The organism is Brevundimonas sp. ALps5, from assembly GCF_058681645.1.
The window spans coordinates 2,421,217-2,477,130 of the sequence record NZ_CM178744.1 but is presented as its reverse complement, the minus strand read 5'-3'; the positions used below and the strand labels follow the sequence as shown (position 1 = coordinate 2,477,130).

At 67.2% G+C, this 55,914-nt stretch carries 52 protein-coding genes (1 of these 52 only partly in view); 21 read left to right on the top strand and 31 right to left on the bottom strand.

The genetic code is table 11. The annotated features are described in order from the left end of the window. Window positions 1-468, bottom strand: the 5' portion of a protein-coding gene (locus ACW172_RS11970) for a transglutaminase-like domain-containing protein (RefSeq protein ID WP_492031668.1). Its footprint begins 309 nt before the window's first position; only the first 468 of its 777 coding nucleotides appear in the window; its start codon is at window positions 466-468; the stop codon falls past the left edge of the window. Window positions 469-592: 124 nt separating this feature from the next. Then, window positions 593-1,186: a glutathione S-transferase family protein gene (locus ACW172_RS11965; protein WP_492031667.1), complete on the bottom strand. Its 594-nt coding sequence runs from the start codon at window positions 1,184-1,186 to the stop codon at window positions 593-595. 219 nt (window positions 1,187-1,405) lie between these two features. On the opposite strand from ACW172_RS11965, the gene ACW172_RS11960 reads away from it, so the two are divergent. Next, complete coding sequence (locus tag ACW172_RS11960) at window positions 1,406-2,005, top strand: 3D domain-containing protein (protein WP_492031666.1); 600 nt, start codon at window positions 1,406-1,408, stop codon at window positions 2,003-2,005. Between the two features lie 73 nt (window positions 2,006-2,078). Here ACW172_RS11960 and ACW172_RS11955 read toward each other — a convergent pair whose 3' ends face one another. The 3 genes from ACW172_RS11955 to ACW172_RS11945 form a co-directional block, all read right to left on the bottom strand. Then, a complete protein-coding gene (locus tag ACW172_RS11955; RefSeq protein WP_492031665.1) occupies window positions 2,079-2,849 on the bottom strand; it encodes an SDR family NAD(P)-dependent oxidoreductase in 771 nt (256 codons plus the stop codon). A gap of 83 nt (window positions 2,850-2,932) precedes the next feature. After that, window positions 2,933-3,265 carry an Mpo1-like protein gene (locus tag ACW172_RS11950; RefSeq protein ID WP_492031664.1) on the bottom strand — a complete coding sequence of 111 codons (333 nt, stop codon included), beginning with the start codon at window positions 3,263-3,265 and terminating at the stop codon, window positions 2,933-2,935. 35 nt (window positions 3,266-3,300) lie between these two features. After that, window positions 3,301-3,846 carry a hypothetical protein gene (locus ACW172_RS11945; protein WP_492031663.1) on the bottom strand — a complete coding sequence of 182 codons (546 nt, stop codon included), beginning with the start codon at window positions 3,844-3,846 and terminating at the stop codon, window positions 3,301-3,303. A 153-nt stretch (window positions 3,847-3,999) separates the two neighbouring features. Here ACW172_RS11945 and ACW172_RS11940 point away from each other — a divergent pair, with 153 nt between their 5' ends. From ACW172_RS11940 to ACW172_RS11925, 4 genes are all read left to right on the top strand, one after another. After that, on the top strand, window positions 4,000-4,209 hold the full coding sequence (locus ACW172_RS11940) for a flagellar hook protein FlgE (protein ID WP_492031662.1): 210 nt from the start codon (window positions 4,000-4,002) through the stop codon (window positions 4,207-4,209). 220 nt (window positions 4,210-4,429) lie between these two features. Beyond that, a complete protein-coding gene (locus ACW172_RS11935; RefSeq protein WP_492031661.1) occupies window positions 4,430-4,936 on the top strand; it encodes a VOC family protein in 507 nt (168 codons plus the stop codon). Window positions 4,937-5,075: 139 nt separating this feature from the next. After that, complete coding sequence (locus ACW172_RS11930; protein ID WP_492031660.1) at window positions 5,076-6,911, top strand: hypothetical protein; 1,836 nt, start codon at window positions 5,076-5,078, stop codon at window positions 6,909-6,911. A 297-nt stretch (window positions 6,912-7,208) separates the two neighbouring features. Next, a complete protein-coding gene (locus ACW172_RS11925) occupies window positions 7,209-9,725 on the top strand; it encodes a TonB-dependent receptor domain-containing protein (protein ID WP_492031659.1) in 2,517 nt (838 codons plus the stop codon). 249 nt (window positions 9,726-9,974) lie between these two features. On the opposite strand, the gene ACW172_RS11920 is transcribed toward ACW172_RS11925, so the two are convergent. The 6 genes from ACW172_RS11920 to dnaG all read right to left on the bottom strand — a co-directional run bounded on the left by ACW172_RS11920 (window position 9,975) and on the right by dnaG (window position 18,134). Next, a complete protein-coding gene (locus tag ACW172_RS11920) occupies window positions 9,975-10,358 on the bottom strand; it encodes a hypothetical protein (RefSeq protein WP_492031658.1) in 384 nt (127 codons plus the stop codon). Between the two features lie 270 nt (window positions 10,359-10,628). Then, complete coding sequence (locus tag ACW172_RS11915) at window positions 10,629-11,657, bottom strand: DUF262 domain-containing protein (protein ID WP_492031657.1); 1,029 nt, start codon at window positions 11,655-11,657, stop codon at window positions 10,629-10,631. Between the two features lie 35 nt (window positions 11,658-11,692). Continuing rightward, entirely contained in the window at window positions 11,693-13,003 is a 1,311-nt protein-coding gene (locus ACW172_RS11910; RefSeq protein ID WP_492031656.1) for a DNA methyltransferase, read from the bottom strand. A 134-nt stretch (window positions 13,004-13,137) separates the two neighbouring features. Next, window positions 13,138-13,965: a hypothetical protein gene (locus tag ACW172_RS11905; RefSeq protein WP_492031655.1), complete on the bottom strand. Its 828-nt coding sequence runs from the start codon at window positions 13,963-13,965 to the stop codon at window positions 13,138-13,140. Window positions 13,966-14,194: 229 nt separating this feature from the next. Further along, window positions 14,195-16,147, bottom strand: a complete 1,953-nt coding sequence (gene rpoD, locus ACW172_RS11900; protein ID WP_492031654.1) for an RNA polymerase sigma factor RpoD — start codon at window positions 16,145-16,147, stop codon at window positions 14,195-14,197. A gap of 94 nt (window positions 16,148-16,241) precedes the next feature. Further along, window positions 16,242-18,134: a DNA primase gene (gene dnaG / locus ACW172_RS11895; protein ID WP_492031653.1), complete on the bottom strand. Its 1,893-nt coding sequence runs from the start codon at window positions 18,132-18,134 to the stop codon at window positions 16,242-16,244. 109 nt (window positions 18,135-18,243) lie between these two features. Between dnaG and ACW172_RS11890 the strand changes: the two genes are divergently transcribed. Both ACW172_RS11890 and ACW172_RS11885 read left to right on the top strand, forming a co-directional pair. Next, the gene (locus ACW172_RS11890; RefSeq protein ID WP_492031652.1) at window positions 18,244-18,639 is read left to right on the top strand and encodes a cupin domain-containing protein; all 396 of its coding nucleotides are present in this window, start codon (window positions 18,244-18,246) and stop codon (window positions 18,637-18,639) included. A gap of 309 nt (window positions 18,640-18,948) precedes the next feature. Continuing rightward, window positions 18,949-19,218: a hypothetical protein gene (locus ACW172_RS11885; RefSeq protein ID WP_492031651.1), complete on the top strand. Its 270-nt coding sequence runs from the start codon at window positions 18,949-18,951 to the stop codon at window positions 19,216-19,218. On the opposite strand, the gene ACW172_RS11880 is transcribed toward ACW172_RS11885, so the two are convergent. From ACW172_RS11880 to ACW172_RS11870, 3 genes are all read right to left on the bottom strand, one after another. Further along, window positions 19,215-20,168: a hypothetical protein gene (locus tag ACW172_RS11880; RefSeq protein WP_492031650.1), complete on the bottom strand. Its 954-nt coding sequence runs from the start codon at window positions 20,166-20,168 to the stop codon at window positions 19,215-19,217. The genes ACW172_RS11885 and ACW172_RS11880 overlap by 4 nt on opposite strands. Further along, complete coding sequence (gene carA, locus ACW172_RS11875; protein ID WP_492031649.1) at window positions 20,168-21,325, bottom strand: glutamine-hydrolyzing carbamoyl-phosphate synthase small subunit; 1,158 nt, start codon at window positions 21,323-21,325, stop codon at window positions 20,168-20,170. Before carA ends, ACW172_RS11880 begins: the two co-directional genes overlap by 1 nt. Before the next feature lie 197 nt (window positions 21,326-21,522). Continuing rightward, the gene (locus ACW172_RS11870; RefSeq protein ID WP_492031648.1) at window positions 21,523-21,852 is read right to left on the bottom strand and encodes a DUF805 domain-containing protein; all 330 of its coding nucleotides are present in this window, start codon (window positions 21,850-21,852) and stop codon (window positions 21,523-21,525) included. Between the two features lie 186 nt (window positions 21,853-22,038). Between ACW172_RS11870 and ACW172_RS11865 the strand changes: the two genes are divergently transcribed. Together ACW172_RS11865 and ACW172_RS11860 are read left to right on the top strand one after the other, a co-directional pair. Next, window positions 22,039-23,055 carry an acyl-CoA thioester hydrolase/BAAT C-terminal domain-containing protein gene (locus ACW172_RS11865; RefSeq protein WP_492031647.1) on the top strand — a complete coding sequence of 339 codons (1,017 nt, stop codon included), beginning with the start codon at window positions 22,039-22,041 and terminating at the stop codon, window positions 23,053-23,055. A gap of 55 nt (window positions 23,056-23,110) precedes the next feature. Continuing rightward, window positions 23,111-23,830 (top strand): HAD family hydrolase, encoded by a 720-nt coding sequence (locus ACW172_RS11860; RefSeq protein WP_492031646.1) that lies wholly within the window; start codon window positions 23,111-23,113, stop codon window positions 23,828-23,830. A gap of 12 nt (window positions 23,831-23,842) precedes the next feature. Here the strand turns inward: ACW172_RS11860 and ACW172_RS11855 are convergent, their stop codons facing one another. Together ACW172_RS11855 and ACW172_RS11850 are read right to left on the bottom strand one after the other, a co-directional pair. Continuing rightward, entirely contained in the window at window positions 23,843-24,319 is a 477-nt protein-coding gene (locus tag ACW172_RS11855; protein ID WP_492031645.1) for an ester cyclase, read from the bottom strand. A gap of 28 nt (window positions 24,320-24,347) precedes the next feature. After that, window positions 24,348-24,992: a helix-turn-helix domain-containing protein gene (locus ACW172_RS11850; RefSeq protein WP_492031644.1), complete on the bottom strand. Its 645-nt coding sequence runs from the start codon at window positions 24,990-24,992 to the stop codon at window positions 24,348-24,350. A gap of 251 nt (window positions 24,993-25,243) precedes the next feature. Here ACW172_RS11850 and ACW172_RS11845 point away from each other — a divergent pair, with 251 nt between their 5' ends. Genes ACW172_RS11845 through arr form a run of 3 tightly spaced genes read left to right on the top strand, consistent with a single transcriptional unit; the run spans window position 25,244 to window position 29,296 of the window. Beyond that, entirely contained in the window at window positions 25,244-25,546 is a 303-nt protein-coding gene (locus ACW172_RS11845) for a hypothetical protein (RefSeq protein WP_492031643.1), read from the top strand. A 20-nt stretch (window positions 25,547-25,566) separates the two neighbouring features. Further along, the gene (gene carB / locus ACW172_RS11840; protein ID WP_492031642.1) at window positions 25,567-28,866 is read left to right on the top strand and encodes a carbamoyl-phosphate synthase large subunit; all 3,300 of its coding nucleotides are present in this window, start codon (window positions 25,567-25,569) and stop codon (window positions 28,864-28,866) included. Window positions 28,867-28,882: 16 nt separating this feature from the next. After that, window positions 28,883-29,296: an NAD(+)--rifampin ADP-ribosyltransferase gene (arr, locus tag ACW172_RS11835; protein ID WP_492031641.1), complete on the top strand. Its 414-nt coding sequence runs from the start codon at window positions 28,883-28,885 to the stop codon at window positions 29,294-29,296. A 15-nt stretch (window positions 29,297-29,311) separates the two neighbouring features. Here the strand turns inward: arr and mnmH are convergent, their stop codons facing one another. Genes mnmH through ACW172_RS11820 form a run of 3 tightly spaced genes read right to left on the bottom strand, consistent with a single transcriptional unit; the run spans window position 29,312 to window position 32,657 of the window. After that, window positions 29,312-30,322: a tRNA 2-selenouridine(34) synthase MnmH gene (gene mnmH, locus ACW172_RS11830; protein ID WP_492031640.1), complete on the bottom strand. Its 1,011-nt coding sequence runs from the start codon at window positions 30,320-30,322 to the stop codon at window positions 29,312-29,314. Continuing rightward, complete coding sequence (gene selD / locus ACW172_RS11825) at window positions 30,319-31,365, bottom strand: selenide, water dikinase SelD (protein WP_492031639.1); 1,047 nt, start codon at window positions 31,363-31,365, stop codon at window positions 30,319-30,321. The genes mnmH and selD overlap by 4 nt, the downstream gene beginning before the upstream one ends. Continuing rightward, a complete protein-coding gene (locus tag ACW172_RS11820; RefSeq protein WP_492031638.1) occupies window positions 31,365-32,657 on the bottom strand; it encodes a dicarboxylate/amino acid:cation symporter in 1,293 nt (430 codons plus the stop codon). Before ACW172_RS11820 ends, selD begins: the two co-directional genes overlap by 1 nt. Before the next feature lie 90 nt (window positions 32,658-32,747). Between ACW172_RS11820 and ACW172_RS11815 the strand changes: the two genes are divergently transcribed. The 6 genes from ACW172_RS11815 to ACW172_RS11790 all read left to right on the top strand — a co-directional run bounded on the left by ACW172_RS11815 (window position 32,748) and on the right by ACW172_RS11790 (window position 38,868). Beyond that, the gene (locus tag ACW172_RS11815; protein ID WP_492031637.1) at window positions 32,748-34,880 is read left to right on the top strand and encodes a discoidin domain-containing protein; all 2,133 of its coding nucleotides are present in this window, start codon (window positions 32,748-32,750) and stop codon (window positions 34,878-34,880) included. Beyond that, entirely contained in the window at window positions 34,880-36,202 is a 1,323-nt protein-coding gene (locus ACW172_RS11810) for an amidohydrolase (RefSeq protein ID WP_492031636.1), read from the top strand. Before ACW172_RS11815 ends, ACW172_RS11810 begins: the two co-directional genes overlap by 1 nt. A gap of 90 nt (window positions 36,203-36,292) precedes the next feature. Then, complete coding sequence (locus ACW172_RS11805; RefSeq protein ID WP_492031635.1) at window positions 36,293-36,958, top strand: glutathione S-transferase; 666 nt, start codon at window positions 36,293-36,295, stop codon at window positions 36,956-36,958. An 80-nt stretch (window positions 36,959-37,038) separates the two neighbouring features. Then, entirely contained in the window at window positions 37,039-37,239 is a 201-nt protein-coding gene (locus ACW172_RS11800; protein WP_492031634.1) for a hypothetical protein, read from the top strand. Between the two features lie 160 nt (window positions 37,240-37,399). Continuing rightward, window positions 37,400-37,873, top strand: coding sequence for a transcription elongation factor GreA (greA, locus tag ACW172_RS11795; RefSeq protein WP_492031633.1), 474 nt, complete (start codon window positions 37,400-37,402; stop codon window positions 37,871-37,873). Further along, a complete protein-coding gene (locus tag ACW172_RS11790; RefSeq protein ID WP_492031632.1) occupies window positions 37,864-38,868 on the top strand; it encodes a mitochondrial fission ELM1 family protein in 1,005 nt (334 codons plus the stop codon). The genes greA and ACW172_RS11790 overlap by 10 nt, the downstream gene beginning before the upstream one ends. A 12-nt stretch (window positions 38,869-38,880) precedes the next feature. Here the strand turns inward: ACW172_RS11790 and ACW172_RS11785 are convergent, their stop codons facing one another. Further along, a complete protein-coding gene (locus tag ACW172_RS11785) occupies window positions 38,881-39,225 on the bottom strand; it encodes a hypothetical protein (protein ID WP_492031631.1) in 345 nt (114 codons plus the stop codon). Window positions 39,226-39,295: 70 nt separating this feature from the next. On the opposite strand from ACW172_RS11785, the gene trxB reads away from it, so the two are divergent. Continuing rightward, a complete protein-coding gene (gene trxB, locus ACW172_RS11780; protein ID WP_492031630.1) occupies window positions 39,296-40,303 on the top strand; it encodes a thioredoxin-disulfide reductase in 1,008 nt (335 codons plus the stop codon). Window positions 40,304-40,306: 3 nt separating this feature from the next. Here trxB and ACW172_RS11775 read toward each other — a convergent pair whose 3' ends face one another. The 5 genes from ACW172_RS11775 to ACW172_RS11755 all read right to left on the bottom strand — a co-directional run bounded on the left by ACW172_RS11775 (window position 40,307) and on the right by ACW172_RS11755 (window position 45,684). Continuing rightward, a complete protein-coding gene (locus ACW172_RS11775) occupies window positions 40,307-41,275 on the bottom strand; it encodes an aldo/keto reductase (protein ID WP_492031629.1) in 969 nt (322 codons plus the stop codon). A gap of 75 nt (window positions 41,276-41,350) precedes the next feature. After that, window positions 41,351-41,758 (bottom strand): response regulator, encoded by a 408-nt coding sequence (locus ACW172_RS11770; RefSeq protein ID WP_492031628.1) that lies wholly within the window; start codon window positions 41,756-41,758, stop codon window positions 41,351-41,353. Between the two features lie 72 nt (window positions 41,759-41,830). Continuing rightward, window positions 41,831-43,768: a PAS domain-containing protein gene (locus ACW172_RS11765; protein WP_492031627.1), complete on the bottom strand. Its 1,938-nt coding sequence runs from the start codon at window positions 43,766-43,768 to the stop codon at window positions 41,831-41,833. Window positions 43,769-43,897: 129 nt separating this feature from the next. Then, on the bottom strand, window positions 43,898-45,097 hold the full coding sequence (locus tag ACW172_RS11760; protein ID WP_492031626.1) for a cell wall hydrolase: 1,200 nt from the start codon (window positions 45,095-45,097) through the stop codon (window positions 43,898-43,900). A 107-nt stretch (window positions 45,098-45,204) separates the two neighbouring features. Beyond that, window positions 45,205-45,684 (bottom strand): Dps family protein, encoded by a 480-nt coding sequence (locus ACW172_RS11755; RefSeq protein WP_492031625.1) that lies wholly within the window; start codon window positions 45,682-45,684, stop codon window positions 45,205-45,207. 201 nt (window positions 45,685-45,885) lie between these two features. Between ACW172_RS11755 and ACW172_RS11750 the strand changes: the two genes are divergently transcribed. Further along, window positions 45,886-49,554, top strand: a complete 3,669-nt coding sequence (locus ACW172_RS11750; RefSeq protein ID WP_492031624.1) for a PAS domain S-box protein — start codon at window positions 45,886-45,888, stop codon at window positions 49,552-49,554. Window positions 49,555-49,633: 79 nt separating this feature from the next. Here the strand turns inward: ACW172_RS11750 and ACW172_RS11745 are convergent, their stop codons facing one another. Next, window positions 49,634-49,996 carry a DUF6481 family protein gene (locus tag ACW172_RS11745; RefSeq protein ID WP_492031623.1) on the bottom strand — a complete coding sequence of 121 codons (363 nt, stop codon included), beginning with the start codon at window positions 49,994-49,996 and terminating at the stop codon, window positions 49,634-49,636. A gap of 293 nt (window positions 49,997-50,289) precedes the next feature. Further along, window positions 50,290-50,475: a hypothetical protein gene (locus tag ACW172_RS11740; RefSeq protein WP_492031622.1), complete on the bottom strand. Its 186-nt coding sequence runs from the start codon at window positions 50,473-50,475 to the stop codon at window positions 50,290-50,292. 453 nt (window positions 50,476-50,928) lie between these two features. On the opposite strand from ACW172_RS11740, the gene ACW172_RS11735 reads away from it, so the two are divergent. Continuing rightward, complete coding sequence (locus ACW172_RS11735) at window positions 50,929-52,077, top strand: cell wall hydrolase (RefSeq protein ID WP_492031621.1); 1,149 nt, start codon at window positions 50,929-50,931, stop codon at window positions 52,075-52,077. 7 nt (window positions 52,078-52,084) lie between these two features. On the opposite strand, the gene ACW172_RS11730 is transcribed toward ACW172_RS11735, so the two are convergent. The 4 genes from ACW172_RS11730 to nadA form a co-directional block, all read right to left on the bottom strand. Continuing rightward, a complete protein-coding gene (locus tag ACW172_RS11730; RefSeq protein WP_492031620.1) occupies window positions 52,085-52,303 on the bottom strand; it encodes a hypothetical protein in 219 nt (72 codons plus the stop codon). Window positions 52,304-52,389: 86 nt separating this feature from the next. Next, window positions 52,390-53,247: a carboxylating nicotinate-nucleotide diphosphorylase gene (nadC, locus tag ACW172_RS11725; RefSeq protein WP_492031619.1), complete on the bottom strand. Its 858-nt coding sequence runs from the start codon at window positions 53,245-53,247 to the stop codon at window positions 52,390-52,392. 4 nt (window positions 53,248-53,251) lie between these two features. After that, entirely contained in the window at window positions 53,252-54,805 is a 1,554-nt protein-coding gene (locus ACW172_RS11720; RefSeq protein WP_492031618.1) for an L-aspartate oxidase, read from the bottom strand. 1 nt (window position 54,806) lies between these two features. Then, on the bottom strand, window positions 54,807-55,886 hold the full coding sequence (nadA, locus tag ACW172_RS11715; protein ID WP_492031617.1) for a quinolinate synthase NadA: 1,080 nt from the start codon (window positions 55,884-55,886) through the stop codon (window positions 54,807-54,809). Window positions 55,887-55,914: the final 28 nt, after the last annotated feature.

The window sequence follows — 55,914 nt, the reverse complement described above, 5'->3', positions numbered from 1 at the left end:
GGCCGCCGTCGTCTCCGAATCCGAGACGCCGTGCTCATAGTCCACGTGGCGCTGGATCCAGTCGAGGATGGCCAGCACCCGCTCCCCGCCCGTGCTCTCGCCGAACTCGCGCTGCACGAACCGGCCGAACTGGTCCGACGGGCAATAGCGGCTGGGCAGCAGATAGGTCAGGGCGTCGGCCGGCAGGTCGTTCCAGTCGTGCTGGCGCACGCCCAGCGGCAGCCCCTTCAGCGAGCCGTTGTCGACCACTGCCTCATAGACCAGCGCCACCTCGCCCTCGAGGTGGGCCCGCAGCGTCCGGGCGCCGAAGACGGCGTCCTTGTCCTCATGGAAGACGACCGGCGGGTTCGTCGTCAGGCTCTCTTCCAGAATTTCCTGCCCCGGCCAGTGGGCGACCTCGATCTGATAGATGGCGTCCGTGGGCGGATCGAAACGATAGACCAGCTCGGCGCGGACACGCAGCTTCATGGGGGCACTCTGCAAGGGGTGATACTGGCCGCTGCTCAACGACGCGCGGGCGCGCGTGTTCCGCCTCGGGCGGGCGCATAGACACGAGGAATGGGACGAAAGCTAGAGGGGGCTTCCACGCGTCTCAGCCAGCGATCCCGAACGCCGCCTCCACCCGCCCGATCCAGCCCCTCAGCGCCGGATATCCGGACAGGTCGAAATCGCCTTCATGGGCCATGCGGGTGTAGGCGACCAGCGCCAGATCGGCCAACGACACCGCCGTCCCGACCAGCCAGTCCCGCCCCGGTTCCGACAGCCTCGCCTCCATCCGGGCGAGCGCCCCATAGCCTCGCTCCACCAGCCGCGGCTCGATCTCCTCCGCCGATTTGCCGAGGTAGGCGCGCTGGAACCGCACCACCGCCACATAGGGCTCATGGCTGTACTGCTCCCAGAACAGCCACTCCAGCATCACCGCCCGGTCATAGTCATCCACAGGAATGAGGCTCGTACTTTCGGCCAGTGCGAGGAGCATGGCGTTCGACTGCGCCAGCGGCCGACCGTCGGCGAATACCAGTGTCGGGACCTGGCCGGCGGTGTTCATGGCCAGGAATTCCGGTGTCCGGCTACCGCCCGTCAGGATATCGACCTCGATCCAGCGATAATCACGCCCGAGCCAGTCCAGCAACCACTTGACCTTCAAGCAGTTGCCCGAACGAATATCGCCATAGAGAGTAAGCATCGCCCCCAGTCCAAGGATTAAGAATTGCGATATACTGATATCGCAATCTCATCCTGTGCCCAAGCCGGATTCGGAATCACTCTGGATAAGCCACGCTTATCCATCGCGCCTGTGGGCGAACGGGTTCCGCCACAGTCTTCGCCACATTCTGGTCACAGGTTCAAACGAGACAGCACGCGCCGCCATGGTTCCCGGTCGGCGCCGCCATGAGCCCTGCCCGTGCGTTTCGCCGTCGCCGCCATCGTCTCTCTTGCCGCCCTCGCCTCTTCGGCCATGGGCGAGCCCGTCGCTTACGACGCGGTCGTCGCCCACGAGCGGACTGCTTCGGAAACCCCGGATACGACGATCGGTTCCAGCGGCGATGTGGATACGGATGCGGTGGCGGTCGCCAATCTGACGCCGGAACAGGCCGAGCTGATGGCCGAGGATCCCGACTGGAACGCCCACGCCAGCCTCTATCATGCAGGCGGCGGCGGAGCGACGGGCAACGACAGCCTCGGCTGCCGTCCGGTCGCCATGCGCACCGTGGCCACCGACCCGCGCGTCATTCCCCGCCGCACACGCCTGTTCATCCGCGAGACGGTCGGCATGCGTCTGGCCGACGGCACCATCCACGACGGCTACTGGTACGCCTCCGACACGGGCGGCTCGATCAAGGGCCAGCGCGTCGACCTCTACACCGGCAACGGCCGCGGCTCGATGCAGCAGGCCCGCCGCCTCAACCAGCGCACCCTGACCATCGTCCGCGCCGGCACCTTCGACGGCTGCCCGCCCGCGACCACGGCGCTGGCGGCTCCGCTGCAGATGGCCTCGAACTAACCGCTCTCGAGAGGCGACACGGAAAAGGGCGGCCGGTGCGAACCGGCCGCCCTTTCTGTTTTCAGCTCTATGCCTAGACCTTGAACGCCAGGAACCCGTCGTCGACCGCGACCGTCGAGCCGTTGATGGCCGAGGCGGCGTCGGTGAACAGGAAGGCCACCACGCTGGCCACCTTCTCCGGCTGGATCAGCTGATGCGTCACATGCTGGCTGGCGAGCGCCGCGCGCGCCGTCTCGTCCAGCTGACCCATCATCGGCGTCTCGATGAAGCCCGGCGCCACGGCCGCGACCCGGATGCCGTATTCGGCCAGCTCCAGCGCCCCCGACCGGGTCATGGCGATCACGGCTGACTTGGCGGCGTTGTAGTTGAAGCTGCCTTTCGCGGCGACCGAGCCGTAGATCGAGGCGGTGTTCACGAACACCCCCTTCACCCCCAGCTTCACCATCGCCTTGGCCCCGTAGTGGAGGCCGTAATAGACGCTGTGCTGATCGACCTCGATGACCTTCAGGTAGGAGGCCGGATCCATCTCCAGCAGCGACTGCACCTTGCTGACGCCGGCGTTGTTGAACATGCCGCTCAACGTGCCGAAGGTCTCGACCGCGAAGGCGACCAGGGCCTCGACCTGATCAGCCTTCGACACATCGACCTTGAAGGCCTCGGCCCGGATACCTGAAGTGCCGCCGAGCGCCCGCACCTCTTCGGCGACGGCCTTCGCGCCCTCTTCGTTGAAATCCGCGACCACCAGATCGGCGCCCTTGCCGGCCAGGGCGAGGCAGGCTTCGCGCCCGATGCCGCTGGCGCCGCCGGTGACGATGATGACCTGACCCTTGAGTTCCTGTTCCATTCGATACGCTCCTTGAGTGGGGGAGCGTTGGATATGGACCTGTCAGACAGCTGGCGTAACCGCCATTCGGAACACTTACGGTTTCAGAATTTCCGCTTGCCGCTGACCGTCTCGAAGAACAGGCGGAAGTCGCCCATCAGGCTCCACAGCGGATATTTGAACGTCGCCGGCCGGTTCTTCTCGAAGAAGAAATGCCCGACCCAGGCGAAGCCGTAGCCCACCACCGGACTGGCCGCGAACCACCACAGACTGACCGTCAGCCCCAGCACCCAGGTCAGGATCACCAACCCGGTCCCGACCACATGGATCCGCCGGCACGTCCGGTTGGAGTGCTCGTGGATGTAATACGGATAGAAGGCTTCGAACGAGGCGTAGCGTTCCCGAGAAGGGTCGTGGGGTGCGGGCTGACTGGTCATGTGTGGAACCTGCGCTCCTCTCGGGCCCGATGCAATCAGGCGGCTTCCCCGCCTGCGTCCCTGCCCGGCTCCGGCCCCAGCACCCGCCGGATGATCGGCCAGATGTTGGCCAGGGCCGAGAAGAAGCCGACGATCGAGGCCGCGATCTGGAACGCCTGCCAGACGCTCTGGAACACCGCCCCGCCCAGTATCCATTCGCTGATCGGGTACAGCACCCGGCTGACCCCGATCTGGAAGCCGGCGTAGACGGTGGAATATTCGATGGCCAGGTCGGCGAAGAAGGCGATCAGCACCGCCGCCGACACCGGCGCCCACAACAGGGGCAACACCAGCAACAGGGCCAGAAGGGCGACGACCAGCTTGGTCCCGAGGGTCTGGTTCGACAGCAGGCTCAGCACCACCCCGGCGCCCAGGGCCAGGGCGACCCCGCCCATGACGAAGGGCAGGACCAGATCCGCCGCCGCGATGACATCCATGAACAGGGCCCCGATCAGGATGCCCGCCCCCGCGACCAGAAACCCGATGACCCAGACGGCGCCGTACTGGCTCAGCCGTCGTTTCAGATGCGCTCCACTGAACATGGCCGCCCTCTCCTCCACCGATGTGGACGCCCCCCGGCGGATTAACCATGCCCCGGCGCGGCCCGCCCGTCCACTGAAAGAACGGCGCTCCGCATCCCGCCGTTCACCATCTCCGCGCACCCACCCGTAACCTCGCCCGCCTAGTCTTGCCCCATGCAAGCCTTCGCCATCGCCGCTTCCGGGATCACCAACGCGCTGAACCGCTTCGACGCCAGCGCGCGCCGCACGGCTCAGAACCCGCTCGACGACCTGGCCGGCGAGACCGTCGAGCGCCTGGAGGCGAAGACCGCCGTCTCGGCCAACGCCGCCGTCTTGCGTACCGCCGACGAGATGACCGGCGCCCTCCTCGACATCCTGGCCTGAAGGCGCCGCCGTTTTCCGTCCGATTTCGCGGCGCTCATATGGCCAAGGTTAAATCGGTCTCATGACGCAGCGTTAAGTTGAGCCTCCGGTTCGACGACCCTAGTTCTCCCGCCCTCACGGATGTCCCGTGACCAATCCAAACGGCCCGGCCCGACCTCCGGCGGCGAACCCCTTCGCGCGCCCACGGCGGAGCCTTGCCTGCTCAAGGGAGACTACCAAGATGATCCACCACCTGTCCGTCAGCGCCCGCGACCCCAATGCCGTCGGCGACTTCTTCGCCGAGCTGATCGGCGGCGTGTCCGTCGACTTCCCGCCCAACCCGGGCAGCCGCATGGTCTTCAAGGCCGACGGCAAGGGCACCGCCGTCGAGATCTATCCGGCCGGAACCGTCATGGTCCCGAACGGCGAGCCCGGCTCCATCTTCGTCCAGAACCCGGCAACCGGACCGGAGCGCTCGCCGACCCACTTCGCGGTCAGCGTCGACCACTCGGCCGAGACCATCCATGAAATGGCCCGGGCCCGCGGCTGGGAGAGCTACGTCTGCGACCGCGGCGGCCATTTCCACGTCGTCGAGGTCTGGATCGAGAACGCCTGGCTGGTCGAGGCCCTCACCCCGGCCTTCGCCGAGGAATATCTGGGCTTCGCCAATGCCGTGACCGACATGGCCGACCCGAACCGCGCCCTGGACTCCCATCAGCCCCAGGAGCGCACGCTCGCGAACGCGTGAGGAGAACGGGATGGAGGCGGCTGCGCGAGATACCGCCTCCATCCCTCGCTTTCGCCCACAGGCGAATCTCCGGCCTCGGCATTGCCGACTTCTAATTTTGAAGACCCGTGTTATTCAAAATCAGAAACTGGAGAGCGTCATGGGCCTGCACATGGATCGACGCGCCGTTCTGGCGGGTCTTGCCGCCACCGCCACCGGAGCCTCAGGCGTCGCCCAGGCCCGGGCTCAGGCCCAGACCGGCGTCACCGCCGCTCGCGACCCTGTCTATCCGAACCTGCTGATCGTCGAAGGCCTCGATCCGGCCGGCGATTTCCGGCCACCGCTCATCGACGCCCTCAACGCCGGCTCCGGGCCGGTTCAGGCCGGATCGCACGACGCCTGGTTCGTCTTTCCCTGGCCCGCCCAGCCCGACACCAACCCCACCTCCGCCAACTTCACCTATGCCGATCTCGATCAGAGCGGACGCCCCTTCCTTGGGGCGGGCGATATGCGCCGCTTTCCTCGCGGGGTCTCGATCGCCGAGATCAAGAACCGCACCGGCCTGATGATCCATGAGGGGACCCACGCCTGGCTGGTCCCCAGCGCCCTGCAGATCCGACTGGCCGACGGGCGTCTGGCCGCGCCGCTCACCGAGGGAGATCTGACGGCCGCCTACAGCGCGGAGCGACGGTTCGAGGTCCCGCCGCTGCTGGCGCGTCAGAAACGCCACTGGACCTGCTTCATGAACCAGTTCTCGACCCAGGACGGGTCGCGCTGGCGCAGCACTCCCGCCGACGGGGGCCATGTTCAGTGGACCTTCGCCCCGCCGTCCGAGATGCTGGCCCGGGTGCCGAACCTTCAGCCCCTGGCCCTGGCGCCGCTGCTGGGGGATCTGGACCTCTACCTCATGGGACTGAAACCGGCCCGCGACTGTTTCGCCGATACGCCGACGCCCGGCCGGGTCAGCTGGATCGACCCCAAACTGACGGTCAGCCCCTTCGTCCGCTACGGGGCGGGCCTCTACGTCGAGTTCCAGAGCGGCGGCTTCATCCATTTCGGCTTCCACGACGACCACGGCGTACTGGTGGCCAGAAACCGGGCCGGGGTCGAGCTCGGCCGGGCCACGATCGGCGCCGCCTACCGGCCGCTCAGCAACCCGAATGCGGCGATGATGCTGCGCGCCGTCAAGAAGAACACCCGCTGGTACTTCCAGGCCTGTATCGGCAACAGCGGCCTCGCCGTCCTCGCCAACGCCCTGACCGGCGCCCGGGCGCCGCTGATGTTCGACAATGCGGCGTCTCCCGAGACCGCCTTCGTGCGGGGTGATTTCACCAACTGGACCACTGTGGCCTCGGTCGACACCTCTGAGTCCGCCGTGGCGGTGGGCATGATGACCAGCACCCAGACGGCGATCCTCGCGGAAGGCGAGTACTTCACCTTCGACATCCTCAAGGACGGCCAGGTTCTCGGCTTCATCCCGGCCCAGCACACGGCCCTGGAGCCCGGCCAGGGCCTCCCGAACCTGACGCCGGATCGCCTCTACCGGCTGTCGCCCAAGCCCGGCGCCCTGCTGCGTCGCCTGCCCCTGTCCTGGGTCATGGGCGCGCCCTACGACAATCTGTTCGACCGGACGGCCTCGATCGACGACGCTCCCCGGCTTCTGACCCGGCCGCCGACCGGCGACTTTGCCGTCGGGACCAGTTGCAAGGTCCGCCGCTCCTTCTTCTCCCCCTGGGCCGGCGGCGCCGCCGAGGGGGCGACGATCTGGGGCAAGGAGTCGTCCATCGCCGTCTCGGACGTCGTCGCCCCCGACTGGCTGGTCCGCCTGCAACGCCCGGCGCCGCGCACTCTGCGCAACGCCTTCATCATCCTCAAACCGCGCGGCGCGACCATCGACTCCAGCGCTCTCGCCTCCGTCGACGTCCTGCGTCAGTACTATGACGCCGCCCTGCCCGCGGTGACCAACCGTCTGCTGCTTTCCGACAGCCGGCTCTAGTCTTCCCAAGCCGGCGCAAAGGCCGACGCTCTTCTCTCTTCAGCCTTCAGTCCTCCACTATTCCGGAGCGGCCAATTGTGGCGGCAACCCGACAGAACTGACGATTACCGCCCCACCGCAGACCCGGGCGCATCACCCCTTAAGACTAACCAATGATCATATATTCGGAAGTTGTACCGTTACGTAGTAGTACCTAGGTTATATCAAACTCTGAGACGAAGATTAGTTCGGTTAATCGCTGATTATCCTTCTTGTCCCAAGGCGATTGGGCGCGGTTCTTAATCCGGGGGATAAATCATGAAGACGAAATCACTGCTGTTGGCGTTTGCGCCTGTTGTTCTGGCCTCGATGTTCAGCCCGGTCCTGGCCGCCGAACCCGAAGGCCAACCCGCAGCCGGCGAGGCCATCCAGACCCAGGCCCCCGCCGCCCGGCCACCGGCCGCCGCCCCCGCCGAGGCTGTCTTCTCCACCGGCGTCGCCCGCGGCCGCGACCGTCTGGACAGCGCCACCTCGACCAGCGCCTTGAGGCAGAACGAGATTCAGGTTCTCGGCGCCCGCTCCCTGGCCGACATCATCCGCAACATCCCGGGCATCCGCACCGAGTCCTCCACCGGCGACGGCAACTCGGCCTACACCATCCGCGGCCTGCCCCTGGCGTCCAGCGGCTCCAAATACATGCAGATCCAGGAGGACGGCCTGCCGGTCCTGGAGTTCGGCGACTTCTTCAACGTCGCCTCGGACATCTTCATTCGCGCCGACTTCAACCTGGCGGCCATTGAAGCCATCCGCGGCGGCTCGTCCTCGACCTTCGCCTCCAACTCGCCCGGCGGGGTCATCAACCTGCTTTCGAAGACCGGCGACGTCCGCGGCGGCGCTATCCAGATCACCACCGGCCTCGACTACGACACCAACCGCGTCGACTTCGACTACGGCGCCCCGCTCAGCGACACCCTGCGCTTCCACGTCGGCGGCTTCTACCGCTCCGGCGAGGGCCCGCGCGACGTCGGCTATAACGCCTTCGAAGGCGGCCAGCTGAAGTTCAACCTGACGAAGACCTTCACCGGCGGCTACGTCCGCCTGTCGGGCAAATACCTCAACGACAAGTCGCCCCAGTACCTGTCCGGCCCCGTGCGCATCACCGGCACGAACGACGACCCGACCTTCGAGAGCTTCAACGGCTACGACGTCCGCCACGACTCGATGCTGTCCGGCTACCTGCCCGGCGTGATCACCCTGGACGGCTCCAACAACCCGACCGTCATCCCGATGAGCACGGGCATGAACGCCGAGGTCAAGTCGATCGGTCTGGAGAGCCAGTTCACCGTCCACGACTGGACCATCACCCAGCGCGCCCGCTACTCGCAGATCTCGGGCGGCACCACCCGCAACCTGATCTCCGCCGTCTACGCCGGCAACGCCCTGCCCGCCTCCCTGGGCGCCGGGACCGGGACCTTCAGCTACGCCACCGGCCCTATGGCGGGTCAGACGATCACCAACCTTGCCACCATCAACGGCAACGGCCTGGTCGTCGCCAGCTCGCTGAACCGCATCGACGCGACCAAGCTCGACAACGCCATCAACGACATCCGCGCCAGCCGCGCCTTCGAGATCGGCGGCAATGAGCTGACCGTCACCGCCGGCCTCTACAACTCGCTCCAGAACCTCGGCAGCGACTGGCTGTACGGCAACCACCTCCAGGTCGTCGGCGCCGACGGGACCTCGGCCCTGATCAACTACACCAACGCCGGCGGCATCCCCCAGACCCAGGGCGGCTACCTGGGCTTCAACCGCTCGGGCAATACCGCCTTCTATCGCCGCAAATACGACGTCCAGTACAACATCGTCGCCCCCTACGGCTCGCTCAACTACCGCTTCGGCCGCATGTCCGTCGGCGGCAGCCTGCGCTGGGACGCCGGCGACGTCAGCGGCCAGCTCTACGGCGCCGACCTCGGCGGCGGCCGCGTCGGCATCATCGGCTATGACTTCAACGGCGACGGCGTCATCTCGGTCGCCGAGGGCAAGACCGCCGTCACCCCGCTCGGCAGCCCCGCCCCGGTGAACTACGACTACGGCTATCTCAGCTATTCGACCGGCGTGAACTTCCGCGTGGCCGAGCCCTTCGCCGTCTTCGCCCGCTACAGCCGCGGCGCCCGCGCCGGCGCCGACAAGATCCTCTATTCCTCCAAGGTCAGCACCGTCGACGGCTCCATGCCCGACGACGCCGACGGCTATGACATCGTCGAACAGCTGGAGGGTGGCTTCAAATACCGCCGCGCCAACCTGACCCTGAACGTCACCGGTTTCTCGGCCGACACCGAGGACACCAACGTCCAGGCCGGCGCCATCACCACCGACCGCAACTACACGGCCTATGGCGTCGAGGCCGAGGGCGCCGTCCAGCACGGCCCGTTCAGCCTCACCGCCGGCGTCACCTGGACCCAGGCCGAGATCGTCGACGACAAGCTGAACCCCACCGTCAACGGCATGGTCCCGCGGCGCCAGCCCGACTTCCTCTACCAGGCCACGCCCCAGTACCAGAACCGCTGGCTCACCGTCGGCGCCAACCTCATCGGCGCCACCAGCAGCTACGCCACCGACAACGACATCATGACCGTCCCCGGCTACCTGCTGGTCAACGCCTTCCTCCAGTACCGCCCCACCGAACGCGTCCAGCTCATGCTCAACGCCAACAACCTCTTCGACGAGGTCGCCTGGATCGAGATCACGACGCCGTCGGTGCCGGCGAACGGCGTGGGTCTGGGGCGGGCTGCGAACGGGCGGACGGTGTCGCTGTCGGCGCGGATGGATTTCTGATCAGCGAAAGTGCGGCGGCCTCGGGAGGGGTCGCCACTCCCTACTAACGAGACGTATGAGTTGGACTCAGAGCGTCTGTTCGTAAGGCCCGCGCTATGGTCTCTGTCCGCGCCCATTATCCTTCCCCCTTATCCGCAGACTTCGTGGACAGGAAACGATGCGGTTTACGTATTGGAGAAAGACGATCCTTACGGGACAGGCGCACGCAAACTCACCTGCGGTAATTTGGCATTCTGCAGGTCGCCGACGCTAACGGCTGGCCTCTTCGAAAAACAGGTCGGCATCATCAAGCCAATCTTCGAAGACGGTGACCGGCCTGCCGTGCTGGATGAATGTCACGAGGTCGTTGGGGTGCTTGGCAGAAAACTGACCCATCGCTTGGCCTTTGACCCTAACCTTGCGCCATGTGTCGGCATTGCGGTGGCCATAGAAATTACGGACGGTTCCGAGATCAGAAAAAAGCGTGGTGTTGAGCGCGAGCGCATTTTGGAGCGAGCTGATATTCGTGGCACCACATCCAGCGAAGACCTTTGCGGTATCCCGTGGATCCCTCACCGTTGGCTCCAGTTTTCGGCCGACGCGCTGAGGGCTTCTCAACCGAATATACGCGGGAGAGGCAAGGGTCTGAAGCATATACGCCGCAACCTCTTCTTCGTGTCCGAATGAACGTGAAACTCTGATTCGAGCTCCGGTTGCGGTTCGAGCTCCGCGGAGACTGCTGATTGTAAACGCCCTCAAAGACTCCAAGACGAGATTGTCCAACTCAATAACGCTAATCGCAAGGAGCTCAGACCTTCGAGGTTCGATTTGGTTGGTGGCAACGCCGTAAAGGCGCCTTAGCCGGAGCAACCGATAACTGAATGATCCGTAAAGCTTCCCAAGATCACCAACCGGACGCACGGCTTAAGCCCGAATACCGAGCGCTTCGTAGAAGTAGATGAACCGAATTCGTTTCGATTCTTCAACGTTCGTCTTTTTGCTGCAGGCATCGATGAAATCTTGCAGCGCGGGGAAGTCGTCAGGCGTTTGCAGTGCGTCTGCGAGGACCTCCATCGGTACGGCTTTCGCGTTGATCTCTGCGAGGAGAGCCTGATGCGCTGCCGGGACAAGGGTGGCGAGACGTTCCGGATCCCTGCGCACTAGAATAGCCAGCACTAAAGATTGGAAAACATGAGTTCTGAGTAGCGTAGGCTTGTGCAACTCCGGGGTCGCAAGGAAAGTCTCTATAGGGTAGGACAGCGCGTCCTCGAGGTCCACCTCGATCGGGAAAGTGCCGTTATACTTCTTATAAAGATCGTCGAGCTGCTTGCCTTTAACCGTCGAAAAACCGCTATCCAAAGCCAACGATACTTCGGCGTAGAATTTGAGATCCGACATTCGGACCAAATCCCGGCGACTGAAAAGACCAACCTTGTTTAGGGCAAGCTTATACTTGTCGCCGATGCGCACGATAAACCATTTAAACGGCCCTTGGAAACGCGCGTTCCGCTGCTCCTCGTCATTCAAAGGAACATTATTGGCGTTCATTCGGCGGAAAGCTTCCTGAACCTCCTCATCAGGAGCTCCTGAAAATTGATCTATTGGAAGAGAATAAGAAAGAAACTTTGACTTCCATTCATCGCTAAGTTGACTGTATTTTAACCCCCGGAGCGCGACGGTGTCGATATTGTTTGTGAGTCTCTGCTTATTGTTAAAAAAAGAAACTAGAGCTTGCGTTCTCTGTTGGCCGTCAACAACCTCTTTTACTTGTTGCCTGCTGCGGAGATCGAGCCTTGCGTGAAGATATAGTTTCGGAATGGGAAATTCCAAAAGTATAGATTCAATAAAAAAAGACCGCGCCTGCGCGGTCCATAGCCCTACGTTACGTTGATAGTCGTCGTTGACGGATATTTTCCCGTTGTTGTAGTCATGGCAGTAGTCGGCCACCGACATGGGGGAGGGGTTAGCTTTCACAGCAGTGTCCCTTTTTAGAGGTTTGGCTTCTTTTCAAAGCAGAGAACTGACTCGGTTGCATCAATCCGTTCGCGATACGATTTCGTATGCGGGTGTCGCCCTGCTAGCGTTCGGTTCAGCCGAAAATCGGCCCGGCGGCCAAGCGAAAGTCCGTGGCTTTCGCCCATTTCACCGAGGATTCTAGGAAGGTCATTGTGGATCTCCTTATAGTGAGAGTCCTGGACAACGAGCACAGCCACGCCGTCCTGCTTCAGCTTCCGTGATATGCCCGACAGCGACGCATAAATTTTCGCGAAATAGTCGATGTGAGTCTTTAGGTAGTAGCCGCTCGATGCTTTCGAGGGATGGCTTGCAACGGCTTCTAGAAAGTCGCAACAGGTCGGCCCCCAGCCACTTTCTACGTCTTGGACGATTGACGGGACGCGGATGGACCCGGTCATTTGCCGGCTAAGCTCGCCGGTGGTGGTCGTCATCAATGGCCACAGAACCGCAAGCTGGACTTTGGTTGCGGCGGTGTAGTCTAGCCTAGTGCAATAGGGCGGCGAGGTAAGAACCATATCAAACTCGGCCGCGCCCTTCAGATCGGACGTGGTGTCGGCAACCCGAAGCCCGATCGGCGCCCGCGCAACAATAGGCTCCGGAGCTTCCGACAGAGCCGCTGCCATTTCAGCGAGAAGGAACAGGTAGCGCGCGTCAAGATCTGCTGCTGGCCTTGAAGCGCGGCGCTCGCCGCAACGAGCGGTTCTCATCCACGTAGGGTTGGTTGTCGCAAAGCTTTTGGCCACCTCGCGGCAGTGAGTGAATAAGCCGACATAAAAGGTGGAGGCGATAGCGGAAAGATTGTCGAAGTTCGTGCCGGCTGACGAAATCGTTAAATCACCGATCAGCAGAACCCTGGCAGCGGACTCGATAGATCTGAACCATGACGCGGTTTGTGGGCCGAACCATTTCAAAAGAGGGTCGGTTGGCGCGCACGCAGAGCGCAGTCGCCGCGCGCTCGAAACGACTTCTTTGGCGAGCGGCATGATCGCGTCAGCTTCACTGGTGGCTAGCGATCGCGCGCGGGCGACAACAGCCATTACCGGGTTTAGGTCGATACCTTCGCTGGGTACGCCTAGCCGAGATGCCGCAAAGGTAGTCGTTCCGCTACCGTTCCATGGGTCTAAAATTCGGCTGTCGGCCGTCAAATCGGCTGAACGGATCAGTCGCTCAGCGAAGGTTTCGGGAAAACCCGCATAGTATGGGAAAAACCCCTCCCACCCTTTGTTGTTACGCACGTTCCGCTTGGGCGAGATAATGTCCAAGGCGTCCAAACGGGCGGTCATCAAAGGCTCCTTGCTGCTTCTCGATTCGCAGCATTCAGTTCATCTTAATCACTCTGGGCGTGAGCCGCCACTTATCTCACAACCGTCGTGAGGCGTGGGCGATGCCAATGACGTAAAGCCGTTATCCCGACTAGTTAAAGCCGCTTCACCATCGGTCCCCGCTCGGGCTCCGGCTTGATGGCCTGCGGCGCCGCTGTGCGGTCCGCCGTCTCCACGGGAGCCTCCACCCCCGCCTCCGCCCAGGCCGGCGGCCATTGGCCGGCCGCGTCGCCCTCCCCCACCCCGGTCGATCTCAGGTGCTGGCGCCACATCCGGTCTGACGGTGCCGCCGGGATTGGGACGGGTTTCAGGCGGCCGTCGGCGGTCCAGTAGCGTGCGGCCCAGCCGCCGCTGACGCCGCGGTGGAAGTCGGCGAGGGCCTGTTCGGGGCCCAGATGTCGGGCGCGCCAGTGCAGGGCGGTCAGGGCGAAGTCGTCGGCGAAGTCCCAGCCCTTTTCGCTGAGCAGGGCGTGGGCCATTTTGATGGCGCGCTCTTCGGCCCAGGCCTGAAGCCGGCGGGTCTCGGCCTCGCGGGCGGCGCGGCGTTCGGCCTCCAGCGCGGCCTTTTCCTCGGGCGTATATTGCGGCGGCGGGGCCGCGCGGGCGGCGCGGACCAGACGCTCGGCCGTGGCGACCAGCCGGGTCGCCTCGTCGAAGCGGCCGTCACGGATCATCCGGCCGGCCTGACCGATGGCCTCCTCCAGCGCCTGACGCGGGGCGAGGGGTTGGGCGGCGCGCTGCATCGCCTCGGCGTGTTTGGTCCGGGTCCAGCCCTTCCTCGCCGCGCGCTTCCTGATGCCGTTGACCGTCAGGCCGAGGCGGGCGGCGATGGCGTTGGCGCTCTCGCCCAGCAGATAGGCGTCCTGGGCCAAGGCCCAGATCTCGGGGCCGGCGAAATAGCGGATGCGGGCGGGCTTTCCCATGCGGCGAGGAAACCCCGCCCCTGCGTCACGCCCGGTCGCAGGCGCCCGTTGCAGTCCCTGTTCCGGTCCTGTTGCACGGTTACAGGCCCAAATGTCCCCGTTTCGTCCCCCTTTGCCCCGCCCCTGTCCCCGAAACCGGGACACTTTGCACGGGGACAACAGAGACAGGCCGAAACGAAAAAGGGCCGTCCTTTCGGACGGCCCCTGATCGTCTTTTCCGGCTCCCGGATCAGCTGTCCAGGAAGCTCCGCAGCTTGCGCGACCGGCTCGGGTGTTTGAGCTTCCTGAGCGCCTTGGCCTCGATCTGGCGGATGCGTTCGCGGGTGACCGAGAACTGCTGGCCGACCTCTTCGAGGGTGTGGTCGGTGTTCATGCCGATGCCGAAGCGCATGCGCAGGACGCGTTCCTCGCGCGGCGTCAGGGACGCCAGCACGCGGGTGGTGGTCTCGCGCAGGTTCGACTGGATGGCCGCGTCGATGGGCAGGATGGCGTTCTTGTCCTCGATGAAGTCGCCCAGGTGGCTGTCCTCCTCGTCGCCGATCGGCGTCTCGAGGCTGATCGGCTCCTTGGCGATCTTCAGGACCTTGCGGACCTTCTCCAGCGGCATGGCCAGCTTTTCGGCCAGTTCTTCCGGGGTCGGCTCGCGGCCGATCTCGTGCAGCATCTGGCGGCTGGTGCGGACGATCTTGTTGATCGTCTCGATCATGTGCACCGGGATGCGGATGGTCCGCGCCTGGTCGGCGATCGAGCGGGTGATCGCCTGACGGATCCACCAGGTGGCGTAGGTCGAGAACTTGTAGCCGCGGCGGTACTCGAACTTGTCGACCGCCTTCATCAGGCCGATGTTGCCTTCCTGGATGAGGTCCAGGAACTGCAGGCCGCGGTTCGTGTACTTCTTGGCGATGGAGATGACGAGGCGCAGGTTGGCCTCGACCATTTCCTTCTTGGCCTGACGGGCTTCGCGTTCGCCCTTCTGGACCGTCTGGACGATGCGGCGGTAGTCGTCGATCGGCAGGCCGGCCTCGACCGCCACGGCGGCGACGTCCATGCGGATCTTCTGGATCTGGGCGGCCTCGTTGTCCGAGAACTTGGTCCAGCGGACGCCCATTTCCTTGACGTTTTCGGTCCAGTTGGGGTCCAGCTCCTTCGAGAAGTAGGACTTCAGGAACTCGGGGCGCGAGATGCCGTAGCTGTCGGCCAGACGCAGCAGACGACCTTCCAGACCGATCAGCCGCTTGTTGATGGCGTACAGCTGCTCGACCAGGGCCTCGATGCGGTTGTTGTTCAGCTTGACCGTCTTCAGCCGGTCCGAGATGCCGGTCGACAGGGCCTCATAGGCCTTGCGGTCCTTGTCCGAGAGGTCCTCGCCCTTCAGGCGCGTCTCGACCAGCTTCTCCTGCAGCTTGCGGAAGGCGTCGAAGTCGGCGGCGATGGCGTCCAGGGTCTCCATGACGCCGTCGCGCAGCTCGGCTTCCAGCGCCGAGATGGACATGCCGCCGCCATCGTCGAAGTCCTCGTCCTCGTCTTCCTCGCCGCCTTCCTTCTCGGCGCCGCCCTCTTCGGATTCGGCGGCGGCGGGCACGGGCTGGCCGGGGATCGGGGCCTGGGGCTGGTTGTGCGGCAGCGACGACGGGTTGATCACGCCGTAGGTCGCGTCCAGGTCGATGACCTCGCGCAGCAGGATGCGGTTGTTGGCCAGTTCGTCGCGCCAGACCATGATGGCCTCGAACGTCAGGGCGCTTTCGCACAGGCCCGAGATCATCGCGTCGCGGCCGGCCTCGATGCGCTTGGCGATGGCGATCTCGCCCTCGCGGGAGAGCAGTTCGACGCTCCCCATCTCGCGCAGGTACATGCGCACCGGGTCGTCGGTGCGGTCATAGGTCGGCTTGGCGTTTTCGTCGGAAATCTGGGTCTCGGCGCGCTCGGCGACTTCGCCGCCCGAGCTCTCGGCCGCGTCCTCTTCCGCCTCGACGACGTTGACGCCCATTTCGGACAGCATCGCCAGGGTGTCTTCAATGGCGTCGGGCGTGACTTCTTCCGACGGCAGGACCTTGTTCAGCTCCTCCATCGTGACATAGCCGCGGGCCTTCGCCTGCTTGATAAACTTCTTGACGCCCGCATCCGTAAGGTCGAGCAGCGGCCCGTCGGACGAGGTCTCAGCAGGTTCCTGCGTATCAGTCATTCAGTCTCTGTCTCCAGCCGGTTCGGAGGCCGCCAGACCCCTCGGCAAAAATGCAACATCCGTTCGAAAAGAGAACGCGCCGGGCCTTCGTTTGTTACGAAGAAGCCTCGTCTTCCCAAATCGTCCCGGTCTTGATGGCTCGTCGCAACGCGTCGCGTTCCGCCTTCAGACGACTGAAGGCGGAGGCGTCGAAGGCCTGTTCGGCGTTCGACTTCGCTGACGCCAGCGCCTGCTCAAGCCCCGCCACGCGGGTCAGAGCGTCGAACGCTTGCGACCACCGGACCCTTGCTTCGGCGAGGGGCGCATTTGCGGCCAGGAAAGGCGCGCCGGACTTTGCCGCCGCCTTCTCGACCTCGCGCACTAAAGCATCGTGTCCCGAAGCGGCCAGATGGCGTCGCAATGCCGCACTGTCAAGGGTTTGGCCGCCCCCCACGTGACTGAACCGGAGACGGACGAGTTCCTGCGCCAGTCCGTCGAGGGCGTGATCGCCGAAGCCGTGGCTGGCGATGGCCTCCAGATGGTCGTCCATCCGTTCCGGATCATCGATGGCCCCGTGGGCGAGGGCGGCCGCGACGGGCTCGATCGAGCGGCTCAGCGACTGCATGGCCTCGGCGCCCTCGGCGGTCTGGCCGAGCTTGGGCGGCGGACCCCGCCAGCGCCCCCCTGCCCCGCCCTGCTGGGGGCGTTGCGACTGCGGGGCGTTGCGACCGGAGGGAAAGAGGGCGTCGAACCGCTCGAACATCTCGCGGCGGTATTGCTCGGCCAGATCCTTGTCCTGGATGGCCGCCGCCGCCTGACGCAGCCGCCCCTTAAGCCCGGCCTTGCGCTCGGGCGTATCCAGGGGTTCGGCCTCGACCTCGCGCTTGAACAGAACCTCGGCGAAGGGCTTGGTCTCGCCCATCGCCTGACGCAGGGCCGGCGCCCCCTTGTCGCGCAGGATGTCGTCGGGGTCCTGACCGCCCTCCAGCAGGGAGAAGCGGAACGACCGGCCGGGTTTCAGCAGCGGCAGGGCGCGTTCGATGGCGCGATAGGCGGCGCGCTGGCCGGCGCCGTCTCCGTCGAAGCACAGCACGGGCTCGGACGAGACCCGCCATAGCCGCTCCATCTGCTCCTCGGTCAGGGCTGTGCCCATCGGCGCCACGGCCGGCAGGCCGGCGCGCTGGCAGGCGATGACGTCCATATAGCCCTCGACCACGATGATGGCCTGGGTCGATTTGGATTCTGCGCCGAGGATGCGTCGCGCCTCGGGCAGGCCGTACAGGGTCGCGCCCTTGTGGAAGAGCGGACTCTCGGGCCCGTTCAGATATTTGGCCCGGTCGTCGGGGTTCATGGCCCGGCCGCCGAAGCTGACGATCCGACCCCGCGCGTCGAGGATCGGGAACATCAGCCGGTCGCGGAACCGGTCATAGGGCGCGCCGCTGCCTTCGGGCGAGATCAGCATTCCGGCCTCGACCAGCTCGCCCGGCTTGGCGCCGCGCTGGATCAGGGCGTTCTTCAGCCCCTCGCGGTCGTTGGGGGCATAACCGAGACCGAACCGCTCCCACTGGTCCTCGGGCAGGCCGCGCCGTTCGAGGTATTCGCGCGCCGCCTTGCCGGCCGCGCGGCGCAGATTGGCGGCGAACCACTTCTGCGACAGGTCCATCCAGTCCGACAGGCCCTGACGCTTCTGCTCGCGCTCGGCGGCCTGGGGGTCCTCGGCCGGCATCTGCATCCCGGCCTCGGCGGCCAGACGCTCGACCGCCTCGGGGAACGACAGCCGCTCGACCTCCTGCAGGAAGGAGATGACGTCACCGTGCTTCCCCGAGGAGAAGTCGTGGAAGAAGCCCTTGTCGTCGTTGACGAAGAAGGACGGCGACTTCTCCTTCGAGAAGGGGCTCAGGCCCACCCACTCGCGTCCCTGACGCTTGAGCTTCACCGACCGGCCGATCACGTCGGACGGGCGAAGGCGGGCCTTCAACTCCTCAAGAAAACGCTCGTCGAAACGCATGGAGCCAAACTAGGCCGGGCGTTGCGATTAAGCCATCCAAAGCCGGGGCCGCACCGCGTGAAACCCGGAAAGACTCGACACAATCGTATTCAGATGACAGCGTTATTTTATGAAAACGCTTCTGAACATTCTGCTGGTGACGGCTCTTCAGGCCGCCGGCCCCGTGGTCACGCCGCTCGGCCGGCACGACACTACGGCGTCCGGACAGCCGATCGAGCCGCCCGCCGTCGCGATCGTCAGCGCCTTCATCACCGAACTGGCCCCGGGGGCCGTCTTTCCCGAACACCGACACCCGTATCAACGCTTCACCTATGTGCTGGCGGGTCAGTTGCGGGTCGAGAACCTGGACACCGGTCAGATCTATGAGTTGAAGGCCGGTGACGTCTTCATCGAGCCGCGCGGGCAATGGCATCGCGGCACGGTCATCGGCGCTGAAACGGTGCGCATGTTCGCCGTCGACCAGACCCCCGACGGCGCCTCGAACGTCGAGCGTCGGCAGAACTGACCTCAGAGCTGTCCATGAACGGCAAGCGGAGCCGTTAACCTTTGCCGCAGCCGAACACGCGAAATTCAACCAAAGACATAGGAAAATTCGACCTTAACAGTCACAAGTAGCGTCACCGTTAAGAGATTTTTAACCATAAAGTTCAAAGCGTGTCCGTAACGGCCTGATTTAACGCATATTTTTATCCGACAACGGAACTGTCCACAGGCGTTGTGGATTAACCAATCGACCGGCCCCGGAAGAGGGCGGGCTAAACGGGGCCAGGACGCGGTCGGCGTCGCAATCTCGATCTGCGTTCAAGGACTTCCCATGTTCATCTCTATCGCCCGTCCGGCGGTGGAGCCCATCGGACCCGACACCGTCGCCGTTCCCGGCTCTCCCGCCATCGCCGAACTCTCGCCTCGCGCCCTGCATGCGCGGCTGCTCGAGAACGCGGCGCTCAGGCGGCTTCGCGGGCTGGAGCGAAAACACGCCCATCGCGACGACGACGCCCAGTACTGGTTCAGCGCCGCCCCCGCCGCGATCCGCAAGGCCTGCGCCCTGCGCCGCGAAGACCGCAGCTTCGCGCCGATCCCCTAGCGCAGTTCCGGCAGGCGGCGACGAATGGACTGGGTCTGTTTGTCGAGCCGTTGGGCGAAGGTCTTCTTCTGCACCCGCACCCGGTGCTCCAGCCCGCCGCCCCAGCGGGCATGGACGGCGGTCGCCAGCGCCGGATGCCGGTCGTGCTGGTGGACGATGGCGCTCCAGCCTCCGTCGGGATTGGTCACGCGGCCGTCCGACCAGCCGAGCGTCTCCGTCTTCGTCAGACCCAGGGTGGCGATGCGTCCGTAGTTGGGGCGGATCTCCGCCTCGACCAGCCCCATGTGAACCGCCAGATTGCAAGCGGCCTGATCGGCCCCGAAGGCGCCGCCCAGCTCCGACCGCGGAATGGCCGCCAGCATCATCACCGTGCGGCAGAAGCGGATCATGATCTCGCGCGGGGCCATGACGGTGCCGACGCAGACACAAGGGCGGTCGGCGATGGCCTCGGCCAGATCGTCTCCGGCGAGGGCGCGCAGATACTTCATGTTGAAGGCGTGGTCGCCGAGAACCCCGTCCTCATACTCGACATAGGCCTCGAGCCCGCGGGGGGCGGGCGCGAACGGCGCGGCCTGAAAGATCACGTCGCGGACATCGGTGATCAGGACGCTTTTCGCCTCGGGCCACAGGCTCAGCAGCCGGTCGAAGGCCGCGAACCGGGCCATGACGGCGTGGGGCTCCCAGCCGCCCAGATGTTGCGGATGGACGGCGATGACGCCGTGCTGTTCGAGGAAGGCCTTCAGGTCCGGCCGGTCGTCGACGACCAGGGCCACCGCCCCGTCGAACACGGCCCGCAGCGACAGGACGAAGGGGGCGATGTCGGCCGCATCATAGCCTGTGCCGTAGCCCAGAACGACGTCGCCCTTCACCGGCGGCAGGGCGGTCTGATCCGGCTTCAGCGCGCGCGCGAGCCAGCCCAGATAGGCCGAGCTCGCGGACGGCAGGGCCATCAGGCGTCCATCAGGGCGGAGAACCGGTCGAACAGATAAAGGCTGTCGGTCGGTCCGGGCGAGGCCTCGGGGTGATGCTGGACGCTGAACACCGGACGGCCCTTCAGCTCGATGCCGCAGTTGGTGCCGTCGAACAGGCTGACGTGGGTCTCGGCGACGGCGTCGGGCAGGCTGTCGCGGTCGACGGTGAAGCCGTGGTTCATCGAGACGATCTCGACCTTGCCGGTCGTCAGGTCCTTGACCGGATGATTGGCGCCGTGGTGGCCCTGTTCCATCTTCACGGTCTTCGCCCCGAGCGCGAGGGCCAGCATCTGGTGGCCCAGGCAGATGCCGAAGACGGGCTTGCCGCTCTCGACCAGCTTCTGGATCTCCGGCACGGCGTATTCGCCGGTCGCGGCCGGATCGCCCGGGCCGTTGGACAGGACCACGCCGTCGGGATCGCGGGCCAGGATGTCCTCGGCCGAGGTCGTGGCGGGAACGACGGTGATCTTCGCGCCGGTCGAGGCCAGGGCGCGCAGGATGTTGCGCTTCACGCCATAGTCGACGACGATCACATTCTTGCGGCCTTCGGTCTTCGGGTGGCCTTCCGGCCAGGCCCACAGGCCCTCGTCCCATTCGAACGACTGAAGCGTCGAGGCGGGCTTGGCGAGGTCGAGGCCGACGAGGCCGGTCCAGGCCTTCGCTTCAGCCACGAGAGCGTCCAGATCGAACCTGCCTTCCGGATCGTGGGCGATGACCGCGTGGGGCGCGCCCTTGTCGCGGATGATCTTGGTCAGGGCGCGGGTGTCGACGCCGGCGAGGCCGACGACGCCGCGGCGCTTCATCCAGGCGTCGAAGCTGGCCTCGCTGCGCCAGTTGGCCGGGTCGGTCGGCAGGTCGCGGAAGATCGCGCCCCGGGCCGAGGTGTCGGACCCACCGCCCAGCTGTTCGATGTCCTCGACGTTCACCCCGGTGTTGCCGATGTGGGGGAAGGTGAAGGCCAGGATCTGGCTCATGTAGGAGGGGTCGGTCAGAATTTCCTGATAGCCCGTCATGGCCGTGTTGAAGACGACCTCGCCCAGGGCCGTGCCGACGGCGCCGACGCCGATCCCTTGCAGGATGGTTCCGTCGGCCAGAGCGAGGACGCCGGTGCAGCCGGGAAGCAGTTGAGTGGTCATGGCCGTTCCTTAGCACCGAATCCGGGCGGACAAACGGCGGCGTGACTACAGAGACGCGCCGCCGGGGTCAACGCCGCATACGACCGAAGTCCGTCCGCGCGCCGACAGTTCCCACTAGAAGTCGGCAGGGAGCCGACTGCCCTCGGGCGCTTCGCCATGAACATTCGCCGCGGCGTCGCCCTTCTCGCAGTACCAGATCAGCAGCAGCAGCCAGCCGATGATGGGAACCACCAGAACAGCACCAGCCAACCGGACTTGTTGGTGTCGTGCAGCCGCCTGACCTGAAGGGCGATCCAGGGGATAATGGAAACGAGGTTGAACAGCCCGCCCAGGACGTCGCGGTCGTAGGACATGCGCCAGCCCTGATCGCTGACGATGGTGTAGTTGCCGCCGAACAGAATGCCGTCGAGCACCGACAGGATGCAGCTGACCACCAGATAGAAGATCACATAGTACCAGAACTCCTTGCGGTCCGACCGCCCCTCGAACTGGGCGTAGCGCCTGTACGGCTTGATGAAATCTTCCATGGTGTTCCCCCTGCTCCGATCCAACGCGGTCGATCCTGATCGGCGCCCCCGCCGTATCGAAAAAGACGCTAACACGGGTCTCCGAAAGCGCCAGTGACGACGCCGTAAGGTTTGCCGCCTGACGGACAGGCCGGTTGACCGGCATTCTACTTTGTGATGTAAAGTTCTTCATCAACGGAGAACGACATGCCCGCCACCCTGTCCATCACCTCTTTCGTCGGCGCATCCGCCGCCCTGTCGGCGGCCTTGCTCGGCGCCTTCGTCCTGACCGGAACGGCCGTCGCCCAGACGCCGCCCGGCGCCCCGTCCGCGCCACAGCAGGCCGCGCCCCAGCAGGCCGCGCCCGCCGCACGGCCCGCGACCGTGGTGATCCGTGAAGAAGGTCTGGTCGCCGACTACTTCGCCCCCGTCGCGGGGTCGCAAGTCTCTTCCGGTGCGGTGATCGTTCTGGGGGGATCGGAGGGCGGTCTCAACGGATCGCGGGGTCTGGCGCGGCATCTGGCCGACGAGGGCTTCGCCGCCATCGCCGTCTCCTATTTCGGCGAACCGGGCCAGCTCGAGAAGCTGAACGAGGTCCCGATCGAGCCCATCGGCCGCGCCCTGGCCTGGCTGAAGGCCCGCCCCGACATCCACGGCCCGATCGCCGTCATGGGCATCTCGAAAGGCGCCGAACTGGCCCTGCTGATCGCCAGCCGCGAACCGCAGATCGGCGCCGTCGTCGTGGGCGTGCCGTCCAGCGTCGTCTGGGCCGGGATCGACATGGCCGGCGGCCCGGTCGGCTCGTCCTGGACCGCCGACGGCCAGCCCCTGCCCTACACCCACTACGACCTGTCGAAGGGCTTCACCGGCGTCTTCAATCTCTACAACGACAGCCTCGCCGCCGCCCCCGCCGAGGCCCGGATTCCAGTCGAGAACATCCACGGCCCGGTCATGATGATTTCGGGTCAGGCCGACGGCCTGTGGCCCTCCTCGCGCATGGCCGCCGAGGTGGAGCAGCGGCTCAAGGACCATCACTTCGCGTATCCGGTGGTCAACATCGCCTATCCCGACGTCGGTCACGCCGCCTTCGGCATTCCGGTGTCGCCGGACGCTCCCGGCCTCCAGCGCGCCACCTCGCTCGGCGGCACCGTCCCGGGTCTGGTCGCGGCCCGCAACGACGGCTGGCCCCGCGTCCTCGCCTTCCTGCGCGAGGCTCTGAACTGACTTGAAACGAGGCGGGTCTTGAAGAGAGGCGGGTTGGGGGCCTAGGACCCGCCTCATGACCATCACGACCGTAGGCCTCGATGCCGATGACACCCTCTGGCACAACGAGACCATCTTCCGCCTGACCCACGCCCGTTTCGTCGACCTGCTGGACGACCACGGCGACCTCGAAACCATCGAGACCCGGCTGGCCGAGGTCGAGCGGCGTAACCTTCGCCTCTACGGCTATGGGGTGAAGGGCTTCACCCTGTCGATGATCGAGACGGCGATGGAGCTGTGCGACGGCGGCGCCCCGCCCGAGGTGGTGCGCGAGATCCTGGCCGCCGGGCGCGAGATGCTGGCCCATCCGGTCGAAACCCTGCCGGGCGTCACCGAGGCCCTGGGCGCCCTGTCGGAAAAGTACCGCCTCGTCCTGATCACCAAGGGCGACCTGATGGATCAGGAGCGCAAGGTCGCGGCATCGGGCCTCGGCGACCTGTTCGCGGCCGTCGAGATCGTCTCGGAGAAGGACCGCGGGACCTATGACCGCGTCTTCGCCCGCCACGGCACCGGCCCGGCCGAGGCCGTCATGGCCGGCAACTCCATGAAGTCCGACGTCCTGCCGGCGCTGGAGGCGGGCGCCTTCGGGGTCCACATCCCCTACCACGTCACCTGGGCCCACGAACTGGCCGACGCGCCGGAGAGCCACCCCCGCTACGGCGCGCTCGACACCATCGCGGCGCTCCCGGCGTGGATCGAAGGCCGCGATGCGCGGGACCCGTCCATCGACGAATGAGGTCCTCTCCGGTCAGGCCATTTCGGTCGCCGGATCATAGACGGGCGCGGGATCCATGAGTCCGAGCTGGACCAGCATTCCCGTATCGTCCCGGTTCGCCCAGTGATGGGTGATCAGCCCGTCCTCCAGACGGAACCAGTGCATGTGCTGCACCGAGAAGGCGCGGCCGGTCGGCGGGACACCGATCATGAAGCCGCCGTCTATGGGGCGTCGCCCCACGCCCCGATGGGTCCCGCTGTAGCTGACGCGGATGACCACATCGTCCTCGGCCGCGACGATGTTCGCGACCTCCTGCCTGCAATCCGGAAAGCGGGTGAAGATGTCCTCCAGCACCCAGCGCGCGCCCGCCTTGCCCACGCGCCGCCCATGATTGCTGAAATCATCAGTGCAGTGCCGGGCCAGGGCGTCGGGGTCCTGACGGTTGAAGTCTTCGAGATAGGCTCGAATGGTGCGGATGTTGCGGTTCTGGACAGTCATCTCGGCGGTCATTCCAGTTCAAGGCGGCGTTTGACGCCCCCTACTCCCAGCTTCCGTGGATCAAATCTTGAACCTTTCCGACATTGGGCAGCAGTTTGCGGGGCGTCTGGCCCGTCAGCCGCCCGCTCTCGCGCGTGAGATGCGCCTGATCGGCGTAGCCCGCCGAACTGGCCGCCTGGGACAGGCTCTGACCGCCTTTGGCGGCGAAGACCGCACGGCGGAAGCGAACCACGCCGGCGAACCGCTTGGGCGTCAGTCCGGTGTGGTCGAAGAAAATCCGCTCAAGCTGACGTTGAGAGAGCTCGAGCCTGTCCGCGACGCGCGCCACCGACCGTCCGGCACGCAAGGCGGCCGCGGCGAACCGGACGCGATCATCTCCGGAAGACGGCGCAGCGGGTCCGGACGGAAATCCGGCGACGCCAACCGTTTCGAACAGCGTCGATATTTCTGATGCGCGCCGCTTGTCGATATCCGCCAGATCAAAGACCTGATTGGTCAGTTCGGCCATGGGAACTCCGAGCCATGCTCCCGCGGCCAGTGGATCGAGGCAGACGATGGTCACCGAATGTCCCGCGAACGGCGCGACCGTCGCGGAGGTCGCCGGACCGGCGAACTGCAGGCGGCCATCCCACCAGTAGAGATCGCAGCAAACGTCGGGCAGGCCGATATGGCCATGGGGCGCCACGGTCTGCAGAACGCTCTTGGCGCGAAGGAACGGGACAGGAGAAGCGTTCACAGCCGGTCTCCAGCGGACGGACCGAACAAGAACACAGTTCTTCGAATTTGTCGCCCTGGGCGATCCTTGGCCGGTGGTGAACGGTTGCGATTACGGGTTGCTCCCCAGCCCCCCCGTCTTTAGACGGGCCGCTTAACCGACAACCTGAACGCCACCGGCCGCGACTCCCGCGCCGCCGGTCGTTCGCGCGAGACCGCCCCATGTCCGAGCATGACGAGAAAGACGCCGCCGTCCGCGCCGCTCTCGCCACGCATGGCGACAACGGCGTCACCCCGCGCCACACCCTGTTCTACTTCTACGGCGAAGGCGACCACGACGACCTGAACGAGGTCGCCCGCCGCGCGGGTTTCGTGACCCGGGGCCAGGACGAGATGACCGTCCTTGAAACGACCATACCGGTGGACGAGGAGGCCTTCGCCCCCATCTCCGCCATGATGCAATCCTGGGCCGCGGCCTTCCAGCTCGACTATGACGGCTGGGAGTGCGCGGTCATTACGAACTAGTTCAAGACCAAGAGGCCCCGATGCCCAAGCGTACAGACATCCAGTCGATCCTGATCATCGGCGCCGGCCCCATCGTCATCGGCCAGGCGTGTGAGTTCGACTATTCCGGCGTCCAGGCCTGCAAGGCGCTGAAGGCCGAGGGCTATCGCGTCATCCTGGTCAACTCCAACCCCGCCACGATCATGACCGATCCGGAGCTGGCGGACGCGACCTATATCGAGCCGATCACGCCCGAGATGGTCGAGAAGATCATCGCCAAGGAGCGCCCCGACGCCCTGCTGCCGACCATGGGCGGCCAGACGGCCCTGAATACCGCGCTGGCGCTCGACGCCTCCGGTGCGCTCAAGAAGTACAATGTCGAGATGATCGGGGCCAAGGCCGAGGTCATCGACAAGGCCGAGGACCGTCAGAAATTCCGCGACGCCATGGACAAGCTGGGCCTCGAAAGCCCGCGCTCCAAGGCCGCCCATTCGATGGAAGAGGCGCTGGACGGTCTGGAGTTCGTCGGCCTGCCCGCCGTCATCCGCCCCTCCTTCACCCTGGCCGGCACCGGCGGCGGCATCGCCTATAACCGCGAGGAGTTCGAGGAGATCGTCCTGCGCGGCCTCGACCTGTCGCCGACGACCGAGGTCCTGATCGAGGAAAGCGTCCTCGGCTGGAAGGAATACGAGATGGAGGTCGTCCGCGACACGGCGGACAACTGCATCATCATCTGCTCGATCGAGAACGTCGATCCGATGGGCGTGCACACGGGCGACTCGATCACCGTCGCCCCCGCCCTGACGCTGACCGACAAAGAGTACCAGCGCATGCGCACGGGCTCGATCAACGTCCTGCGCGAGATCGGCGTCGAGACCGGCGGTTCGAACGTCCAGTGGGCGATCAACCCCGCCGACGGCCGGATGGTCGTCATCGAGATGAACCCGCGCGTGTCGCGGTCCTCGGCGCTGGCGTCGAAGGCCACCGGCTTCCCGATCGCCAAGGTCGCCGCCCGTCTGGCCGTCGGTTACACGCTCGACGAACTGCAGAACGACATCACCCAGGTGACCCCGGCCAGCTTCGAGCCGTCGATCGACTATGTCGTCACCAAGATCCCGCGCTTCGCCTTCGAGAAATATCCGGGCTCCGAGCCCCTGCTGGGCACCTCGATGAAGTCGGTCGGCGAGGTCATGGCCATCGGCCGGACCTTCCAGGAATCGATGCAGAAGGCCCTGCGCGGTCTGGAGACCGGTCTGTCGGGCTTCGACGAGATCGAGATCGAAGGCACCTCGGACGTGCCCGATGACGCCGCCGCCCGCGCCGCCGTCATCCGCGCGCTCGGCCAGCCCACGCCCGACCGCATCCGCGTCATCGCCCAGGCCTTCCGCCATGGCCTGACGGTCGAGGAGGTCCACGCCGCCTGTTCCTACGAGCCCTGGTTCCTGCGCCAGATCGCCGACATCGTGCGCGAGGAAGGACACGTCCGGGTCAAGGGCCTGCCGACCGACGCCGCCGACTTCCGCAAGCTCAAGGCCAAGGGCTTCTCCGACGCCCGTCTCGGCCAGCTGACAGGCCAGAGCGAGAGCGCCGTCCGCACGGCGCGCCGCGACCTGTCGGTCCGTCCCGTCTTCAAGCGTATCGACACCTGCGCCGCCGAGTTCGCTTCGGCGACCGCCTATATGTATTCGACCTACGAGACCGGGGCGCTGGGCCAGATCCCCGAGTGTGAAGCCGAGCCGTCGGACAAGAAGAAGGCCATCATCCTCGGCGGCGGACCAAACCGGATCGGTCAGGGCATCGAGTTCGACTACTGCTGCTGCCACGCGGCGTTCGCCTTCGCCGACATCGGCGTCGAGTCGATCATGGTCAACTGCAACCCCGAGACGGTCTCGACCGACTATGACACCTCCGACCGCCTCTATTTCGAGCCGCTGACGGCCGAGGACGTGCTGGAGCTGATCGAGGTCGAGCGCTCGAAGGGCGAGCTGATCGGCTGCGTCGTCCAGTTCGGCGGCCAGACGCCGCTGAAACTGGCCCACGCCCTGCATGCCGACGGCGTGCCGATCCTGGGCACGACGCTGGACTCGATCGACCTGGCCGAGGACCGCGAGCGCTTCCAGCAGATGCTGAACGACATCGGTTTGAAGCAGCCGCCGAACGGCCTGGCCCGCTCGCACGAGGAAGCCGCCGCCGAAGCCGACCGCGTCGGCTATCCGGTGGTCCTGCGCCCCTCCTATGTGCTGGGCGGCCGCGGCATGATGATCGTCCACGACCGTGAAGGTCTGGACCGCTACGTCGGCGAGGCCATGCGCGTCTCGGGCGACGATCCGGTCCTGATCGACCACTATCTGAACCGCGCCACCGAGGTGGACGTCGACGCCCTGTGCGACGACGAGACCGTCTTCGTCGCCGGGGTTCTGGAACACATCGAGGAAGCCGGCGTCCACTCGGGCGACAGCGCCTGTTCGATGCCGCCCTGGTCGCTGTCGCCGGCCGTCGTCGCCGAGCTAAAGCGCCAGACCGAGGCCATGGCCCGGGCGCTGAAGGTGCGCGGCCTGATGAACGTCCAGTTCGCGATCGAGGAGCCGCACTCCGAGAACCCGCGCATCTTCGTGCTGGAAGTGAACCCGCGCGCCTCGCGCACCGCGCCCTTCGTGGCCAAGACCATCGGCCTGCCGGTCGCCGCCATCGCCGCCAAGGTGATGGCCGGGGTTCCGCTGAAGTCCTTCGGCCTGACCGACAAGCCCTATGACCATATCGCGGTCAAGGAAGCGGTCTTCCCGTTCGCCCGCTTCGCCGGGGTCGACATCATCCTCGGCCCGGAAATGCGTTCGACCGGCGAGGTCATGGGTCTGGACTGGAAGCGCGACGGCGAGACCGACATGGCCCCCGCCTTCGCCCGCGCCTTCGCCAAGTCCCAGATCGGCGGCGGCACCACCCTGCCGACCTCGGGCTGCGCCTTCGTCAGCGTCAAGGATGACGACAAGCCCTTCATCACCGAAGCCGTCGCCGCCCTGATCGCCCAGGGCTTCAGGATCATCGCCACGGGCGGCACCGCGACCTGGCTCGCCGAACAGGGTCTGGCCGTGACCCCGGTCAAGAAGGTGCTGGAAGGCCGCCCGAACATCGTCGACGCGATGAAGAACGGCGAGGTCCAGCTGGTCTTCAACACCACCGACGGCAAGCAGGCGCTGCAGGACAGCTTCAGCCTGCGCCGCACCGCGCTGATGATGAAGATCCCCTACTACACCACCGCCGCCGGGGCGCTGGCCGCCTCCCAGGCGATCGGGGCCATCAAGGCCGGCGAACTGGATGTGAAGGCCATCCAAGCCTACGGCTGATCGAGGAGAGACCGCGATGACCGACGCCGTGCCGGACGAGAAGGGCCCCTTCTACCACGGCACGCGCGCCGATCTCGGGGTCGGCGATGAACTGGCCGTCGGCTGGGGTTCGAATTTCGGGAGCGGCGCCGCCGGATCGTGGATCTATTTCGCGGGCACGCTGGAGGCGGCGATCTGGGGCGCGGAACTGGCGATCGGCGACGACCGTCAGCGCATCTATATCGTCGAGCCGACCGGCGACTGGGTCGACGATCCGAACCTGACGGACAAGAAGTTCCCGGGCAATCCGACCCGCTCCTACCGCTCTCGGGAGCCTCTGCGGATCGTCGGCGAGGTCACCGACTGGACGCCCCATCCCCCCGAACAGCTTCAGGCCATGAAGGATTTCGTCGCGCGGATGAAGGCCGAGGGCGTCGAGGCCATCGACTGAGGCGGGACGCCGCGCCTACAGCTCCGACGACAGCCGCCGAACCCGCGCGGCGAGATCCGCATCGGCCTTCTCGTCCGACCGACGGACACTCCGCCGATAGGCCGGGTCGTAGTGCTCCGAGATCAGTTCGCGCACCAGGGTCCGCAGATCGCCGCCGGCCGCCAGGTCGCGCCAGCGCCCGATCATGGCCTTTGACAGGTGACGCGGCAGGCGACTGAGGATGGCGTCCAGCCGCGCCGGATCGTCGGCGATCTCGGCATAGCCGGCCAGAATGCGTTCGACGCGGCGCTCGACCGGACTGTCCAGGGCGATCACCGGCGCGGCCGACATCGCGGCCCACAGCGACGGCGGCAGGGCCACGGCGCCGATGCGGCTGCTCTCGGCCTCGACGACCACAGGCCGGGACAGCTCCAGACGCGACAGGGCGTCGTGCAGCCGGGTCTCGAACAGCTTCTGCGACGGCTGATCGCCGACCGCGCCGAACAGCGAGCCGCGATGTCCGGCCAGCGCTTCCAGATCCAGCGTCTGGACGCCGTCGTCGGACAGCCGGGTCAGCAGTTCGGTCTTGCCCGATCCCGTGGGACCGTCGATCAGGACCAGCCGGTGCGTCACGGGCGTTTCGTATAGCGCCCTGACGGTCTGCCGCCGCCAGGTCTGATAGCCGCCGTGGACGACCGTCACGCCCCAGCCGACCTGGTCGAGGATGGTCGCCATCGCTCCCGACCTCTGGCCTCCACGCCAGCAATAGATCAACGGCCGGAAGCTTCCGTCGAAGGCGCTCAGCGGTCCCTCCAGATGCCGGGCGATATTGCGCGCCACCATGGCCGCGCCTCGGCGGCGCGCGAGGAATTTCGAGCCCTGGACGTATTCGGTCCCGATCTCGGCCCGCTCGGCATCGTCGAGCACCGGCAGGTTGATCGCGCCCGGCAGATGATCGAACGCGAATTCCGACGGACTGCGCACGTCGATGATCGCGGAAAAGGCCGCAAGATCGGCCGGCCCCAGATCGACCGTGCGCTGGATCAAAAGACGCGCACCCCGGCCGGGCCCGCCCCGACCCTGCCGACGATCTCGGCGCCGGCGAAGCCCTGTTCGCGGACGAAGGTGATCACGCCCTCCGAATGGTCCGGATGAACCGAGATCAGCAGGCCGCCAGAGGTCTGGGGGTCTGTCATCAAGTCGCGTCGCCAATCGTCATAGCCGTCGGGCAGGACCACCTCCGCGCCGTAGGCGGCCCAGTTGCGGGTCGAGGCCCCGGTGCGGACGCCCGCCCGGGCCAGATCGACGGCGCCGGGCAGGATCTCGGGCGCGTCGGCCCAGAGATCGATCGCGACGTTCGAACCGCGCGCCATCTCAAGGGCGTGGCCCATCAGGCCGAAGCCGGTGACATCGGTCATGGCGTGCACGCCGTCCCGTCCGGCCAGCGCCGCCCCGACCGTGTTCAGCCGGGTCGTTGAGGCGATCAGGGCGGCGTATCCGGCCTCGTCCAGCCGTCCCTGCTTGTAGGCCGCGCTCAGCACCCCGACCCCCAGCGGCTTGGTCAGGATCAGATAGTCCCCGGGCCGCGCGCCCCGGTTGGTCAGCACCCGGTCCGGATGGACCAGCCCAAGGGCCACCAGCCCGTAGATCGGCTCGACGCTGTCGATCGAATGGCCGCCGGCGACCGGCACGCCCGCCGCCGCGCAGACCGCCGCCCCGCCCTGCAGCACCTTGCCGATGGTCTCGACCGAAAGGACGTTGACCGGCATCCCGACCAGGGCCAGGGCGAAGATCGGCGTCCCGCCCATGGCATAGACGTCCGACAGGGCGTTGGTCGCCGCGATCCGGCCGAAGTCGAACGGATCATCGACCATGGGCATGAAGAAGTCGGTCGTCGCGACCAGGGCCTGATGATCGTTCAGCCGCCAGACCGCCGCATCGTCCGAGCTCTCGGTCCCGACCATCAGATCGGCGAAGGGCGCCGGCACCGGCACGGATTTCAGCATCTCTGACAGGACGCCCGGCGCGATCTTGCACCCGCAGCCTCCGCCGTGGGCGAGCGAGGTCAGGCGGGGTTCCGGGGTCGCCATCAGATCCCCTCGCCCGCCTCCAGATCCACGGCCTCGTCCCGCCCGGCGACGATCCGCGTTGCGCCGAGGTCGGCGGTGACGTTGCCGATGGTGCGGAAGATGTCGGGCACGACCTCGACCGCCAGCAGCAGGGGCAGGACGCCGATGGGCAGGCCCATGGCCAGACAGATCGGGCCGATGGCGGCGAAGAAGCTGACCTGACCGGGCAGGCCGACCGAGGCGACCGAGACGGCGATGGCGGTCAGCCCGCCCGCGATCAGGGCGCCGAGGCTGAGGTGCACGCCGTAGAGCTGGGCGACGTAGAGGCAGACGGCCAGATTGGCGACCGGGCTGGTCAGGCGGAAGACCGCGACCGCCAGGGGCAGCACCAGACCGGCAGAGGCCGAGGAGACGCCGAGGGTGTCGCGCGCGCGCTCGACCATGACCGGCAGGCTGGCCAGGGACGACTGGGTCGAGAAGGCGACGACCTGGGCCGGGGCGACGGCGCCCGCGAAGCGCCTCAGGCCGATCCGGCCGAAGAGCAGGACCCCCACATAGACGAGGATGATCACCCCGATCTGGCTCAGGCAGACGATGGCGATGTAGTGGCCCAGCACCCCGGCGGCGCCGACACCGGCGCGCAGGCCGACGCCCAGGGCCAGGGCGAAGACGCCGAACGGCGCGGCCAGCAGGACCCAGTGGACGATGACCACCATGGCCTCGGCCGTGGCCTCGAAGAAGGCGGAGAGCGGCTGGCGCAGGCGACTTTCCAGCCGGGTGGCGGCGAAGCCGAACGCGATGGCGAAGACCACGACGCCCAGCACCCCGTCCTCGGCGGCGGCCTTGATCAGGTTGGAGGGGGCGAGGCTGTTGAGGAAGGCTTGCAGCCCGTCGGTGCGCGCCGCCTCGCCGACCGTCGCAGCCGTATCGGCGGGAATGCCGGCCAGAAGGGCGCGTCCGGCCTCCGGGTCGATGGGCCAGAGGTTGAGCAGGCCGAGCCCCGCGACGATGGCGTAGACGGTGGCGCAGACCAGCATGACGGTGAAGACCGCCAACGCCTTGGCCGCCAGCCGCCCGGTCGAGGCCGCATCGGCGATCGAGACGATCCCGGTCACCAGCATGGCGAAGACCAGGGGGATGACGGTGATCCGGAGCGCGTTCAGCCAGACCCCGCCCAGGGGCTCGATGGCGGTGACGATGTTCTCGACGCCGGAGCCCTGTGACAGGGCGCCGACGACCAGGCCGAGCACGAGGGCGACGACCACCCAGAGGCTGAGAGAGGTGAAGAGGGTGCGCAGGCGAGAAGAGCTCATGCGACAGGCTTAGCACTCTCGTCGCGGGAAGCCACCCGCCGACGGTTGTTCGGCACTATCGCGCGGCCAAGCTCATGGTAGGGTTCAGGAATGCGCCTTTCGACCGCCGTTCTCGCCGCCGTCGCCGCCCTGATTTCAGGAGGCGCGCTCGCGTCCGCGGCCGTCGCCCAGACACCGACGACAGCCACGGCGGCGCCCGCCGGCCGCACCTGGGCCAACCCGGTCGACCTCGACTACAAATACAGCTTCGAACAGACCCATCAGGGCATCAGCTACCGTACCGGCGGCGACCCGACGATCGTCCTGCACCGCGACCGCTATTATCTCTTCCAGACGGCGGCCGACGGCTACTGGACCTCGCGCAACCTGTTCGACTGGACCTATGTCATCCCGGACCGCTGGCCCCTGGGCGCCAGCACGGCGCCCGCCGCCGCCTCGGACGAGACGGGTCTCTATCTGATGGCCTCCTCGACGGAGCCGAAGCCGCTTCTGGTCAGCATCGACCCGACCCGCGCGCGCTGGGACTATCTGACCCGGGTCATGCCGCCGATCCCGGGCGCCGCGGCCAAGGGCGAGACCCCGGCGGCGGGCCAGAGCCCGGCCGGACCCTGGGCGCCCGACCTGTTCATCGACGATGACGGCAAGTGGTACGTCTACTGGGGCTCATCCGACACCGCCCCCCTGTTCGGCTCGCAGATCAATCCGGTCCCGCCGATGGAGTGGGTCGACACGCCCAAACCCTTCTTCAGCCTCGATCCCGACCGGCATGGCTGGGAGCGGTTCGGTCAGGATCATTCGGGCGGCCTGCCCGACGGGACCCCGGTCCGGCCCTTCCTCGACGGCGCCTGGATGAACCGCGTCGGCGACCGGTACTATCTCCAGTATGGCGCGCCGGGGAATGGCTATAACGCCTATGGAACAGGGCTTTACGTCGGCGCCTCGCCGCTGGGGCCGTTCGAATACGCCCCCTACAGCCCGATCAGCTACAAGCCCGGCGGCTTTACCCAGGGGGCGGGCCACGGCTCGACCTTCCAGGACCGCTACGGCAATTGGTGGACGACCGACTCCTCCTGGGTCGGGGTCAACTGGAGCTTCGAGCGGCGCATCGGCCTGTATCCCGGCGGCGTCCATCCCGACGGCCAGATGTGGTTCACCAGCCGCTTCGGCGACTTCCCCCAACGCCAGCCCGACGGGCCGGTCGCCGATCCCGACAGCCTGTTCACCGGCTGGATGCCCCTGTCCTATCGCGCCAGGGCCACGGCCTCCTCGACGCTCGACGACTTCAGCGCCGACCGGGCGACAGACGAGGATCCGCGCACCTTCTGGGTGGCGGCGAACGGCACGGCGGGCCAGACCCTGACGCTGGATCTCGGCGCGGTGAAGACGGTGCAGGCCGTCCAGGTCAATTTCGCCGACTATCAGGCCGGCATCTTCGCCGAACTGCCGGGCCTCAGAACCCGGTTCCGCATCCTGTGGTCCGCCGACGGCGAGGACTGGGCGACCTTCGCCAGCCGCATGGGCTCGGAGCGCGACAGCCCCAACGCCTATGTCCAGGGCGAGCGGCCGGTCCGCGCCCGCTATATCCGTTATGAACATGGCGAGGCGCCGGGCGCCCATCTGGCCATTGCCGACCTGCGCGTCTTCGGCACGGCGACCGGCCCGGCGCCGGCCGCGCCCGCCAATGTCACGGTCAAGCGCGGCGAGGATCAGAGGAACGCCGTCGTCACCTTCGACACAGTCGCCAACCCGACCGGCGGCCGCATCCTGGGCTACAATATCCGCTGGGGCGTGAAGCGCGACCGGCTGCACCTGACCTATCAGATCTGGGCCGACGACCTGGCGGCGCGCGGCGGCTCGGTCGAGATTCGGGCCCTGAACGCCGGGGTCGACTACGCCTTCGCGGTGGAGGCCTTCGGCGACACCGGCGTCTCGCCGCTGAGCGTGGTGCTGGATGTGCCCGGCGCGGCCGGCACGGTGCGCGAGCCCGATCCGCCGGTGACCGGCCTGCCCCAGCCGGCCGATCCCGGTCCCCCGCCCGCGACCGGCACCGTCGTGACCCGTATTCCGCCCGTCTACATCAGCGGCGCCCCGCCGGTGACCGGCGCGCCCCTGCCCACGACCGGCGCGACGACGACCGGCGCAACCGGAAGCACGACAGCGCCCGCCGCCACACCCTCGACCACGCCTCCTCCCTCGACCGCTCCCAAACCCAAGGACGACTGATGCGCGCACTGATCCCGACGACCGCCGCCCTTCTTCTCCTGGCCGTCGCCGGGTCCGCCAGTGCGCAAACGGCCTCCGACAGCGCCCTGAAGTCATCGATCCTCGCCGACTATGACGCCCGTCTCGCCGCCGTCTTCGACGACTTCCACCGTCACCCCGAGCTGTCGGGTCTGGAGACGCGGACCTCGGCCCGGATGGCCGAGCTGCTGACCGGCCTCGGCTACGACGTCACCACCGGCGTCGGCGGCACGGGGGTGGTCGCGGTGCTGAGGAACGGGGCGGGTCCCACCGTCCTGATCCGCGCCGATATGGACGGCCTGCCGCTGCAGGAGGCCTCGGGCCTGCCCAACGCCTCCACCGCCCGCCAGGTCGATTCCGACGGGACCGAGAAGCCGGTCATGCACGCCTGCGGTCACGATGTGCACATCACCGCCCTGGTCGGCACGGCGCGCCAGATGATGGACCGCAAGGCCGACTGGTCAGGGACGCTCGTCCTGATCGTCCAGCCGGCCGAGGAGCGCATCTTCGGGGCCCGGACCATGGTCAATGACGGCCTCTACACCCGCTTTCCCAAGCCCGACTATGCGCTCGCCTTCCACGTCGCCGCCCAGCTGGAAGAGGGCAAGGTCTCGGTGCCGCTCGGCATCCATTCGTCCAGCTCGGACGGGGTCGAGATCGAGGTGCACGGCGTGGGCACCCACGGCGCCTATCCCCACCTCGGCGTCGATCCGATCGTGGTCGCCTCGTCCATCGTGATGAACCTGCAGACCCTGCGCAGCCGCACGGTCAATCCGCTGGAAGGGGCGGTGGTCACCGTCGGGTCGATCCACGGCGGCATCAAGAACAACATCATCTCCGACCGCGTCGACATGCAGCTGACGGTCCGCGCCGACAGCCCCGAGGTCCGCACCCTCCTGCTGGACGGCATCGACCGGGTCGCGCGCGGCTCGGCCATCGCCCTGGGCGTACCCGAGAACCTGATGCCCACCGTCACCCGCTCGACGCGGGAGACCACCCCGGCGACCATCAACGACGGCCCCACCGCCCAGCGCGTCCGCGACGCCATCACCGCCGCCATGGGCCCGGACGTCCTGTCAGACGAGCCGCGCGGCGGCATGGGGGCCGAGGACTTCTCCTATTTCGTCACGCCCGAGAGCGGGGTGAAGGGCGTCTATTTCGACGTCGGCGGCACGCCCGCGGCCGACCTCGACACCGCCGCCGGCCACCATTCGCCCCTGTTCAAGATCGACGCCAAACCCTCGGTCACCACCGGCGTCGAGGCCATGACCGTCGCGGCCCTCGCCCTGCTGGCCAAGAGCTGACGCGGCCCGCCGTCGGGGAGGCTTGCCCTCCCCGACGTCAACCGGCCTAGTGTCTGAAAAGCAGCGGCCAGACCCGCAAGGAAACGCGCCATGATCACCGTCCATCACCTGAACAACTCCCGCTCCCAGCGCGTGCTGTGGCTGCTGGAGGAGCTGGGCGTGCCCTATGAGGTCAAGCGCTATGAGCGCAACGCCGCCACCATGCTGGCCCCGCCCGAGCTGCGCGCCATCCATCCGCTGGGCAAGTCGCCGGTGATCGAGGAGAACGGCGTCGTCACCGCCGAGACCGGCGCCATCATCGAACAGATCCTGGCCAGCCATCCGGGCAACGCCCTGACCCCGCCGGCCGGCAGCGAGGCGGCGCGGCGCGTGACCTACTGGCTGCACTACGCCGAGGGCTCGGCCATGACGCCCCTGCTGCTCAAACTGGTGTTCGGCGCCCTGCCGAAGCGCTCGCCGGGTCTGGTCCGTCCCCTGGTCAACGCCATCTCGGGCAAGGCCCAGTCCAGCTTCATCGATCCCCAGATCGAGGCCCATTCGGCCTATTGGGAAGGCGAGCTCTCGAAGGCCCAGTGGTTCGCGGGCGACCAGTTCACCGCCGCCGACATCATGATGAGCTTCCCGCTGGAGGCCTGTTCGGCCCGCGCCCCGTTCGGCGCCGACAAGCCGCGCTGCAAGGCCTTCCTTGAGGCCATCCACGCCCGCCCGGCCTATCAGCGGGCGCTGGAGCGCGGCGGACCCTACGCCTACGCCTGAACCTGCGCTCACAAGCCCGTGCGGCAGAAGTGATCGGAACCGCCCCGCAACCGCCACGGTCCGGGCGCGTTAACCGGATCATGCAGATCCAGACCGTCCAGATCGTCGCGGGCCTCGTCGCCGCCATCGCCTTCGTCATCGCCTTCATCTCGGCGGGGGTGGCGGTGATCTCCGCCGTCTTCGCCCTGATCGGCGCCTCGGCCATCGCCTGGCTGGTCTATACGGTCGCCAAACGCATGCTGCTGCATCGGGCCGAGCGGAACGTGACCCCCGCCGCATAGGCCCTCCGGATAACGACGCTCGCCCCAGCGGCTTGAGTTTCGGCGTCAGGCGCCCTAGTCTCTTTGGCCGGTCGCGCGCGCCCAGCGACCCAGCCTACTGCATTCTCTCTCACTGCCCTCCCTCCTGATTTCCGGGCGAAACAAGAAACTCCTGATTCATATGGAAAAAGTGCCGATGACGGCCGAGGGCTACCGCGCCCTCGACGAGCAGCTGAAGCAATTGAAGTCGGTGGAACGGCCCAGCGTGATCGCGGCCATTTCCGAGGCCCGCGAACACGGCGACCTGTCGGAAAACGCCGAGTATCACGCGGCCAAGGAACGCCAGGGCTGGATCGAAGGCTCGATCGCCGAGATCGAGGACAAGATCAGCCGCGCCCAGGTCATCGACGTGACCAAGCTGTCGGGTTCCCAGGTGAAGTTCGGCGCCACGGTCACCGTGGTCGACGAGGACACCGAGGAAGAAGGCCGCTACCAGATCGTCGGCGAGCACGAGGCCGACGTGAAGCAGGGCAAGATCAGCATCTCCTCGCCGATCGCCCGCGCCATGATCTCCAAGGAGATCGGCGACGTGGTCGAGGTCAACACGCCAGGCGGCGTGAAGGCCTATGAAATCCTCAAGGTCGAGTGGAAGTAACCTCACCTCTGCGGATCTGGGTCGTCTCCGACGGCCGCGCGGGAATCGAGAATCAGGCGCTGGGCCTCGCCGAGGCGATCCAGCGCCTGACGCTTGAGAACGGGGCCCCTGCTGAAATCACGACAAAACGCATCCGCTGGCGCCCGGCTTTCGACAAGCTCCCGTCGGCGTTGAAGCTTCCGGCGATGCTGGACCCGGCGTCAGACGCCCCCTTCCCTGCCGAAAACGAGGCCTGGCCGGATCTGTGGATCGCCACGGGCCGAGCGACCCTGCCCCTGTCCATGGCGGTCCGCAGGCATTCGGGCGGCAGGACCTTCGTGGTCCAGACACAGGACCCGCGCCTGCCGACCTCTCGCTTCGACATGGTGGTGGCGCCGGCCCACGACGGCCTGTACGGCGACACCGTCTTCGAGATCATCGGCTCGCCGCACCGGATCACGCCCCGGCGCATCGCCGAGGCCGCGCCGGCCTTCGCCGCCACGATCGATCCCCTGCCCCATCCCCGCGTCGCGGTTCTGGTCGGCGGCCGGTCCAAGGCCTTCGACCTGACCGAGACCCACGCCGCCGATCTGGCCGACCGGATCGCGGCGGCGATCACGGCGGCGAAGGGATCGCTGATGCTGACCTTCTCTCGCCGGACGCCAGAGGCGGCGAAGGCGGCGATGACCGCGCGCCTGTCCGACCTGCCGGGTGTCATCTGGGACGGTGCAGGTCCGAACCCCTTCTTCGCCTTCCTCAATGCCGCCGACCATATCCTGGTCACCGAGGACAGCGCCAATATGGCCGCCGAGGCCGCCTCGACCGGCAAGCCGGTGCATGTCCTGCCGATGATCGCGCTGAAGGCGCCGGGCAAGTTCGCACGGCTCCATTCGGACCTTGAGGGCCACGGTGCGACGCGTCCGTTCGACGGGACGCTGGACGACTGGACCTATCCGCCTCTCACCGAGACCGACCGGGCCGCGAAGGCCGTGCTGGAGGCGATGCGGACGCGCTGACGCGTCAGGACTTCAGTCCCCGCCGCCACCGCCGCCGTCACCACCGCCGTCCGAACCGCCATGGCCGCCGTCGTGCCCGCCATGCCCCCCGCCGTGGCTGTGACCGTGACCATGATGGCCGTGGTCGCTGTGGCGAGAGCCGGAAAAGTCGCCGTGGAAGACACCGCCGTCGCCGCCGCCGTCCTTGCCCTGCCCGGCCTTCAACTGCGACAGCCAGTCGATCAGAAGGGCCAGGGCGACGCCCGCGATCACGCCCCCGATGATGCCGAAGGCCAGATGTCCCGTCTGCAACCCGAACCACGCTCCGGTGACCAGGCCGATCAGGACGCCGACGCCCAGAAAACTGCGGTTGGGCATTTTGTCGGCTCCTGTGGATTTGACCGTCGCACCATCGCGCGAAGCGGAATCAGCGCTTACATAGGCCATCATGACCGAACCTCGTAAAGTCCGCCTCGCCATCATCGGATCCGGCCCCGCCGGCTGGACCGCCGCCATCTATGCGGCCCGCGCCCTGCTCAACCCGGTGATCATCGCCGGCATCCAGCCCGGCGGCCAGCTGACCATCACCACCGACGTCGAGAACTATCCCGGCTTCGCCGAGGTCATTCAGGGTCCCTGGCTGATGGAGCAGATGAAGGCCCAGGCCGAGCATGTCGGGACCGAGGTCATCGAGGACATCGTGGTCAGCGCCGACCTGTCGTCGCGTCCTTTCCGCCTGAAGCTGGATTCGGGCGCCGAGATGCTGGCCGAGACGGTGATCATCTCCACCGGCGCCCAGGCCAAGTGGCTGGGTCTGGAGAGCGAACAGAAATACCAGGGCTTCGGCGTGTCCGCCTGCGCCACCTGCGACGGCTTCTTCTATCGCGGCAAACAGGTGATCGTCGTCGGCGGCGGCAACACCGCCGTGGAAGAGGCGCTGTTCCTGACCAATTTCGCGGCCAGGGTCACGGTCGTGCACCGCAAGAATGAATTCCGCGCCGAGAAGATCCTGCAGGACCGCCTGCTGGCCAATCCGAAGATCGAGGTGATCTGGGATCACGCGGTCGAGGAGATTCTCGGCCAGACGGACGGGGTCGCGTCGAACGTCACCGGAGCGCGCCTTCTGAACGTCAAGACCGGCGAGACGCAGACCGTCGACGCCGACGGCGTCTTCATCGCCATCGGTCACGCCCCGTCGTCGGAGCTGTTCCAGGGCCAGCTTGAGACCAAGGCCGGCGGCTATCTGGTCGTGAAGCCCGGCTCGACGGCGACGAATATCGAAGGCGTCTACGCCGCCGGCGACGTCACCGACGATATCTACCGCCAGGCCGTGACCGCCGCCGGCATGGGCTGTATGGCCGCCCTCGACGCCGTCCGCTTCCTTGCGGAGGAGGACCACGCCCGGGCCCATAACCCGATCAGCCACCACGAGGCGGAGAAGATCGGGGTCTGGTGACGCCTAAAGGTCGTAGGCGCTCGCCTCGGTCAGCTCATCCAGGGCGTCCTGCGGAACCTCCAGCGTCGCGGCCTTCAGGGTGTCGTTCAACTGGTCCAGCGAGGTCGCGCTGACGATGGGGGCGGTCACGCCCGGGCGGCTCAGCAGCCAGGCCAATGAGACCTGCGCCGGGGTCGCCTCCAGCCGCTGGGCGACGCCGTCCAGCACCGCCAGAATGCGCACGCCGCGTTCGTTGAAGTGATCCTTCAGCGCCCCGCCCCGGCTGGCGCTCTTCAGGTCATCGGCCGACTTGTACTTCCCGCTCAGGAAGCCGCTTTCGAGACTGAAGTAGGTGATGACGCCGAGCCCCTCGGCCACCGCGTAGTCCTGCAGTTCGCCCTCGAAGGTCGAGCGGCTGTAGAGGTTGTAGTGGGGCTGCAGGGTCTCGTAGCGCGGCAGGCCCTTCTCGGCCGCGAGGGCCGCGGCCTCCTTCAGCTTCGGCACATCGTGGTTGGAGGCGCCGATGGCGCGGACCTTGCCGGACTGGATCAGCTTTTCGTAGGCGCGCAGCGTCTCCTCGGTCGGCGCGACCTTGTCCATCCAATGCGATTGATAGAGGTCGATGACGTCGGTCTGGAGCCGGCGCAGGCTGTCCTCGACGGCGGTCTCGATCCATTTGGCCGACAGGTCGTTGCGCGCATCCTCTCCGTTCTGGCCCATGGAGGAACCGACCTTGGTCAGGATCAGCACGTCGTCGCGACGGCCGCGCGCCTTCAGCCATTCGCCGATGATGGTCTCGCTCTCGCCGCCCTTATTGCCGGGGACCCAGCGCGAATAGACGTCGGCGGTGTCGATGGCGTTGAAGCCGGCGTCGACGAAGGCGTCGAGGATCTCGAACGACTTCGCCTTGTCGATGGTCCAGCCGAAGACATTGCCGCCGAAGACGAGGGGTGCGGTTTCGAGACCGCTCTTGCCGAGGGGACGTCTTTGCATGGGGGAGGCTCCGTTTCGGGGAGCTTCTGACTTATGCCCGATCAGGCGACCCGCAACCGGCGCGGTCCTGAATTGTCAGCCGAACAGCTGCAACTCCGGGGGGGCGTAATCGACGGGCTCGCCCTTGCGGCGGCGCAGGGCGTAGTCGACGGCGGTCTGGACCGCGCGTTCATCGGCGGGCTTGGACAGGACGCCGATGGTCCCGGCCACGCCGTCGCGCACCATGCCGGGATTGGCGGTCATATAGAGGACGGTGACGCCATCTTCCTGGGCAAGGGAGCGGCCGAGTTCGACACCCGTAGGGCCATCCGACAGGTGGATGTCCACCAGGGCCAGATCGACCTCCATCTCCTTGACCAGATTCCGGGCGGTGCGCGCATCGGCTGCGGTGCCGACAACCTCATGGCCGAGGTCTTCCAGGACGAAGCGGAGCTCCATGGCCACCAGGGCCTCGTCCTCAATGATCAGGATACGCGAAGTCATTCTTTCAGCTTGCTTGATCGACGCCCTGCGCCTGAACGCACGACGACCTTGCAGGTTTCACGCCGTGACACATCACACAGCCTTTTCAGCCGCCTTGCGTCTGGAGAGCGCGGTCGCGGGGAGGTCCGCCACGACGATCAAACCTTCCGGATCCCAGATTCGTTCCAATTTTCCGGCAAGCTGCCCCTCGACCGAGATGGTCGCCAGCGACGAGCCGAAGCCCGCCCGCGTCGGGGGCCCGGCGACCGGCGGTCCGCCCCGCTCGGTCCAGGTCAGGTGGAAGCGGTCTCCGGCCAGATGGGTGGTCAGCGTCACCAGACCGCGGGGCTCGGACAGGGCGCCGTACTTGGCCGCATTGGTCGCCAGCTCATGGAACAGAAGGGCCACCGAGGTCGCGGCCTGATCGTCGAACAGGGCGTCGTCGCCCTCCAGCACCACCCGCGGCGCGCCGTTGACGGCGGCATAGGGCTTGAACAGGGCTTCGAGGAAGGCGTGCAGGGTCATGCCGCCGACGGTGGGCCTCGACACCTCCGTGTGCGGCCTGACGAACTCGTGCGCCCGCGCCAGGGCCCCGATCCGGTTCCGGACGGCGGCGGCGAAGGCCTTGGCCTCCGGATATTCCCGCGCTGACAGGGCGATCAGGGCCGAGACCACGGCGAAGATGTTCTTGATCCGGTGGCTGAGCTCCTGGCTCAGCAGCTCGGTGTTGTGCTCGACCCGCTTGAGGTCGTCGATGTCCGTGCAGGTGCCGAACCAGCGCACGATCTCGCCCGCCTCATTGCGGATCGGCGTCGCCCGCCCCAGGGTCCAGCGATAGACCCCGTCGTGCCGCCTCAGCCGGTATTCGATCTCATAGAGGTCGCCCGTCGCCAGCGAATGCCGCCAGACGTCCCAGGCCCGCGGCTGGTCCTCCGGATGGAAGATGGCGTTCCAGCCCTCGCCGTCGGTCGAGCCGACCTCCACGCCGGTGAACTCGTACCAGCGGGCGTTATAGTAGTCGTGGAATCCGTCCGGCAGGGTCGACCAGACCATCTGGGGCATGGAATCGGCGATGGCGCGGAACTTCGCCTCGCTTTCGGCCAGGGCGGAAGCAACTTCGGCCAGATTGGCGTCCAGGGCCTTGCGTTCGGTGATGTCGACGGCGAGGCCGGGGAAGCGTTCCGGGGCGCCGTCGGGGCCGTAATAGACCTGGCCGCGGGCCACGACCCACCGTTCCGGCTGACCTTCGACGACCAGACGGTATTCGCTGATGAAGGGCGTGCCCTCCTGAATGGCGACCCGCATGTCCTCCATGCCCTGGCCGAAGTCGTCGTTGTGGATCGCGGCGGTGAAGACGCGGATCGGGGCGCCGGCGGCGGCGACCGCCGGTTCGACGCCGTACATGCGCGCGAACTTTTCGTCCGCCACGACCCGGTCGTTGACGATGTCCCAGTCGAAGGCGCCGACATAGTCCGAGGCGGTCATGGCCCGGTGCGTCGTCTCCTCGCTCACGCCGCGCTCGCGCAGGGCCCGGCGCAGTTCCATCTGGGTGATCACCTGCCGCGCCAGAATGGTCAGGGTCTGGGTCTGGAGGTCGGTCAGCCCCTCGGGGCGCGGCCGATAGTCGATGACGCACAGCGACCCGATCGGGAAGCCGTCGTGGGTCACCAGCGGCGCCCCCGCATAGAAACGAATGCCCAGATCGCCGGTGACCAGCGGGTTGTCGACGAAGCGCGGATCCTTCGTCGCGTCCGGCACGACCATGACCTCATGCTCGCGCATCGCATGGTCGCAGAAGGACATGTCGCGCGGGGTTTCCGTGGCCTCGAGCCCGACCCTGGCCTTGAACCACTGGACGTCGCTGTCGACCAGGCTGACCAGAGCCGTCGGCGCCTCGCAGATCCGGGCGGCCAGGGCGACGATGTCGTCGAACTCCATCTCGGGCGCCGTGTAGAGAACCCCGTAGGCGCGCAGTGCGGCGACCCGGTCTTTCTCGGTCCAGCGATCTGAGGGAGGAGGAACGGCGGTCACGGACACTCGTCAGCTTGCTCGGGCGCCCGGCCCCGTAGAGCTGAATAAATGCAAAGCCAGCGGGACCGTTGCAAGCCGACCTTCGTCAGCACTGTTGAATTTTCACGCCGAAAAGGCCTGACGCGGCCGTCAGTTGCCGGGGCGGCCGACTTCCTCGACGTCCATCGGCGTCGCGCCGGGCGCGACCACCACGCGGGCTGCCGGAGCGGGCGCCGGCTGCGGATGCTCGAAGGCGTTCATCCGGGCGTTGATGGCGGCGATCTCCTCGGCCGTCGGGGTGCGGCGCCCGCCCAGGCTGGCGATGCCGACCACCCGGGTCTGGCCGTCGATCTGCACCGTCCGCGCGGTCGTCGTGAGCGGCTTGCCGTCCGGCCCCATGACCACCTCGGGGGCGTCGGGCGTGGTCGAGGCCACGATCAGGCGCGGGCGAGCGAAGCGGGCCTCGTCGATGACCGGCTCACGCGTGGCGTAGCGCTGGTGGAAGGCGGCGGTCTCGCCGTAGATCCCCTTCCAGCGATAGAAGATGTGGGCGCCGATCTGGGTGATCTTGGCGAGCGTCGGCGACCACCAGGGGTGGACATAGTCGGCGTGATAGTGGGTCGCCGTGCCGACCTTGGTCGCGACATGGCCGGCCAGCATCCGCTGCGCCACCAGCCGCGCCCGATCCCAGGCCCAGCCGACCGGCGCCTGGGACAGGGAACCGTCGCAGGTGAAGCTGAACTGGCAGCCCGTGTTGCGCTCGGCGCCCTCGAACACCACGCCGCAGATGCTGGACGGATAGTTGGGGTCGCGGACGCGGTTGAGGATGACCTGGGCCACGGCCTCCTGGCCTTCAGTGCTCTCCAGCGCCGCCTCGTAATATATGCCCTGGGTCAGGCAGCGTTCGGCGCGCTTGCGGTCGGCCTCGGAGGCCGCGCGGAAGACGAACGGCAGGGCGGGCCGAAGCGCGCCCGAGGTCACGGGCATGGCCGCGTTCATCCGCTGGGCCTCCAGACCGTTGGCGCCCAGCTCCAGCGTCGGCTTGCCGGCGAGCGTCAGGCTTTCCCAGCCCGGCGTCAGCCCATAGAGGGCGGCCTGTCTTTCATTCGGATCGGCGCGGATCGCCTGGGCCAGTTGCGACGGGGTCATCCCCGCCGTCATCGCCGCCAGACCCTTGTCGGTCAGGTCGCCCCGGGTGGCGCGGGCCACGGCCTCGGCGGTGCGGTCCATGACCGGACGCGGCGTCGAACTGGCGGCCATGGCGACGCCGAGGGCGGCCAGAAGCGCCGGCGCGCCCGCGGCGATGCGGCGGCCCTGCATCTTCACCCTGGTCCAGTCGATGGCGATCATCGTGCTTTCGGTCGGCGGCGTCTGAAGCGGAGACGCCCGGAAGGTCGGGGCGGATGCCAGACCTTCCGGGCGATTTTCAGGCCACGGATTGACGTTCGTTCAGACTCTTACTTCGAGCCGAGCGTCGAGCGCAGCATCCAGGCGGCCTTTTCATGGGCGGCCAGACGCTGGGTCATCAGGTCGACCGAGACGTCGTCGCCGTCGTCCTCGGCGGTCTTCAGCGCCTGACGCATGGTGGCGATGACCGTGCCGTGATCCTTGATCAACTCGGCCAGCATGGCGTTGGAATCCTTCTCCGGATCACCATCGACGATCGAGGTCAGGTTGCCGAAGGTGGCGTAGCCCTGGGGCGCGAACTCGCCGAGAGCCCGGATACGTTCGGCGATGGTGTCCAGGGCTTCCCAGATCTCGCGGTACTGCTGCTCCAGAAGGCTGTGGATCGAGAAGAACTCGGCCCCCCGCACGTTCCAGTGATAGCCGTGGGTCTTCAGGTACAGGGAGTAGCTGTCGGCCAGCACCTTGGTCAGTTCGCCGACGACGTCGGTGCGTTCAGCCTTGCTCAGGCCTGTGTTGATCGCTGCGGTCATGGGGAGCTCCGGGTTCAGCCGTTCAGATATCAGAAGTTGCAGTTAGGCATTTCGAGGCCCGAATCCAACCCCGGCAAAGCTTGACGAGGCGGCTGGAAACAGGGGCAAGGTGACCGGGTCGGACGTCCGGGAACGCGAAACGCCCGATAGCGTTGCAGCAGCGTCGCGCGGGTAAGGATGTTCCGCGCGATCGGGGGGTGAATGGACGCAAGGGCGTTCCTCGGACGACTGGCGGCGACCGACGCCCTTCTGGCGCGGCTGGCCCGGTCGCGTCCGCAGCCGCTCGGTGTCAACATCCTGACTGGCCTGGCTTTCGCGGCCGTGTTCCTGGCCTTGCGTTGGGCGCTGCAGGCCTTCTATCCGGCCAATACCGGTTTCATGATCCTGTTGCCCGGGATTATCCTGGCGGCCCTCGCGGCCGGGCGGATCGCGGGTCTTTCGGCCATGGCCGCCAGCCTGATCGGCGGCTGGGTGCTGGTGGGCGCCTCGGGCGCGACACGTCTGATGGATCCGCAAGGCCAAGCCTCGACCGTCAACTTCCTGATGGTCGGAATCTTCGCGGCCCTGGTGGCGGCCTCCCTGAGAAAGACCGTCAACTCCCTGGACGACACCGTCGCGGCCCTGAAGGCGTCGGACGTCCGCATGGGCCAGACCGAGCTGGAGCTGGCCGCCATCATCGAACAGGCCTCGGCCGGCATCGCCCGGGTCAGCCTGGACGGCGTGGTGGAGACGGCCAACCGCCGCTTCGCCGAAATCCTGGGCACGACCGAGGCCAGGCTGATCGGAGCGCGGACCGGGGACGTCACCCATCCCGACGACATCGCCCCGACCAAGGCCCTGCTGGCCTCGACCCTGGTCGGCGGGGCGGGCCAGATCGAGAAGCGCTACTTCCGCGACGACGGGTCGATCGTCTGGGCCCTGACCAGCCTGCAACGGCTGCTGGGTCCGGACGGCAAGCCCCAGGGCTTCATCGCCGTCATCGTCGACATCTCCGAAGCCAAACAGACCGAGGCCGCCCTGCGCGAGAGCGAGGAGCGGTTCCGCCTGATGGCCGACACCGCCCCCTCCCCGGTCTGGCTGACCAATGCCGAGGGCGAGGTGGAGTTTGTCAACGCGGCCCTGGCGGCCTTCTACGGCGGCCCCGCCAAGGCGGTTCACGGCCACGTCTGGCGCGATTCCATGCATCCGGACGATCTGGCGGAGGTCGCGGCAATCCAGGCCGAGGCCCGGCCGCTGCGCAAACCCTATGGTTTCGAGGCCCGCTTCCGTCGGCACGACGGCGAATGGCGCTGGATGCGGATTTCGGTCAATCCGCGCTTCGACGGGCAGGACCGCTTCCAGGGCTATGTCGGGATGTCGTTCGACCTCACGGAGACGCGTCAGGCCATCGAGGCCATGGCGCGTCAGGCCCAGCGCCAGCGCTTCGTCCTGACCCTCAGCGACACCCTGCGCGAGCTGACCGACACCGATGACGTCATGTCCGTGATCAACCGCGCGCTCGGCGAGCGGCTGGGCGTCAACCGCGTCGGCTTCGGCGAGCTGGACGCCGAGGCGGGCGTCTGGCGCCTGGCCAGGGACTGGACCTCCGGCGTGGCCTCCAACCAGGGCGAACTGCCGGTCTCGGACTTCGGCGACGCGGTCCGGGACGAGCTGTCCGACGGCGGTCTGGTCGCGGTCGACGACGTCGCGGCCGATCCCCGCACAGCGCCCGACCTCGCCGCCCACATCGGGATCGAGGCCCTGGCCTTTGTCGCCGTCCCCCTGATGCGCGGCGGCCGCCTGCGCGCCTTCCTCAATGCGGCTTCGGCCCACCCCAGGGTCTGGACCGCCGACGAACTGGGCCTGATCGAGGAGGTCGCCGAGCGCGCCTGGGTCGAGGTCGAGCGCACCCGCGCCCAGGCCGAGGTCGTCGAGAGCGAGGCCCGCTTCCGCGCCATCGCCGACACCGCCCCGGTGCTGATCTGGGTGACCCAGCAGGACCGCCAGCGCGCCTTCGTCAACCAGGCCTATGTCGCCTATATGGGCGGCGACTATGAAAGCGTCCGCACCGCTGACTGGCGCAGCTTCATCCACCCGGACGATCAGGACCATCTGGTTCGCGAATCCCTGGCCGGAGAGGCTACGGGCCAGCCCTTCTCCCTGGAGGCCCGCTACCGGCATCATTCCGGCGAGTACCGCTGGCTGAAATCCTTCTCGCGCCCGCGCCTGGGTCCGGGAGGTCAGGTGCTGGGCTTCGTCGGCGTGGCCTTCGACGTCACCGACGCGCGCGAGGCCCAGGCGCTGCTGGCCGAATCCGAGGCCCGCTTCCGCACCGTCGCCGACAGTGCGCCCGCCCTGATCTGGATGACCGACGAACGTCCGGGGATCGTCTTCACCAACAGGCGCTACAAGACCTTCTTCAACGTCGACGCCGAACAGATCCAGGACGACCGCTGGATGGGCTTCATCCATCCCGACGACCTGAAGATCTTCTCCCTGACCTTCCTCAGGGCCTTCAAGGCGAGGGACAAGTTCGAGGCCGTGATGCGTGTCCAGCATCCGACCTTCGGTCAGCGCTGGCTGCGGTCCGAAGGCGTGCCGCGGTTCGACGCGACCGGCGCCTTCCAGGGCTATGTCGGCGCCAGCCTGGACATCACCGACGCCAAACGCGCCGAGGAAGACCTCAAGCGCATCAACGAGCTGCTGGAAGAGCGCGTCGGCGAGGCGCTGGCGGAAAAGGCCAAGGCCGAGGCCGACCTGATGCACGCGCAGCGGATGGAGGCGGTCGGCCGCCTGACCGGCGGGGTGGCCCACGACTTCAACAACCTGCTGACCGTGGTCATCGGGGCGCTGGACATGATCCTGAAGTCGCCGGACAACGCCGCGCGCCGCAAGAAGCTGGGCGAGGCCGCCCTGGCCGCCGCCCGCCGCGGCGAGGGCCTGACCCACCAGTTGCTGGCCTTCTCGCGCCGTCAGGCCCTGCGGCCCGAGCCGGTCGATCTCAACGCCCTGATCCAGGAGAGCGAGCCCCTGCTGCGCCGCGCGGTCGGAGAGGCGGTCGAGTACCGGATGAAGCTGAAGCGCGGCGGGGCGCGGGTCAGCGTCGACCCGGCCCAGTTCGAGGCCGCGCTGCTCAATCTGATGGTCAACGCCCGGGACGCCATCGGCTCGAAGAGCAAGGGCCGGATCACGGTCCAGACGACGGCGACTTCGGTCAAGGCCGGCGACGTCGCCGAACTGGCGGCGGGTCAGTATGTCTGCGTCTCCGTCTCGGACAACGGGGCGGGCATGGACGCCGCAACCATGACCCGGGTGTTCGAGCCCTTCTTCACCACCAAGGCGGTCGGCAAGGGGACCGGCCTGGGCCTCAGCCAGGTCTATGGCTTCGCGCGCCAGAGCGGCGGCGGCGTCCACATCGCCTCGACCGTCGGCCGGGGCACGGAGATCAAGCTCTATCTGCCGCCCCTGGACGCCTCCGAGACCGTCGCCGCGCCCGAGGATCATGACGAGATCGACGCCATCCCCTCGGGCCGCCGCCTGCTGCTGGTCGAGGATGACGTCGGGGTCGCCGCCATCGCCATGGAACTGCTGACGGGCCTGGGCCTGGACGTCGAGGCGGCCGAGACGGGCCCCGAGGCGCTCGAGCGTCTGGCCGCCCGGTCCTTTGACGTCATGCTGACCGACATCGTCATGCCCGGCGGTATGACCGGCATCGAGCTGGCCCGCGCCTGTGCCGACAGATATCCGGCGATGCGCATCCTTCTGACTTCGGGTTATGCTGGCGACGACGTCGACGAGGCGCTCAGCGACGCCCCCTGGCCCTTCCTGAGAAAGCCCTATTCCGGCGACCAGCTGCGTCAGGCCCTGGGCGAGCTCCTGCCACTGACCTGATCAGGAACGGCGTGAGCCGCAAACGAAAACGCCGGCGAGGATCCCTCGCCGGCGTCGTGGTCTTCAATGAAGAGAGCCCTTAGCGCTGACGCGCCTTGCGGGCGGCGTAGCGGGCGTCCCGCGCGGCCTTCTGCTCTTCCTTGGAAAGCTGCTTGCGCTCCTTGCGGGCGGCGCGCTTCTCGGCGTCGATGGCCTCCTGGCTGGCCATTTCCTCGGCCAGACGGGCGGCTTCCTTCTCGGCCTTCTCGCGACGCACCTCGGCCTTGGCGAGCTCGTGCTGCTGACGCAGGGCCTCCTTCTCGGCGGCGCGCTTTTCAGCCAGCTTTTCGAACTCGGGGTCGGGGGCGGCGGCCTTGGGCTTGAACTTGGCGAGCAGCGCCTTCTTGGCGTCCTGCTGGGCGGAGATACGGTCGTTGAAGCCGGTTTGTTTCAGATCTCGCATGCGTAGGGTCGGTTGTCCTTCAGACGGGTTCAGGTCACGCGGCGTCGCCGGGTGACAGCGTCGCGTCTCTTAGGGAGGGGCTCCGCCGAAACTAAGGCGAGCCGAGGCGGGTGGGACAAAGCGGAATCCGAGCCGAAAAGCAAGGTTCGCCGTTGTGCCAAAACGCAGATGACGCCGATCCGTCGCGGATGGCGCCCCTGCGACAACAGCCGATATAGGGACGCGACCGCAAAAATCCAGCCCGCCCCACCTCGGCGGGCCCAGCTCGACGGGCCCAGCTCGACGACTTGCGATCAGTGCGGCTTCTGGGCCTGGCCGATCGCGGTCCCGGCCGCGCCGCCGACGGCGGCCCCGACCGGTCCGGCGACCACGGCCCCGGCGACGGCGCCGGTCGCGGCCTTTTGTTCGATGGTGTGACCGCAGGCGCAAAGGGCCAGGGCGGAGGCGGTCAGGACGGCGGCGGTCAGGATGCGGGTCATGCGTAAGCTCCGGAATGGTCACGCTTAACGCCCGCTTAACGGACGCGGTTCCGTGATTCAGGCCGGAAAGTTGTCCACACTTTCAACGCCTCGCTGAAGACAACAGAATTCGCGACGTTCAGTTTATGTCACAAACGGATCATCATCGCTCAGTTGATTAGTGAAGACGCAATACAGTAACCATCATCCAGACTGAAACGGATATATGGTAAAATCGCACACGCGACGCGCGAATGCCTCTGAGCCGCGCCAAATTGCTGCACCGCACCCCTCGCTTGCGAATCAAACACATTGACGCCATAAATGGATGGCTTAAGGCCCGACCTCGACGACCGGCCGTTCGCTGATCGTCGATTTCCGCAGTCGACGCGATGACCCCGAAGAGGGCCGCTTCGGTTTGCGAAGACGACCCCGGGGGCTGCGTTTCTCGCCCTGCTGAACAGGACTACGCCTTTGTTCCATTCCGCGCAGACGCGTGCGAACACGCCTGCCGATCACGTGGCCCGCATCCGGCCCGCGACGGCGGCCGCGATGTTCGGTGGGCTGGTCGGACTGGCCATCGGTTGCGCCTATATGGGCGGCACGGTGGCCAAGGCGACGACCCTGCGCGCGCAGGCGGAACGGCTGGAAGGCGCCACGGCGGCGGGCTTCACCGAAGAGGCCCTGTCGGCGGCCGCCGGCGGGCTGGACGAAAGCGCCCTGGCCATCGCCCGGCGCCACGACCCTTATACGGTCGCCGGCGGCGCCCAGCGTGACCGTCAGGCCGAGTTGATGACCGCTCGCCTTGAACAGCTGCGTGGCGAACCCGCCGACAAGGCCCTGCGCCGCATCAGCCTGGCCAGCGACCCTGCTCGTCCGTTCCGCATGGGCAACGCCCTGGACGCCTCTCGCGATCTCGAATGCCTGACCCAGGCCGCCTACTACGAAGCACGCGGCGAAGGCCGCGACGGCATGCAGGCGGTGGCCCAGGTGGTCCTGAACCGCGTCCGCCACCCCGCCTTCCCCAAGAGCGTCTGCGGCGTGGTCTTCCAGGGCGCCGGCCTGCGCTCGGGCTGCCAGTTCAGCTTCACCTGCGACGGTTCGATGCGCGCCCGCGTCAACCCGATCGCCTGGAACCGCGCCCGCGACGTGGCGTCCAAGGCCCTGTCCGGCGCCGTCTACGCCCAGGTCGGGACCGCGACCCATTTCCACACCACAGGCGTCTCGCCCGGCTGGCGCGGCGCCCTGATTCAGGTCAGCCAGGTCGGCCACCACCTGTTCTATCGTTTCGGCGGCCGTTCGGGCTCCAACGCCGCCTTCAGCTACGCCGCCCGTCCCTCGGATGAGCGTCCGCAGTTGATCCAGGCCGGTCTCGACCCGACCGTCCCGGTGCGTCAGGCCGGTCAGGCTGTAGCCTACACCATGGTCCTTGCCCAGGAAGCCATCACGCGCGGCGAGACTCCGCACGCCCCGGAAGCCCGCCCCACAGCCCCGGCGGCCGCGGCTTCTTCTCCCGCGCCGGCCCCGGCCGCCACGCCCGCACCGCGCATTACGCCGGCCGAACGTCCCGCGTCGCCGGCGACCACGGCCGCGTCCGCCTCGGTCGCCACGCCGCAAGCCTGATAGAGGTCTAGCGTTCCTGCACCCGCCAGTGGGTGGTCAGGTTCTGCTTCAGATTGCCGTAACGGCCCTGTTCGCCGAGGTTGACGTCGGCGTCACCCGGCTGGCCCGACTGTGCGCCGGTCAGGACATCGCGTCGGTCCGACGACATCTTCAGTTCGTCTGCGGGCAGATTGCCGGCGGCGGCGAAGCTGCGTTGCTCCTTGGGGATTTTCAGCGGCTTGCTCATGAAGACCTCCTTGATCTCTCAGGGAGTTAAACCCCCGGGACTCGAGGCTGTTCCGGAACGCCGCTTTTCGGGATCAGGGCAAACCCTCAGATCGCGTCCAGACCGACGTCCAGCGCCGCCGCCGAATGGGTCAGGGCGCCGACCGAAATCACATCCACCCCGGTCTCGGCGATGGCCCGGACGGTCGTCAGATTGACCCCGCCCGAGGCTTCCAGCGTGACCCGACCACCGGTGCGCGCCACGGCGGTCCTCAGGTCGTCGAGGCTGAAGTTGTCGAGCATGACCACGTCCGGCCCGACGCCTTGATCGATCAGCGAAAGCGCCTCGTCCAGTTGCGCCAGACCGTCGACCTCCAGCTCAATCTTCATCAGGTGTCCCGCCATCTCACGGGCGCGGCGCACGGCAGGCTCCACACCGCCGCAGACGGCGACGTGGTTGTCCTTGATCAGGATGGCGTCATCCAGACCAAAGCGGTGATTGATCCCGCCGCCGCAGACGACGGCGTGTTTCTCCAGCGCCCTCAGGCCCGGGGTGGTCTTGCGCGTATCCGCGATGCGGGCGCCCGTGCCTTCGACCGCCCGCACATAGTCACGGGTCAGGGTGGCGACCCCGCACAACCGGCCCAGCAGGTTCAGCGCCGTGCGCTCGGCCGACAGCAAGGCCCGGGCGTCGCCCTCGATTTCGGCCAATACCGCGCCCGCTACGAAGGCCTCGCCGTCGCGTACCCGGATCCCGACCGAAGCCTTCGGGTCCATGGCCAGCACCGCCAACCGCACGCAGTCGATGCCCGCCAGCACGCCCGGCTTCCGCGCCCCGACCACGGCCCGCATCCGGGCGCCGTCGGGAATACAGGCCTGGGCCGTCACGTCGCCCGCCCGGCCCAGATCCTCGGCCAGGGTCGCGCGCACGATCGCATCGATCATGATGTCCGGCAGTTGTCGCATGAGCCTATTCCGCCGCCATCATGACCACGCCCGCGGGCGTCAGCCGCACCCGGGTGTGTTCGGCCTTGTCCCGTGTCAGCGGATAATCCGAACGGAAATGCCCGCCCCGGCTCTCATGCCGCGCCAGCGCCGCCTCGGCGATTAGCCGCGCCGTGACCAGAGGCAGGGCCTCGCCCTGTTCGTCCTCCAGCCGCCCGATCAGCCCCAGCAGACGGGTCAGGCCGCCTGCGTCGCGGATCACGCCCGCATCCCGGCTCAGTCCCTGACGCAGCTCAAGCAGGGCCTCGGGCGTCATGTGACTGACCGGCCCGACCGTCGTCACAGGCTCGCCGCCCGTAGCGGCTTCAGCCGCCGCCGACCGGCCGGTGCGGCGCCCGAAGGCTGCCGCTTCCAGCAGGGAGTTGGAGGCCAGACGGTTGGCGCCGTGCACCCCCGTCGCCGCGCACTCCCCGACCGCGAACAGGCCCGGCAAAGTCGTGCGCCCGTCCGGATCGGCGGTGATCCCGCCCATATAGTAGTGGGCCGCCGGGGCCACCGGGACGGGAGTGATGCGCGGGTCCAGCCCCGCCGCCATGCACGACGCGAAGACCGCCGGAAACTCCTTCGGGAAATGCTCACCGATGGCCTTCGTGGCGTCGAGGAACGCGCCGTGCCCCTCGGCCCGCGCCCGGTGCACCGCCCGCGCCACCACGTCGCGTGGGGCCAGATCGGCGTCGTCCGCCGGACCCAGGATGAAGACGCCATCCCTGTCGATCAGCCGCGCCCCCTCGCCGCGCAGGGCCTCGGTGGCCAGGGGCATGGGATCGAGGCCGACGTCGATGGCCGTCGGATGGAACTGCATGAACTCCGGGTCGAGCACCTCGGCGCCGGCCTTGTAGGCCAGGGCCAACCCCTCTCCGAGCAGGGCCGCGGGCGTCGTCGTCGCGCCATACAGGCCGCCCGCCCCGCCGGTCGCCAGCACCACGGCCGACGCCAGAACCTCGACCATTTCGGCGCCGTGCCGCTCGATCAGGGCCCCGACCACCCGGCCGGTCTCGTCCTGCAACAGGCCGCGCAGACGCCCGTCTTCCCAGACCGTGACATGCTCCGCCGCTCGCACGGCGGCCACCAGCGCCGACAGGATCGCCCTGCCCGCGCCGTCGCCGCCGACCCGGGCCACCCGGGCCATCGAATGGGCCGCCTCGCGCGAGACGGCGAAGCCGCCGTCGGCCTCGCGGTCGAACGGCGCGCCCAGAGACGCCAGCCATTCGACCGTCGCGCGGCCGTCATCTGTCAGGACCTCGGCCGCATGGTGATTGACCAGACCTGCGCCCGCCGCCTCGGTGTCCTTCAGGTGCAGGGCCGGGGCGTCCTTCGCCGACAGGGCCGCCGCGACGCCCCCTTGCGCCCAGGCGCTCGAGGCGGACTGGAGCAGGGGCGCGGGCGAGACCACCAGCACCTTGGCCGGCGCGGCTTCCAGCGCCGCCGACAGGCCGGCCAGACCGCCGCCGATGATCAGCGGGCCGTCGTGCCGGAGGCGCTCTCTCGCGCCGACCCCACTCGAAATGATCCGGGCCACCTCAGATCAGCTCCACCGCGACGTGGTGTTTGGCCTTCACAAGGTCATAGCGCGCCGGGATCGGCGGCGGCGGCAGGTCGATCATCCGCTGCACGGCGAGCGCGGCCTTCTCGATCATCTCCGGCTCGACGGTCACCTCGAACTTCATGTCGCGCAGGCAGTCGCGGATGTTCTCCAGGGTGATGCGCTTCATGTAGGGGCACATGTTGCACGGGCCGATGAAGTTCACCTCGGGCACGTCGCCCTTGATGTTCGACGCCATCGAGCATTCGGTGATCAGCACCACCTGCCTGGGCTTCTTCGCCATCACATAGTCGGTCATCGCTGCGGTCGATCCGGCGAAGTCGGCGGCCGACAGGACGTCCTCGGGGCATTCGGGGTGGGCGAGGATTTCGGCGCCCGGATAGGCCGCGCGCATCTCGGCGATGTCGGCCCCGGTGAAGCGCTCATGCACGATGCAGCGGCCCTTCCAGGCGATGATGCCGACATTGGTCTGGGCCGCGACGTTGCGCGCCAGGAACTCGTCGGGGATCAGGATGACCTTGTCGACGCCCCATTCCCTGGCCGCCCACTCCACCACCTGCACGGCGTTGGCCGAGGTGCAGCAGATGTCGGTCTCGGCCTTCACATCGGCGGTCGTATTGACATAGGTGACCACCGGCAGGCCGGGGTAGCGCTGCTTGATCAGCCGAACATCCTCGCCCGTGATGGCCTCGGCCAGCGAACAGCCGGCCTTCAGGTCCGGGATCAGGACGGTCTTGTCCGGCGACAGGATCTTCGAGGTCTCGGCCATGAAGTGGACGCCGGCCTGGACGATCACCTTCGCGTTCGACCGCGCGGCCTCCTTGGCCAGACCCAGGCTGTCGCCGACATAGTCGCCGACGCCGTGGAAGATCTCGGGCGTCATGTAGTTGTGGGCCAGGATGACGGCGTCGCGCTCCTTCTTCAGACGGTTGATCTCGACGATCAGCTCCGCCTGGGCCGGCCATTCGATCGGGGTGACGTGGTCCTTGACCTTCTCCCAGACCGGGGCCGTCTCGCGCGCCGTGCGCTCCGAAAGACCGAACATTCCATCCGCCATCGCGGGTCCTCCTGATGGGCGTTCTCGA

What these genes read in the sequence shown, in the direction of transcription:
- ACW172_RS11965 (WP_492031667.1), bottom strand. Translation starts at nt 1,186, where the DNA reads ATGCTTACTCTCTATGGCGATATTCGTTCGGGCAACTGCTTGAAGGTC.
- ACW172_RS11955 (WP_492031665.1), bottom strand. Translation starts at nt 2,849, where the DNA reads ATGGAACAGGAACTCAAGGGTCAGGTCATCATCGTCACCGGCGGCGCC.
- ACW172_RS11950 (WP_492031664.1), bottom strand. Translation starts at nt 3,265, where the DNA reads ATGACCAGTCAGCCCGCACCCCACGACCCTTCTCGGGAACGCTACGCC.
- ACW172_RS11945 (WP_492031663.1), bottom strand. Translation starts at nt 3,846, where the DNA reads ATGTTCAGTGGAGCGCATCTGAAACGACGGCTGAGCCAGTACGGCGCC.
- ACW172_RS11940 (WP_492031662.1), top strand. Translation starts at nt 4,000, where the DNA reads ATGCAAGCCTTCGCCATCGCCGCTTCCGGGATCACCAACGCGCTGAAC.
- ACW172_RS11935 (WP_492031661.1), top strand. Translation starts at nt 4,430, where the DNA reads ATGATCCACCACCTGTCCGTCAGCGCCCGCGACCCCAATGCCGTCGGC.
- ACW172_RS11930 (WP_492031660.1), top strand. Translation starts at nt 5,076, where the DNA reads ATGGGCCTGCACATGGATCGACGCGCCGTTCTGGCGGGTCTTGCCGCC.
- ACW172_RS11925 (WP_492031659.1), top strand. Translation starts at nt 7,209, where the DNA reads ATGAAGACGAAATCACTGCTGTTGGCGTTTGCGCCTGTTGTTCTGGCC.
- ACW172_RS11920 (WP_492031658.1), bottom strand. Translation starts at nt 10,358, where the DNA reads ATGCTTCAGACCCTTGCCTCTCCCGCGTATATTCGGTTGAGAAGCCCT.
- ACW172_RS11915 (WP_492031657.1), bottom strand. Translation starts at nt 11,657, where the DNA reads ATGTCGGTGGCCGACTACTGCCATGACTACAACAACGGGAAAATATCC.
- ACW172_RS11910 (WP_492031656.1), bottom strand. Translation starts at nt 13,003, where the DNA reads ATGACCGCCCGTTTGGACGCCTTGGACATTATCTCGCCCAAGCGGAAC.
- ACW172_RS11905 (WP_492031655.1), bottom strand. Translation starts at nt 13,965, where the DNA reads ATGGGAAAGCCCGCCCGCATCCGCTATTTCGCCGGCCCCGAGATCTGG.
- rpoD (WP_492031654.1), bottom strand. Translation starts at nt 16,147, where the DNA reads ATGACTGATACGCAGGAACCTGCTGAGACCTCGTCCGACGGGCCGCTG.
- dnaG (WP_492031653.1), bottom strand. Translation starts at nt 18,134, where the DNA reads ATGCGTTTCGACGAGCGTTTTCTTGAGGAGTTGAAGGCCCGCCTTCGC.
- ACW172_RS11890 (WP_492031652.1), top strand. Translation starts at nt 18,244, where the DNA reads ATGAAAACGCTTCTGAACATTCTGCTGGTGACGGCTCTTCAGGCCGCC.
- ACW172_RS11885 (WP_492031651.1), top strand. Translation starts at nt 18,949, where the DNA reads ATGTTCATCTCTATCGCCCGTCCGGCGGTGGAGCCCATCGGACCCGAC.
- ACW172_RS11880 (WP_492031650.1), bottom strand. Translation starts at nt 20,168, where the DNA reads ATGGCCCTGCCGTCCGCGAGCTCGGCCTATCTGGGCTGGCTCGCGCGC.
- carA (WP_492031649.1), bottom strand. Translation starts at nt 21,325, where the DNA reads ATGACCACTCAACTGCTTCCCGGCTGCACCGGCGTCCTCGCTCTGGCC.
- ACW172_RS11870 (WP_492031648.1), bottom strand. Translation starts at nt 21,852, where the DNA reads ATGGAAGATTTCATCAAGCCGTACAGGCGCTACGCCCAGTTCGAGGGG.
- ACW172_RS11865 (WP_492031647.1), top strand. Translation starts at nt 22,039, where the DNA reads ATGCCCGCCACCCTGTCCATCACCTCTTTCGTCGGCGCATCCGCCGCC.
- ACW172_RS11860 (WP_492031646.1), top strand. Translation starts at nt 23,111, where the DNA reads ATGACCATCACGACCGTAGGCCTCGATGCCGATGACACCCTCTGGCAC.
- ACW172_RS11855 (WP_492031645.1), bottom strand. Translation starts at nt 24,319, where the DNA reads ATGACCGCCGAGATGACTGTCCAGAACCGCAACATCCGCACCATTCGA.
- ACW172_RS11845 (WP_492031643.1), top strand. Translation starts at nt 25,244, where the DNA reads ATGTCCGAGCATGACGAGAAAGACGCCGCCGTCCGCGCCGCTCTCGCC.
- carB (WP_492031642.1), top strand. Translation starts at nt 25,567, where the DNA reads ATGCCCAAGCGTACAGACATCCAGTCGATCCTGATCATCGGCGCCGGC.
- arr (WP_492031641.1), top strand. Translation starts at nt 28,883, where the DNA reads ATGACCGACGCCGTGCCGGACGAGAAGGGCCCCTTCTACCACGGCACG.
- selD (WP_492031639.1), bottom strand. Translation starts at nt 31,365, where the DNA reads ATGGCGACCCCGGAACCCCGCCTGACCTCGCTCGCCCACGGCGGAGGC.
- ACW172_RS11820 (WP_492031638.1), bottom strand. Translation starts at nt 32,657, where the DNA reads ATGAGCTCTTCTCGCCTGCGCACCCTCTTCACCTCTCTCAGCCTCTGG.
- ACW172_RS11815 (WP_492031637.1), top strand. Translation starts at nt 32,748, where the DNA reads ATGCGCCTTTCGACCGCCGTTCTCGCCGCCGTCGCCGCCCTGATTTCA.
- ACW172_RS11810 (WP_492031636.1), top strand. Translation starts at nt 34,880, where the DNA reads ATGCGCGCACTGATCCCGACGACCGCCGCCCTTCTTCTCCTGGCCGTC.
- ACW172_RS11805 (WP_492031635.1), top strand. Translation starts at nt 36,293, where the DNA reads ATGATCACCGTCCATCACCTGAACAACTCCCGCTCCCAGCGCGTGCTG.
- ACW172_RS11800 (WP_492031634.1), top strand. Translation starts at nt 37,039, where the DNA reads ATGCAGATCCAGACCGTCCAGATCGTCGCGGGCCTCGTCGCCGCCATC.
- greA (WP_492031633.1), top strand. Translation starts at nt 37,400, where the DNA reads ATGGAAAAAGTGCCGATGACGGCCGAGGGCTACCGCGCCCTCGACGAG.
- ACW172_RS11785 (WP_492031631.1), bottom strand. Translation starts at nt 39,225, where the DNA reads ATGCCCAACCGCAGTTTTCTGGGCGTCGGCGTCCTGATCGGCCTGGTC.
- trxB (WP_492031630.1), top strand. Translation starts at nt 39,296, where the DNA reads ATGACCGAACCTCGTAAAGTCCGCCTCGCCATCATCGGATCCGGCCCC.
- ACW172_RS11775 (WP_492031629.1), bottom strand. Translation starts at nt 41,275, where the DNA reads ATGCAAAGACGTCCCCTCGGCAAGAGCGGTCTCGAAACCGCACCCCTC.
- ACW172_RS11770 (WP_492031628.1), bottom strand. Translation starts at nt 41,758, where the DNA reads ATGACTTCGCGTATCCTGATCATTGAGGACGAGGCCCTGGTGGCCATG.
- ACW172_RS11760 (WP_492031626.1), bottom strand. Translation starts at nt 45,097, where the DNA reads ATGATCGCCATCGACTGGACCAGGGTGAAGATGCAGGGCCGCCGCATC.
- ACW172_RS11755 (WP_492031625.1), bottom strand. Translation starts at nt 45,684, where the DNA reads ATGACCGCAGCGATCAACACAGGCCTGAGCAAGGCTGAACGCACCGAC.
- ACW172_RS11750 (WP_492031624.1), top strand. Translation starts at nt 45,886, where the DNA reads ATGGACGCAAGGGCGTTCCTCGGACGACTGGCGGCGACCGACGCCCTT.
- ACW172_RS11745 (WP_492031623.1), bottom strand. Translation starts at nt 49,996, where the DNA reads ATGCGAGATCTGAAACAAACCGGCTTCAACGACCGTATCTCCGCCCAG.
- ACW172_RS11740 (WP_492031622.1), bottom strand. Translation starts at nt 50,475, where the DNA reads ATGACCCGCATCCTGACCGCCGCCGTCCTGACCGCCTCCGCCCTGGCC.
- ACW172_RS11730 (WP_492031620.1), bottom strand. Translation starts at nt 52,303, where the DNA reads ATGAGCAAGCCGCTGAAAATCCCCAAGGAGCAACGCAGCTTCGCCGCC.
- nadC (WP_492031619.1), bottom strand. Translation starts at nt 53,247, where the DNA reads ATGCGACAACTGCCGGACATCATGATCGATGCGATCGTGCGCGCGACC.
- nadA (WP_492031617.1), bottom strand. Translation starts at nt 55,886, where the DNA reads ATGGCGGATGGAATGTTCGGTCTTTCGGAGCGCACGGCGCGCGAGACG.